Source organism: Pseudomonas sp. GD03875 (assembly GCF_029840585.1).
Lineage (GTDB): Bacteria > Pseudomonadota > Gammaproteobacteria > Pseudomonadales > Pseudomonadaceae > Aquipseudomonas > Aquipseudomonas paralcaligenes.
In genome coordinates this window covers 106,749-163,300 of the sequence record NZ_JAOCCV010000007.1, presented here as the reverse complement: position 1 = coordinate 163,300, position 56,552 = coordinate 106,749, and the positions used below count along the sequence as shown (strand labels likewise).

52 protein-coding genes and 5 tRNA genes (2 of these 57 cut by a window edge) are annotated in these 56,552 nt (G+C 65.5%); 49 read left to right on the top strand and 8 right to left on the bottom strand.

Annotation, left to right across the window (positions count from 1 at the left end; translation table 11 throughout):
- The 18 genes from N5D30_RS08645 to N5D30_RS08560 form a co-directional block, all read left to right on the top strand.
- Nucleotides 1-71, top strand: partial view of a tail protein X gene (locus N5D30_RS08645; RefSeq protein ID WP_279908628.1) — the 3' portion only. Its footprint begins 139 nt before the window's first position; only the last 71 of its 210 coding nucleotides appear in the window; its start codon lies beyond the left edge, outside the window; it ends in the stop codon at nt 69-71.
- Nucleotides 59-1,156 (top strand): late control protein D, encoded by a 1,098-nt coding sequence (locus N5D30_RS08640; protein ID WP_279908627.1) that lies wholly within the window; start codon nt 59-61, stop codon nt 1,154-1,156. The genes N5D30_RS08645 and N5D30_RS08640 overlap by 13 nt, the downstream gene beginning before the upstream one ends.
- Nucleotides 1,153-1,677: a phage baseplate assembly protein V gene (locus N5D30_RS08635; RefSeq protein WP_279908626.1), complete on the top strand. Its 525-nt coding sequence runs from the start codon at nt 1,153-1,155 to the stop codon at nt 1,675-1,677. The genes N5D30_RS08640 and N5D30_RS08635 overlap by 4 nt, the downstream gene beginning before the upstream one ends.
- Nucleotides 1,678-1,765: 88 nt before the next feature.
- Nucleotides 1,766-2,107, top strand: a complete 342-nt coding sequence (locus tag N5D30_RS08630; protein WP_279908625.1) for a GPW/gp25 family protein — start codon at nt 1,766-1,768, stop codon at nt 2,105-2,107.
- Nucleotides 2,091-3,203, top strand: coding sequence for a baseplate J/gp47 family protein (locus N5D30_RS08625; protein ID WP_279908624.1), 1,113 nt, complete (start codon nt 2,091-2,093; stop codon nt 3,201-3,203). The genes N5D30_RS08630 and N5D30_RS08625 overlap by 17 nt, the downstream gene beginning before the upstream one ends.
- Entirely contained in the window at nt 3,196-4,134 is a 939-nt protein-coding gene (locus N5D30_RS08620) for a phage tail protein (RefSeq protein ID WP_279908623.1), read from the top strand. The genes N5D30_RS08625 and N5D30_RS08620 overlap by 8 nt, the downstream gene beginning before the upstream one ends.
- 3 nt (nt 4,135-4,137) lie before the next feature.
- Nucleotides 4,138-4,626, top strand: coding sequence for a hypothetical protein (locus N5D30_RS08615; RefSeq protein ID WP_279908622.1), 489 nt, complete (start codon nt 4,138-4,140; stop codon nt 4,624-4,626).
- A gap of 10 nt (nt 4,627-4,636) precedes the next feature.
- Nucleotides 4,637-7,828: a DUF4815 domain-containing protein gene (locus N5D30_RS08610; protein ID WP_279908621.1), complete on the top strand. Its 3,192-nt coding sequence runs from the start codon at nt 4,637-4,639 to the stop codon at nt 7,826-7,828.
- 3 nt (nt 7,829-7,831) lie between these two features.
- Nucleotides 7,832-9,052 carry a pyocin knob domain-containing protein gene (locus tag N5D30_RS08605; protein ID WP_279908620.1) on the top strand — a complete coding sequence of 407 codons (1,221 nt, stop codon included), beginning with the start codon at nt 7,832-7,834 and terminating at the stop codon, nt 9,050-9,052.
- A 498-nt stretch (nt 9,053-9,550) separates the two neighbouring features.
- Nucleotides 9,551-10,195: a phage tail protein gene (locus N5D30_RS08600; RefSeq protein WP_279908619.1), complete on the top strand. Its 645-nt coding sequence runs from the start codon at nt 9,551-9,553 to the stop codon at nt 10,193-10,195.
- Complete coding sequence (locus N5D30_RS08595) at nt 10,192-10,653, top strand: YiiX/YebB-like N1pC/P60 family cysteine hydrolase (protein ID WP_279908618.1); 462 nt, start codon at nt 10,192-10,194, stop codon at nt 10,651-10,653. Before N5D30_RS08600 ends, N5D30_RS08595 begins: the two co-directional genes overlap by 4 nt.
- Before the next feature lie 129 nt (nt 10,654-10,782).
- Nucleotides 10,783-10,983, top strand: coding sequence for a Com family DNA-binding transcriptional regulator (locus tag N5D30_RS08590; RefSeq protein WP_279908616.1), 201 nt, complete (start codon nt 10,783-10,785; stop codon nt 10,981-10,983).
- Entirely contained in the window at nt 10,953-11,747 is a 795-nt protein-coding gene (locus N5D30_RS08585) for a DNA adenine methylase (RefSeq protein WP_279908614.1), read from the top strand. Before N5D30_RS08590 ends, N5D30_RS08585 begins: the two co-directional genes overlap by 31 nt.
- A gap of 232 nt (nt 11,748-11,979) precedes the next feature.
- Nucleotides 11,980-12,783: a 4-hydroxy-tetrahydrodipicolinate reductase gene (gene dapB, locus N5D30_RS08580; RefSeq protein ID WP_279908613.1), complete on the top strand. Its 804-nt coding sequence runs from the start codon at nt 11,980-11,982 to the stop codon at nt 12,781-12,783.
- A gap of 185 nt (nt 12,784-12,968) precedes the next feature.
- Nucleotides 12,969-14,105, top strand: coding sequence for a glutamine-hydrolyzing carbamoyl-phosphate synthase small subunit (gene carA / locus N5D30_RS08575; protein ID WP_279908612.1), 1,137 nt, complete (start codon nt 12,969-12,971; stop codon nt 14,103-14,105).
- A 36-nt stretch (nt 14,106-14,141) separates the two neighbouring features.
- Entirely contained in the window at nt 14,142-17,363 is a 3,222-nt protein-coding gene (carB, locus tag N5D30_RS08570; protein ID WP_279903386.1) for a carbamoyl-phosphate synthase large subunit, read from the top strand.
- Nucleotides 17,360-17,833, top strand: coding sequence for a transcription elongation factor GreA (gene greA / locus N5D30_RS08565; RefSeq protein ID WP_279908611.1), 474 nt, complete (start codon nt 17,360-17,362; stop codon nt 17,831-17,833). The genes carB and greA overlap by 4 nt, the downstream gene beginning before the upstream one ends.
- Nucleotides 17,834-17,852: 19 nt before the next feature.
- Nucleotides 17,853-18,242, top strand: a complete 390-nt coding sequence (locus N5D30_RS08560) for a DUF4149 domain-containing protein (RefSeq protein ID WP_279903388.1) — start codon at nt 17,853-17,855, stop codon at nt 18,240-18,242.
- Nucleotides 18,243-18,255: 13 nt separating this feature from the next.
- On the opposite strand, the gene yhbY is transcribed toward N5D30_RS08560, so the two are convergent.
- Nucleotides 18,256-18,567, bottom strand: coding sequence for a ribosome assembly RNA-binding protein YhbY (gene yhbY / locus N5D30_RS08555; protein WP_220811106.1), 312 nt, complete (start codon nt 18,565-18,567; stop codon nt 18,256-18,258).
- 551 nt (nt 18,568-19,118) lie between these two features.
- On the opposite strand from yhbY, the gene ftsH reads away from it, so the two are divergent.
- The 19 genes from ftsH (at nt 19,119) to rmuC (ending at nt 37,337) form a co-directional block, all read left to right on the top strand.
- The gene (gene ftsH, locus N5D30_RS08550) at nt 19,119-21,023 is read left to right on the top strand and encodes an ATP-dependent zinc metalloprotease FtsH (protein ID WP_279908610.1); all 1,905 of its coding nucleotides are present in this window, start codon (nt 19,119-19,121) and stop codon (nt 21,021-21,023) included.
- A gap of 9 nt (nt 21,024-21,032) precedes the next feature.
- Nucleotides 21,033-21,884, top strand: a complete 852-nt coding sequence (folP, locus tag N5D30_RS08545; RefSeq protein WP_279908609.1) for a dihydropteroate synthase — start codon at nt 21,033-21,035, stop codon at nt 21,882-21,884.
- A 15-nt stretch (nt 21,885-21,899) separates the two neighbouring features.
- Entirely contained in the window at nt 21,900-23,237 is a 1,338-nt protein-coding gene (glmM, locus tag N5D30_RS08540) for a phosphoglucosamine mutase (protein ID WP_279908608.1), read from the top strand.
- 65 nt (nt 23,238-23,302) lie between these two features.
- Complete coding sequence (gene tpiA / locus N5D30_RS08535) at nt 23,303-24,058, top strand: triose-phosphate isomerase (protein ID WP_279903391.1); 756 nt, start codon at nt 23,303-23,305, stop codon at nt 24,056-24,058.
- Between the two features lie 3 nt (nt 24,059-24,061).
- On the top strand, nt 24,062-24,445 hold the full coding sequence (secG, locus tag N5D30_RS08530) for a preprotein translocase subunit SecG (RefSeq protein ID WP_279908607.1): 384 nt from the start codon (nt 24,062-24,064) through the stop codon (nt 24,443-24,445).
- A gap of 10 nt (nt 24,446-24,455) precedes the next feature.
- Nucleotides 24,456-24,541 (top strand) — tRNA-Leu (locus N5D30_RS08525).
- A gap of 288 nt (nt 24,542-24,829) precedes the next feature.
- Nucleotides 24,830-25,288 carry a ribosome maturation factor RimP gene (rimP, locus tag N5D30_RS08520; protein ID WP_279908697.1) on the top strand — a complete coding sequence of 153 codons (459 nt, stop codon included), beginning with the start codon at nt 24,830-24,832 and terminating at the stop codon, nt 25,286-25,288.
- 47 nt (nt 25,289-25,335) lie between these two features.
- Entirely contained in the window at nt 25,336-26,817 is a 1,482-nt protein-coding gene (nusA, locus tag N5D30_RS08515; protein WP_220811100.1) for a transcription termination factor NusA, read from the top strand.
- A 28-nt stretch (nt 26,818-26,845) separates the two neighbouring features.
- Nucleotides 26,846-29,338 (top strand): translation initiation factor IF-2, encoded by a 2,493-nt coding sequence (gene infB, locus N5D30_RS08510; RefSeq protein WP_279908606.1) that lies wholly within the window; start codon nt 26,846-26,848, stop codon nt 29,336-29,338.
- A 100-nt stretch (nt 29,339-29,438) separates the two neighbouring features.
- Nucleotides 29,439-29,816 carry a 30S ribosome-binding factor RbfA gene (rbfA, locus tag N5D30_RS08505; RefSeq protein WP_220811098.1) on the top strand — a complete coding sequence of 126 codons (378 nt, stop codon included), beginning with the start codon at nt 29,439-29,441 and terminating at the stop codon, nt 29,814-29,816.
- Between the two features lie 2 nt (nt 29,817-29,818).
- The gene (truB, locus tag N5D30_RS08500) at nt 29,819-30,739 is read left to right on the top strand and encodes a tRNA pseudouridine(55) synthase TruB (protein ID WP_220811097.1); all 921 of its coding nucleotides are present in this window, start codon (nt 29,819-29,821) and stop codon (nt 30,737-30,739) included.
- A gap of 175 nt (nt 30,740-30,914) precedes the next feature.
- On the top strand, nt 30,915-31,184 hold the full coding sequence (rpsO, locus tag N5D30_RS08495) for a 30S ribosomal protein S15 (protein ID WP_021700421.1): 270 nt from the start codon (nt 30,915-30,917) through the stop codon (nt 31,182-31,184).
- Between the two features lie 216 nt (nt 31,185-31,400).
- Nucleotides 31,401-33,506 (top strand): polyribonucleotide nucleotidyltransferase, encoded by a 2,106-nt coding sequence (gene pnp, locus N5D30_RS08490; RefSeq protein ID WP_220811096.1) that lies wholly within the window; start codon nt 31,401-31,403, stop codon nt 33,504-33,506.
- Between the two features lie 294 nt (nt 33,507-33,800).
- Nucleotides 33,801-34,169 (top strand): BON domain-containing protein, encoded by a 369-nt coding sequence (locus N5D30_RS08485; RefSeq protein ID WP_279908605.1) that lies wholly within the window; start codon nt 33,801-33,803, stop codon nt 34,167-34,169.
- A 42-nt stretch (nt 34,170-34,211) separates the two neighbouring features.
- On the top strand, nt 34,212-34,409 hold the full coding sequence (locus tag N5D30_RS08480) for a CsbD family protein (RefSeq protein ID WP_043308795.1): 198 nt from the start codon (nt 34,212-34,214) through the stop codon (nt 34,407-34,409).
- Between the two features lie 221 nt (nt 34,410-34,630).
- Nucleotides 34,631-34,707, top strand: a tRNA-Met gene (locus N5D30_RS08475).
- A 110-nt stretch (nt 34,708-34,817) separates the two neighbouring features.
- Nucleotides 34,818-34,894 (top strand) — tRNA-Met (locus tag N5D30_RS08470).
- A gap of 484 nt (nt 34,895-35,378) precedes the next feature.
- The gene (locus N5D30_RS08465) at nt 35,379-35,777 is read left to right on the top strand and encodes a sel1 repeat family protein (RefSeq protein ID WP_279908604.1); all 399 of its coding nucleotides are present in this window, start codon (nt 35,379-35,381) and stop codon (nt 35,775-35,777) included.
- Between the two features lie 177 nt (nt 35,778-35,954).
- Complete coding sequence (gene rmuC / locus N5D30_RS08460) at nt 35,955-37,337, top strand: DNA recombination protein RmuC (RefSeq protein ID WP_279908695.1); 1,383 nt, start codon at nt 35,955-35,957, stop codon at nt 37,335-37,337.
- Here the strand turns inward: rmuC and N5D30_RS08455 are convergent.
- The 3 genes from N5D30_RS08455 to N5D30_RS08445 form a co-directional block, all read right to left on the bottom strand.
- The gene (locus tag N5D30_RS08455) at nt 37,326-38,579 is read right to left on the bottom strand and encodes an MgtC/SapB family protein (RefSeq protein WP_279908603.1); all 1,254 of its coding nucleotides are present in this window, start codon (nt 38,577-38,579) and stop codon (nt 37,326-37,328) included. The two genes, rmuC and N5D30_RS08455, sit on opposite strands and share 12 nt — an antisense overlap.
- A gap of 66 nt (nt 38,580-38,645) precedes the next feature.
- On the bottom strand, nt 38,646-39,344 hold the full coding sequence (locus tag N5D30_RS08450; protein WP_279908602.1) for a pirin-like bicupin family protein: 699 nt from the start codon (nt 39,342-39,344) through the stop codon (nt 38,646-38,648).
- 195 nt (nt 39,345-39,539) lie between these two features.
- Nucleotides 39,540-43,010, bottom strand: a complete 3,471-nt coding sequence (locus N5D30_RS08445) for a PAS domain-containing hybrid sensor histidine kinase/response regulator (RefSeq protein ID WP_279908601.1) — start codon at nt 43,008-43,010, stop codon at nt 39,540-39,542.
- Nucleotides 43,011-43,175: 165 nt separating this feature from the next.
- On the opposite strand from N5D30_RS08445, the gene N5D30_RS08440 reads away from it, so the two are divergent.
- The 5 genes from N5D30_RS08440 (at nt 43,176) to N5D30_RS08420 (ending at nt 47,754) form a co-directional block, all read left to right on the top strand.
- Nucleotides 43,176-43,745 (top strand): GNAT family protein, encoded by a 570-nt coding sequence (locus tag N5D30_RS08440; protein ID WP_220811090.1) that lies wholly within the window; start codon nt 43,176-43,178, stop codon nt 43,743-43,745.
- Nucleotides 43,746-43,748: 3 nt separating this feature from the next.
- Entirely contained in the window at nt 43,749-44,576 is an 828-nt protein-coding gene (locus N5D30_RS08435; RefSeq protein WP_279908600.1) for an AraC family transcriptional regulator, read from the top strand.
- 72 nt (nt 44,577-44,648) lie between these two features.
- Entirely contained in the window at nt 44,649-45,359 is a 711-nt protein-coding gene (locus N5D30_RS08430; protein ID WP_279908599.1) for an AzlC family ABC transporter permease, read from the top strand.
- Entirely contained in the window at nt 45,359-45,688 is a 330-nt protein-coding gene (locus N5D30_RS08425) for an AzlD domain-containing protein (RefSeq protein WP_279903412.1), read from the top strand. The genes N5D30_RS08430 and N5D30_RS08425 overlap by 1 nt, the downstream gene beginning before the upstream one ends.
- Nucleotides 45,689-45,882: 194 nt before the next feature.
- Complete coding sequence (locus N5D30_RS08420; RefSeq protein WP_279908598.1) at nt 45,883-47,754, top strand: MFS transporter; 1,872 nt, start codon at nt 45,883-45,885, stop codon at nt 47,752-47,754.
- Nucleotides 47,755-47,864: 110 nt separating this feature from the next.
- On the opposite strand, the gene sugE is transcribed toward N5D30_RS08420, so the two are convergent.
- A complete protein-coding gene (sugE, locus tag N5D30_RS08415; RefSeq protein WP_220811085.1) occupies nt 47,865-48,179 on the bottom strand; it encodes a quaternary ammonium compound efflux SMR transporter SugE in 315 nt (104 codons plus the stop codon).
- 163 nt (nt 48,180-48,342) lie between these two features.
- On the bottom strand, nt 48,343-49,263 hold the full coding sequence (gene rdgC, locus N5D30_RS08410) for a recombination-associated protein RdgC (RefSeq protein ID WP_279903415.1): 921 nt from the start codon (nt 49,261-49,263) through the stop codon (nt 48,343-48,345).
- Nucleotides 49,264-49,422: 159 nt separating this feature from the next.
- Here rdgC and N5D30_RS08405 point away from each other — a divergent pair.
- The 7 genes from N5D30_RS08405 to N5D30_RS08375 all read left to right on the top strand — a co-directional run bounded on the left by N5D30_RS08405 (nt 49,423) and on the right by N5D30_RS08375 (nt 52,795).
- A tRNA-Val gene (locus N5D30_RS08405) sits at nt 49,423-49,498 on the top strand.
- Nucleotides 49,499-49,518: 20 nt separating this feature from the next.
- Nucleotides 49,519-49,595, top strand: a tRNA-Asp gene (locus tag N5D30_RS08400).
- A 232-nt stretch (nt 49,596-49,827) separates the two neighbouring features.
- Nucleotides 49,828-50,547: an FKBP-type peptidyl-prolyl cis-trans isomerase gene (locus N5D30_RS08395; protein WP_220811083.1), complete on the top strand. Its 720-nt coding sequence runs from the start codon at nt 49,828-49,830 to the stop codon at nt 50,545-50,547.
- 353 nt (nt 50,548-50,900) lie between these two features.
- Entirely contained in the window at nt 50,901-51,335 is a 435-nt protein-coding gene (locus N5D30_RS08390) for a DUF1232 domain-containing protein (RefSeq protein ID WP_279908597.1), read from the top strand.
- Between the two features lie 298 nt (nt 51,336-51,633).
- Entirely contained in the window at nt 51,634-51,954 is a 321-nt protein-coding gene (locus N5D30_RS08385; RefSeq protein ID WP_279903417.1) for a helix-turn-helix transcriptional regulator, read from the top strand.
- The gene (locus N5D30_RS08380; protein WP_220811080.1) at nt 51,951-52,316 is read left to right on the top strand and encodes a hypothetical protein; all 366 of its coding nucleotides are present in this window, start codon (nt 51,951-51,953) and stop codon (nt 52,314-52,316) included. The genes N5D30_RS08385 and N5D30_RS08380 overlap by 4 nt, the downstream gene beginning before the upstream one ends.
- Nucleotides 52,316-52,795: a sel1 repeat family protein gene (locus N5D30_RS08375; RefSeq protein ID WP_279908596.1), complete on the top strand. Its 480-nt coding sequence runs from the start codon at nt 52,316-52,318 to the stop codon at nt 52,793-52,795. The genes N5D30_RS08380 and N5D30_RS08375 overlap by 1 nt, the downstream gene beginning before the upstream one ends.
- Here the strand turns inward: N5D30_RS08375 and N5D30_RS08370 are convergent.
- Together N5D30_RS08370 and N5D30_RS08365 are read right to left on the bottom strand one after the other, a co-directional pair.
- Nucleotides 52,779-54,539 carry an EAL and GGDEF domain-containing protein gene (locus tag N5D30_RS08370; RefSeq protein ID WP_279908595.1) on the bottom strand — a complete coding sequence of 587 codons (1,761 nt, stop codon included), beginning with the start codon at nt 54,537-54,539 and terminating at the stop codon, nt 52,779-52,781. The genes N5D30_RS08375 and N5D30_RS08370 overlap by 17 nt on opposite strands.
- 148 nt (nt 54,540-54,687) lie before the next feature.
- Nucleotides 54,688-56,552: the 3' portion of a carboxy terminal-processing peptidase gene (locus N5D30_RS08365; protein ID WP_279908594.1), read on the bottom strand. It continues 247 nt past the right edge of the window; the window shows 1,865 of its 2,112 coding nt (coding positions 248-2,112); the start codon falls outside the window, past its right edge — the gene reads right to left on this strand; the stop codon is at nt 54,688-54,690.

Sequence of the window (56,552 nt, the reverse complement as noted above, 5' to 3'; positions counted from 1 at the left end):
TCCGCATCATCGTACCGCTGCTGGAGAGCAGCACGCCCAGCACCGAGGGACTGCCGCCATGGATGCGCTGAGCCAGATTCAGTCCGAGGTGCTGCTGGAGTACGAGCAGGCCAACATCACCCGCGACGTTGCACCCTTCCTCCTGGAGCTGACCTACAGCGATAGCCTGACGGGGCAGTCGGACGACCTGGAAGTGGTGCTCGCTGACCCCGATGGCAAGTGGGGCGAATCCTGGTATCCAGGCCACGGCGACACCCTGACGGTAAGTTTCGGATGGCAGGGTGGCCACCGCCGCGTCGGCCGTTTCGAGATCGACGAAATCGAGCTGATCGACGCGCCGAAGACCGTTCGCATCCGTGCGCTGGCAACAGGCATCAGCCGCGCTGTGCGCACGGTCGAGCACCGCGCGTATGAAGCGACCACCCTGGACGCCGTTGCGCGCCAGATCGCACAGCGCCAGGGGCTGGAACTGGTCGGGCGCATCGAGCCCGTCAAGCTCGATAGGTTGACGCAGCAGGAGTCGGACCTGTCGTTCCTGGCCCAGCTGGCCAGCGAGTACGACTATGCCTTCAAGGTTGTCGGCGCCCGCCTTGTGTTTCACGCCATCGCCGACCTGGCCGCCGCTGCGCCCTCGGCAACGGCGGCCCGCACGGAGCTAAGCAACGTCCGGCTGCGTGACCAGATACGCACTGTGCCCAAGGCCGTGGGCAACAAGCACCAGGACCCCGCCAGTGGGCAGCTGATCAGCTACCGCATAGTCAACGGCGAGACCGTGGCCGTGCCGTCGAGTAAGACAAAGACAACCACCGCCAGCGACAGCCGCAAGGGGCGGCGGCGCAGCGCCGGGGCGGATGCCGACAAGGCGCGGGCTTCTGCTGATCTGGCACGCAAGCTCCGCGAGCGCACCACCGGCAGCTGGTCGCGTAATGGCAGCCCCGACCTCTACTCGGGTCAGGTCGTTGTGCTGACCGCCGCCGGACAGATGGGCGGCAAGTACCTGGTCACCTCGGCACGGCATTCATTCCGGCGCGGGAGCGGCTTTCGGTCCGACTTCGAGGCCTGCAGGATCGCGGCCGACAGCATCGGCCTGGCGCTGGACAAACAAACGCCGGGCATTGCTCTGGCGACCTACGGCATAGATGGGGGCATGGCATGAGCGTTGAACTGGAATACGGGTTTGTGAGCGCCGTCGACTTGAAGCTGTGCCGGATCAAGGTCCGCCTGCCTGATCGCGACGACCTCCAATCGCATTGGCTGACTGTGCCCCAGCGGGCCACCAAAGGCACCAAGCGCCGGCCCCTGATGCCCGAGCTGGGCGAACAGGTCGCGGTGCTGCTCGATGAAGATGGAGTGCGAGGCACCTACCTGGGCGGGGTCTACTTCAAGGCCGAGCCGCCACCCGTGACAGACCCGGACACCGACTATGTGCGGTTCAGCGACGGTACGGCGATCACGTACAACAGGGCGAGCGGCCAGCTGCTGGTAGACAGCGTCGGCACGGTCGTGGTGAATGCCGCGACCAGCGCCCAGGTGACCGCGCCGCAGGTCACCGTCCAGGGCGTCACAGATGTTGTGGGGGATACCACCATCACCGGCAATTTGCAGGTGGCGGGAAACATCCACGCCACGGGCTCGATCATCGACACGGGCGGCAACACGCCCAACCACTCGCACTGACGTTCTTTAAACCCGATTAAAAGCCGCCGCGCGGCGGCTTTCGCATCATGGGGGCATGAACCCACGCCCTCTCTCCAGCATTACCTCTTTGCATTGGCAGCCCGCCCTCCGCGCCGAGGGCCAGGTTGTCGAAGGCGTCCGCGACATTGACCAGGCCATTCGCCTGATCCTCTCGACCCCGCGCGGAAGCGACCCGCACCGCCCGCTGTTCGGCAGCAATCTGCACCTCTACATCGACTGGCCCGTCAACCGCGTGACGCCGTACCTGGTGCGCGAGAGCGTCGACGCGATCCGCCAGTGGGAGCCGCGTGTCGATGTCGTCCAAGTGCGCGTGCAGATCGCCGGCAGCCACATCACCCTGCGGGTGCAGTGGCAGGTTGCGCGCGGGGTCATCCAGTCCACCGAGGTGACCTATGCCCGCGCTGCCTGAGCCCGTGTTCATCGAGGCCGACGCGGCCGCGATTACCGCAGAGATGATTGCCGCCTACGAGCGCATGACGGGCCGCACGCTGTTTCCCGCCCAAGTCGAGCGCCTTCTGGTCGACCTCGCGGCCTACCGCGAGACCCTCGTCCGCATCGGCATCAACGACGCCGCCCGGCAGAACCTGGTCGCGTTCGCCCGAGCGCCGATGCTCGACTACCTGGGCGAGCTTGTGGACACCCACCGGCTGCCGGCTCAGCCCTCCAGGACCACCATCCGACTGACCTTCGAGGCGCCGCTGGCCCAGGCGATGACTGTTCCTGCAGGCTGGCGCGTAGCTACCGGCGCCGGCATCCAGTTCGCCACCACCGCGGAACTTGTGGTCGCAGCCGGGCAGAGCCATGCCGAGTGCGCCGTTGTTGCCGTCGACGCCGGCCCGGCCGGCAACGGCTACCTGCCGGGCCAGATCACCCAGGCCGTGGACAGCTTGCCCGTCGCCGCGACGCTCCAGAACCTGACGACGACGGCCGGCGGCCTCGATGTTGAGAGCGACGAGCGCTACCGCGCCCGTATCAAACTGGCGCCGGAGCGCTTCAGCTGGGGCAGCGCGAACCGTTACCGCTGGCTGGCAATGACGACCGCGCCATCCCTGGTCGACGTGCAGGTGTTCAGTCCCAGCCCGGATGGACGGGTCAATGTCGTGCTCCTGGACGTGGCCGGTGCCCCGGCCGCCGAGGTGGTCGAGCTGGTGCGGGCCGCGCTGACGGACCGGAAGAACCGCATGCTCGGCGACCGTGTGACCGTCCTCGGCGCTGCACCGGTCGACTACAACCTGCGCCTCGTCGTCGACGTGCTCGCCACCCGCGTGCCCAGCCTGGTGCTCGACCAGGTCAAGACGCGCCTGCAGGCGTGGGCCGACAGCAAGGGCCGCGAGATCGGCGCGGACCTGGTGCCGGCACAGATCAAGACGGCGCTCGGCGGCATCGATGGCCTCTACGACGTGCGCCTGGTCGAGCCGGCCGCGCTGCGCCAGCTGGCCCTGCACGAGTACTCCCGTCTGCAGACGCTCAGCGTCGAACTGGGCCGGGTCGTCACCGATGCCTAGCCTTCTGCCCCCGTCGCTCGTAGGCGACCAGCGCAGCGAAGTTTTCGACCAGCTGTCGCACGGCATCGAGCAGCTCGATGTCGGCGCGGTGCTGGTCTACCTGGTCGACCTGGTGCCGGGCACCGCGCTGCCGCATCTGGCCGAGCAGTTCAACGTGGTCGGGCCGATCTGGCAGCACCTGCAGAGCGACGACGCCCGCCGCCGCGCAATCAAGGACGCGGTGAAGTGGCACAGGGTCAAGGGCACCCCGCATGCGGTCGAGCTTGCAATGTCGTGGATCGGCCTAGGCGCCCAGGTCGAGGACACCACCAGCTCGGCCGCGCGTTGGGCTGAGTATCAGCTACAGCTCGACAAGCCGGTCACGCCTGCAGAGCTGCCCGCCATTCTGGAACTTGCCCGTTTCGCCGCCCCGGCCCGCGCGCACCTGGTGCGACTGTACGGCAGCCTCGACATTCGTCCGGCCGTAACGGACGTGAGCCGGTGGGATAGCGCGCTCCTGGACAACGACTCCGGCGTGCTGGTCGACGGTGTCGTTGTGTCGTTTGGCGCTCGGCATGCCGCAACGCTGCCAGCGCCGCCGCGAGCCGTCATCGGTGGGGCAGCGCAGCACCGCGCCATGACGTTGCGCCGTGACGCGATGTATTGGGATTCCTGGGCGCTGGATTCCGTCTGGATGGTCGACGTGAGCGGCGGTATCGGACACGTCCGCAGCGCTGAGTGCCCATCCCGCGATCTACCCGCACCGAGCGGAACCACTGGCGAACTGCGCCAGGCGGTGCTCGACCGCAACCTGCCGCCGCCTATTGCCGCCGCCCAGCAGGGCCTCGCGGCGACAGCTCCCGAGCGATACCCCCTCCGGCGCTGGACCGGCCCTTGGACCGGCCCCTGGCGCCTGCCCGTTATCCACTTCCGCCACTACACCGAGGACTGATTCATGCCAGCGCTTTCAACAGACGGACGCATCGGCGAATGCGAGATTTTCATTGGGCTGCCCATCATGTTCGCCTGGGGCCGGGGCGATCCGGCGTGGGATGTCTCGCCCGAGCCTGAACCGACAGATGCAACCGCTCTCGTCGACGAGATCGGTCGCCGCTGGGCGACTCAGGCGCAGTTCGTATACCCCGATCCCGACGGCCCTATCGACATGCCGGGCGGGCAGCGCTACAGCCCGTCGCCAGTCCCCACGGCCTTCGCCTATGTGCGTTGCGTCTTCAACTACCTCGAAGGCAATGGCGAAACGATCCGCGAGATTGGGGTGTTCTTCAATAGCCAGCCTGCCGCCGGCCTGCCACCTGGACAGCTCTATTTCACTCCTGACCAGATCGAGGCGTCCGGCCGCCTGAAGCTGTTGGATCGCCCGCAAACCAAGATCGTCCGCGACCAGAACGTCAAGCAGACGTTCGAGTATGTGCTCCCCTTCTGAGGCCAGAACCATGCCCCATTACGACCGCTTCAATCCCTCGAAGGGCTACGACAAGCACCTGTTCAACCCCGACCGCGTACTCCAGTCGTCGGAGTTCAACGAGTTGCAGACCGGCCTCCATCATCGTTTGAAAGGTGTCGCCGACGCGGTGCTCCGGGATGGCGACGTGATTCGCGACTGTGACCTGGTCATCGACCAGCAGACCGGCGTCGCGACCCTCAGCAGCGGCGCGCTGTACCTGGCTGGGGCAGTTCGGGGCATCGCTCCGGCTCAACTGCAGATCGAGCTGGTGGGAACAGTGACCGTGGGCGCCTATCTGACGAGCACCATCATCACCTCCCTGGAGGACCCCGAGCTGCTCAACCCGGCCACCGGCACTCGCGGCTATAACGAGCCTGGAGCGGATCGTCTGCAGATCATCCCCGAGTGGGGCATCGCTGGCGCGCGGCCGGAAGGTGAGTTCTACCCTGTGTATACGGTAGTGGACGGGTACGTGCGCTCCCGTACTACGCCGGTCGGGCTCGACAGCGTTTCCCAGGCCCTGGAGGGCTACGACCGGGAATCCACTGGCGGCGGCACCTACGTGGTCAGCGGCCTGGACGTGAAGTTCGGCGCGACCACGGCCGACGACGTGCAAACCTGGCTGCTGGACAGCGGCCAGGCCCGCGTCTCCGGCCGCGCCCTGGAACTCGCAACCTCGCGGCGCATCACCTACGCCGCCGATCCGACCACCCGCCTGATCAGCTCCGAGGCGCACCTCATGAGCGGGCCGGCCCGTCAGCGTATCAACGTCAACCGGCCGGCCATCGCAAGCATCGAGTCAGTTCAGGTCACAAAGGAGCGCACCGTCCAGCTCGTCCACGGTGCTTACATCGGGGTGTCCGATCCGCTGCCCGATGCCGGCGTGCTTGAAATCCTGCTAATCAAGCAGGGCGGCACGACGTACCACCCACCGGCCGACTACCTTCTGACCGCCGGCAGCGTCGACTGGTCGCCAGCAGGTGCGGAGCCGGCTACTGGCAGCACCTACGATGTGAAGTACCGCTATATAGACACAGTCGATCCTATTGAACCGGATGGGCGTGGCTTCAGTGTCGAGGGCGCAGTTGCCGGCACTCTGGCGTTGGTCACTTACCGCGCCAAGCTGCCGCGTATTGATCGCCTTTGCCTTGACGCAATCGGCAATGTCGTCTGGCAGCGTGGCGTCCCGTCCACCGACAATCCGCTCCCGCCGCCGACATCCCCGACCCTGCTGTCGCTCGCCTTGGTCTACCAGACCTGGCTCGACGATACCCGCCGGGTCGTGGCTGACAGCTACCGGGTCATCAGCATGTTCGACCTGGTGCGCTACGGCGCACGGCTCGACAACCTGACCCGCATGGTCGCCGAGCAGGCGTTGCGCACCGACGCCAGCATGCGCAACGCCTCACTGAAAAATGGCATGTTCGTTGACCCACTGCTCGACGACAGCCTGCGCGACGCCGGCATCGAGCAGACCGCATCGATTGTCGCCGGCGCGCTGATGCTCTCCATCGACGCACAAGCCCACCCGCTGCCCGGCGACGTGGCCAAACCGACCCTCTGCCAGTTCACCCTGGCGGACGAGGTCAAGCAGCTCTCGCGCACCGGCTGGATGCCCATCAACGCCTACGGCTCACAGCTACCTGTGCCGGCCTCGATCACCCTCAACCCGGCGGTTGATCGCTGGACGGAAACCGCAACCGTATGGGGCTCGCCGCGCACCGAACACTTCGTTTACGACTACTTCGACAACGTGCAGAACGGCGTCAGGAGCAGCAAGACCACCACCACACAGAGCTACATCACCCGCGAAGCCGTGGCGACGCTGCGCCAGATCCCTGTGGCGTTCACCATCACCGGCTTCGGCGCACGCGAGCAACTGACCGGGCTCACGTTCGACGGCATCAACGTGCTGCCGGCCGGCGTCATCAAGGCCAATGACGCGGGTGTAGTCGCCGGCAGCTTCACGGTGCCGGCCGGCATTCCGTCCGGCAGCAAAGCAGTGAAGGCAACCGGCGCGGGCGGCAGCACCGGCACCGCAGTTTTCACCGGCGAGGGCATCCGCGAGGTCACCAACAAGGTCTACGTCACCACCATCATCGACGTCCTGGACTACTGGACCGGCAAGCCCATCGGCACCTGTTTCATTGACCCGCTTGCTCAGACGTTCCGCGTCACCCGCACATGCCAGCTCGCCCAGATCATCCTGCGCGGCAAGCGCGGCGGCGACGAGCCGTTGCTGATCCACATCCGCGAAACCGTCAACGGCCTGCCCACCGGCAAGGTGCTGGCCGAGCAGCGCATCCCCGCCAGCACGTTCGGCCTCAACGAATCGTTCGCGGGCATCAACCTCGACCTGCCTCCGACCCTGTTCGAGGGCGTGGAATACGCCCTGGTCATCATGACCAACGGCCTCGGCCACGAGCTTGTCATCGCAGAACTGGGCAAATACGACGTGCAGTACAACCGCTGGGTCAGCAACCAGCCGTATGAAGTGGGCGTCCTGCTCAGCAGCGCCAACGCCCAGACCTGGACGCCCCACCAGGACCGCGACCTTTATTTCAGCCTGCAACGGGCCAGCATCGCGCCGGCCAACCGCACGCGCGTCGTGCCGCTCGGCGCCGTGGCCGTCGAAGACGCCACCGATCTGATGATGCTCGGCAACCACCTCAACCCCGCCGCTGGCGCTGGCGTGGAATACCGACTGACCCTGCCTGGCGGCGATGTGTTGGACGTGGCGAGCGATCAGCCTGTGCGCCTGGCGGCACCGATCACCGGCAACGTCGCCGTCTCGGCAGTGATCACAGCCACCGAAGACCTGTCCGGCGTCCTGCTGCCGGGCTCCAACCTTGTCGTAGGCAAGGTCGCATCCGAGGGCACCTACGTTTCCCGCGCGTTCAACCTTGTGACTGCCGCCCTGGGCACCAACCAGCGGCTCACCGTCGTCTACGACGCCGTCCTGCCACCCGGCAGCACTGCGGTCGCGCACTACCGGATCGACGACGGCCCATGGCACGCCTGCGACGCGCCGACCGCCGCGCCGGCAGACAACGGCGCTGTGGAACTCACCTCCGTCACCCCCGGCCTGAGCGGCAGCGTGGTGCGAGTGCGCCTCACGCTGGCGGGCACACCGGCAGCCCGGCCAACCGCGCACAACATCCGCGTCATCGTCTCGGAGTAAGCCATGGACGTCGACCAGAAAACGCCCAACGCCGAGCTGCCCCTGCCGCACCCGGACAACGACCTCTCCGACGACGTGCTGCGCATCCGCGCGTCGCTGCAGATGGTCGACGGCCTGCTGGCCGCCCTGGCCTCCGGGCTCGACGGCCTCACCGCCGAGGGTGGAGGTCTCGACCTGAACCTGCTGCCGGCCAACCTGCGGGCGCTCGCCGCCCTGGCCGGCGCTGCTGACCGGCTGCCGTATTTCACCGGCGCCGGGGCGCTGTCTCTGTCCACGCTGACAGCCTTCGGTCGCACCCTGCTGGCGGCCGGAGACTCGGCGTCTGGGCGCGTCGCGCTCGCGCTGGGGTCTGCCGCAACGGCAAACGTGACCACCTCCGCGACCGACGTCACCGCCGGCCGACTGCTCCGGGTCGGCGACCTCGGCGGGCCGGTGAACGCTAACTACCGATACCTGCCGACAGCAACGGGCACGGACAACGTCGCCGACTTCAATAATCTGATCGTCCCAGGGTGGTTCAAAAGCCTGCTGGGCGGCGCACCAGCCGACCGCAACCCCAACCACCCGGATGGCCTGACACCTATCGCGGCCGGGAACGGCGTCGCGAATTACTACTGGCCCCTGGTAGGCCGGCACGACGGCGGCGGCATGTTCCAGCTCGCTTTCCCCTACATCAGCGCGGCGAACATCAGCAAGGCGAGCATCAAATTCCGTATGTTCGGCGCCGGGCAGTGGTCCGACTGGGACTCGCTGATGCTGGCCAGCGCCAACTTCCAGCTCGGCCCGACCCAAGCCTCGGCACTGACCGCGCTCGGTCTGACCGGCCTGCCCGCGCGCGTCGCGGCGCTTGAGGGCGGCCAGACAGTGACCGCCCTCGGCGACGTCGCCACTACGGGTGCGCAGACGGTCGACCTCAACGTGACCGCCGGCAAGTTCTTCACGGCCAGCATGGCGACCGCCAGCGCCACGGGCACGCTGACCCTGAACTTCACCAACGTGCCCGTCAGTGAAACGTCGATCATCACCTGGCACGTCGAGCTGATCAGGGGCGCACGGAAAACCCTGGTGCTCCAGCTCGACGGCGTCCCGCTCACGCCAACATGGTCTGGCGGCGCCGCGCCGTTGCTCAGCGCTGCCGCCACCGGCCGCGACCTGCTCATGTTCTACCGCATGCCCGGCCGTGCCACGGTTTACGCGATGCTCGTCGACTCGGGAACAGTGTGATGCTCAGCCGAGTATTTTTCCGGCCGCGCCCGCTGGGTATCAGCAAGACTTTCGCCGCGTCGACCACGGCGTATCCCGACTTCCCAGGCATCTGGCAAGTGCTGGCCATCGGTGGCGGTGGCGGCGGCTCAGGCTCCGACACGTTCTACGGCCGGTATGGGGTTGCTGGTTACCCCGGCAGCATCGCGACCGGCCCCGTGTCATTCAACTCGTCCAGGGCTGTGACAGTCGGCATTGGTGGCGGCGGGGGCATTGGCGACAGCGCAGGTGGCCAGCCTGGGGGCGGCGGCTACCCGTCGTCCTTCTGGTCAGTCACAGCGGCTGGAGGGCCGGGTGGCAGCGGCACGGGCACTACGTTCACCGGGGCTCGCCCATCTTCCTGGCCGGACAACTCGGCTGTGGGCATGAGCGGGGCCGGGGGCGGTATATCAGGCAGCGTCCACGGCGGTAACGCCCGCGCCGGCGCGGTCAAACTCACACTCAAGGGCTGACACATACATGGAAATCATCAATCTCGAAACACGCACGGCATGGCAGGAACACGAATTCCGCGCTGCGCATCCCAACATGATTTTCCCGCCCGAGCTGCCGCCTGAGCTGCTGGCCGACCTCGGCTTCGCCTTGGTCGAGTACGACCCCGAACCCCATCTTGCCCCCGGCGAGCAGCTGGAGCCTGGCGAGCTGCGCATCGAGCAAGGCCGCGCAATCCGGGGCTGGTCGGTGATCCCGGCCCCGCTGCCAACCGTCGAGCAGCTGTGCAGGGCGGTCGACGATGCCGCCGACGCGGCACGCAAGGCCGTTGCCGGCGACCCGCTGCGCGCCGTCGAGTATGACCGCGCCGCAGCCGAGGCCCGAGAGTTCGCGGCTGCTGGCTATCCTGTCGATGCCGTACCGCGCACCGTGTCGGCCTGGGCGATCAGCGGCAGGACGCCTCAGCAGGCTGCAGACGAGATCATCGCCGAGGCTGACGCTTACACCGACGCCTTCTACCGTCTGCGCGAAGCAAGGCTCGCGGCCAAGGAGCACATCCGCGCCTTGGCTGCGGTCGGCAATCTCCAGCAGGCCTCGGCAGTGGCCGAGCAGACCATCGCAGCAATCGCCGCTGCCGTCGCAGGGATCGGTAACGCAGGGGGCGCGCAGTGAGTAGTTCGGTTCGTTTGCTGTTCAGCACTACCCAGCTCCCGTTCAGCCTGTTGATTCGTGCCGTGACCTGGTCGCAGTGGAGCCACGTTGCGCTGGTCGACATCGATGCCGGGACAGTGATTGAAGCGGCCGCCGGTCACGGCGTCCGGGAAGTGAGACTTGAAGATGCGATCGCGCGGGCCAGCAGCTACCAGCTGGTGGACCTGCCGTCCCGCAACCCGGTCGCGATCATTACGGCCGCCCGCTCTCAGATCGGCAAGCCCTACGACTGGAGCGCTATCGCTGGCATCGGCATGCACCGCGATTGGCAAGAGGAGGACGCCTGGTTCTGCTCTGAGCTGGTCGCTTGGGCTGCGGCCGCCGCCGGCGAGGAGTGGTTCAGGTGCTCGGCATTGCGCCGAGTACTCCCGCAGCATTTGTGGATGCTCCCGCCCCAACAGGGGCTGTGCTCCATATAGATAGAAGGGGCGCCCAGCCCAGGTGGTGGAACACCTGGGCCAAGCGTCAGCCCGCAGACTAGCCCTGCAAGCCAACCAAGGCCCCCCGCTCGCGCGAGCGGCGGCGAGCCTACCAGATACCCAAAGGCTTTGCAGATGTTGCAAGAAATTCGCTGCGGCAATTGCCGACGCAAGCTGGCAGCTGCCAGCGCTTTTACCGAGCTACAGATCAAGTGCCCGCGCTGCCGGACACTGAACCACCTGAAGGCCGAGAGCCTCCCTCAAGCGCCGCTGAGCGCCCGAAGCCTTCAGGAGGCCCAATGTCCGCACAACCGATCATCCCCTGGCTAGGAGGCAAGAGGCGGCTCGCTGACCGCATCTTCCCCTTGTTCCCCCGACACTCATGCTACGTCGAACCCTTCGCGGGTGGAGCTGCGCTGTTCTTCCTCCGGCCGGTGCCGGCAGATGTGGAGGTGCTCAACGACGTCAACGGCGACCTGGTCAATCTATACCGGGTCGTGCAGCACCACTTGGAGGAGTTCGTCAGGCAGTTCAAGTGGGCGTTGTCGTCCCGACAGGTGTTCAAGTGGTTGCAGATCACCCAGCCCGAGACGTTAACCGACATCCAGCGCGCAGCTCGCTTCTACTATCTGCAGCAATCAGCCTTCGGCGCCAGGGTCGAGGGACAGAGCTACGGCACAGCAACGACCACACCGCCTGGCCTGAACCTGCTACGTCTCGAAGAGAACCTGTCGGCCGCGCATCTACGGCTGAGCAGTACCTACATCGAGCACCTCCCGTGGCAGCAGTGTGTGGCCAAGTACGACCGCGAGCACACCCTGTTCTATATGGACCCGCCTTACTGGCAGACGGAAGGGTACGGAGTGCCATTCGAGTTCGGGCAGTACGAAGAGATGGCGCAGGTATTGGGCCGGCTCAAGGGCAAGGCGATCATCAGCCTCAACGACCACCCGGACATCAGGAGGTGCTTCGCCGGGTTTCACATCGAAGCGACCGACATCAAGTACACGGTGGGAGGTGGCAAGGGGAGTGACGCGAGGGAGGTGCTGATCTTCAGCTGGGACGTCCAGGCCGAACCGGCCGGGCTTTTCTAAGATTCCTTTGGAAACTGTACAATCGAGCGGTGAGGGATTTATCTCACCTCACCGCCCGTATTTTTCGCGCGCCGCATCAGAAAACAGGCCGGGACGCGGCGTCTCGGAATGCTCATTTACTACTTGTAAACTCCGCTTCCTCGCCGCTTTGACCAGCCATAGGCTGTTACTAACGTAGCGCCTAGCCTGGCTCTAGCTCGCGAGATCGTAAGCAGGCTCTAAGGAACAGGTTATGCAACGTATCGCAGTGATGGGCGCCGCCGGGCGCATGGGCAAGATCCTCATCGAGGCGGTCGGCCAGGCGGAAGGCGCGCAGCTGACCGCCGCCATCGATCGCCCGGACAGCAGCCTGATCGGCGCCGACGCCGGTGAGCTGGCGGCGCTGGGCAAGATCGGCGTGACGCTGGTCGGTGACCTGAGTGCCGTGCTGGATCGGTTCGACGTGCTGATCGACTTCACCCACCCCTCGGCGACCCTGAAGAACCTTGAGGTCTGCCGTCAGGCGGGCAAGGCCATGGTCATCGGTACCACCGGCTTCTCGCCGGAAGAGAAGCAGCTGCTGAGCGAGGCGGCCAAGCAGATTCCGGTCGTCTTCGCCGCCAACTACAGCGTCGGCGTCAACCTGTGCCTGAAGCTGCTGGACACCGCCGCCCGCGTGCTGGGTGACGATGTGGACATCGAGATCATCGAGGCGCACCACCGGCACAAGGTGGATGCGCCGTCCGGCACCGCCCTGCGCATGGGCGAGGTGGTGGCCAATGCGCTGGGGCGTGATCTGCAGAAGGTCGCGGTCTACGGTCGCGAGGGCCAGACCGGCGCCCGCGAGCGCGAGACCATCGGTTTCGCCACCGTGCGTGCCGGCGATGTGGTCGGCGATCACACCGTGCTGTTCGCCGCCGATGGCGAGCGCGTCGAGATCACCCACAAGGCTTCCAGCCGCATGACCTTCGCCAAGGGCGCGGTGCGCGCGGCGCAATGGCTGCAGAGCCAGCCGGCCGGCCTTTATGACATGCAGGACGTATTGGGACTGAACTGAAATGCCTGAACGGTCCATGCAAGCTGTGGACCGAAAAGGGCTTTTCCTGTAAGCTTCCCGCTTTAGTGTGTCCACTAAAAGTTACGCAGAATGAATCAGATTAAGAAGCGGGGTGACGGTCAATACGTCATCCCGCTTTTTTACAACCTGCGTTTGTGCAAGTTTCAGATCTAAGGGAGGTCTTCTTGACTAAGCCAGCCATACTCGCCCTTGCCGACGGCAGCATTTTCCGCGGTGAAGCCATCGGGGCCGACGGCCATACCATTGGTGAAGTGGTGTTCAACACCGCGATGACCGGCTATCAGGAAATCCTCACCGATCCCTCCTATGCCCAGCAGATCGTCACCCTGACCTATCCGCACATCGGCAACACCGGCACCACGCCGGAAGATGCCGAATCCAGCCGCGTGTGGGCCGCCGGCCTGATCATTCGCGACCTGCCGCTGACTTCCAGCAACTGGCGCAACAAGCAGCCGCTGGACGAGTATCTGAAAGAGAACGGTACCGTTGCCATCGCCGGCATCGACACCCGCCGCCTGACCCGCATCCTGCGCGAGAAGGGTTCGCAGAACGGCTGCATCCTCGCCGGCGACGATGCCACCGAGGAGAAGGCCCTGGAGCTGGCGCGCAGCTTCCCCGGCCTGAAGGGCATGGACCTGGCCAAGGTGGTCAGCTGCACCGAGCGCTACGAGTGGCGCTCCAGCGTGTGGAGCCTGAAGAGCGACAGCCATCCGGAAATCGCTGCCAGCGAGCTGCCCTACCATGTGGTCGCCTATGACTACGGGGTCAAGGTCAACATCCTGCGCATGCTGGTCGAGCGCGGCTGCCGCCTGACCGTGGTGCCGGCGCAGACCCCGGCCAGCGAAGTGCTGGCGCTGAACCCGGACGGCGTGTTCCTCTCCAACGGCCCTGGCGATCCCGAGCCATGCGACTACGCCATCGCTGCGATCAGGGAAGTGCTGCAGACCGAGCTTCCGCTGTTCGGCATCTGCCTAGGCCACCAGCTGCTGGCCCTGGCCTCCGGCGCCAGGACGGTGAAAATGGAGACCGGCCACCACGGCGCCAACCACCCGGTGCAGGACCTCGACAGCGGCGTGGTGATGATCACCAGCCAGAACCACGGTTTCGCCGTGGACGAGGCCAGCCTGCCAGCCAATCTGCGCGCCACCCACAAGTCGCTGTTCGACGGCACCCTGCAGGGCATCGAACGCACCGACAAGGTGGCCTTCAGCTTCCAGGGCCACCCGGAAGCGAGCCCGGGCCCGCACGACGTGGCCCCATTGTTCGACCGCTTCATCGAAGCCATGGCCAAGCGCCGCTAAGCCCCGCCGACTGACCCAAGGATTCGAGTAAAGAACATGCCAAAACGTACAGACATCAAAAGCATCCTGATCCTCGGTGCCGGCCCCATCGTCATCGGCCAGGCCTGCGAGTTCGACTACTCCGGCGCCCAGGCCTGCAAGGCCCTGAAGGAAGAAGGTTTCCGCGTCATCCTGGTGAACTCCAACCCGGCCACCATCATGACCGACCCGGCCATGGCCGACGCCACCTACATCGAGCCGATCAAGTGGGCCACCGTGGCCAAGATCATCGAGAAGGAGCGCCCGGACGCCCTGCTGCCGACCATGGGTGGGCAGACCGCGCTGAACTGCGCGCTGGATCTGGAGCGCCATGGCGTGCTGGAGAAGTTCGGTGTCGAAATGATCGGTGCCAACGCCGACACCATCGACAAGGCAGAGGACCGTTCGCGCTTCGACAAGGCGATGAAGGATATCGGCCTGGCCTGCCCGGTCTCCGGCATCGCCCACAACATGGAAGAAGCCTACGGCGTGCTGGAGAAGGTCGGTTTCCCCTGCATCATCCGTCCGTCCTTCACCATGGGCGGCACCGGTGGCGGTATCGCCTACAACCGTGAGGAATTCGAGGAAATCTGCGCACGCGGCCTGGATCTGTCGCCGACCAGCGAACTGCTGATCGACGAATCGCTGATCGGCTGGAAGGAATACGAGATGGAGGTGGTCCGTGACAAGAAGGACAACTGCATCATCGTCTGCGCCATCGAGAACTTCGACCCGATGGGTGTGCACACCGGCGACTCGATCACCGTGGCCCCTGCACAGACCCTGACCGATAAGGAATACCAGATCCTGCGCAACGCCTCCCTGGCGGTGCTGCGCGAGATCGGCGTGGAAACCGGCGGCTCCAACGTGCAGTTCGGCATCTGCCCGAACACCGGCCGCATGGTGGTGATCGAGATGAATCCGCGGGTGTCGCGTTCCTCCGCGCTGGCCTCCAAGGCCACCGGTTTCCCGATCGCCAAGATCGCCGCCAAGCTGGCCGTGGGCTATACCCTCGACGAGCTGCAGAACGACATCACCGGCGGTCGTACCCCGGCCTCGTTCGAGCCGGCCATCGACTACGTCGTCACCAAGATTCCGCGTTTCGCCTTCGAGAAGTTCCCCAAGGCCGACGCCCGCCTGACCACCCAGATGAAATCCGTGGGTGAGGTCATGGCTATCGGCCGTACCTTCCAGGAGTCCCTGCAGAAAGCCCTGCGCGGCCTGGAAGTGGGCGTGGCCGGCTTCGATCCGAAGCTCGACCTGGCCGACCCGGAAGCCGAGAGCACCCTGCGCCGCGAACTGACCGTGCCGGGCGCCGAGCGCATCTGGTATGTGGCCGATGCCTTCCGCGCCGGCAAGACCGTCGCCGAAGTGTTCGACCTGACCCGCATCGACGAGTGGTTCCTGGTGCAGATCGAGGACCTGGTCAAGGACGAGGAGCGGGTCAAGACCCTCGGCCTGTCGTCCATCGACCGCGACCTGATGTACAAGCTCAAGCGCAAGGGCTTCTCCGACGCGCGCCTGGCCAGGCTGCTCGGCGTCACCGAGAAGAACCTGCGCAGCCACCGTCACAAGCTGAAAGTGCTGCCGGTGTACAAGCGCGTCGACACCTGCGCCGCCGAGTTCGCCACCGACACCGCCTACATGTACTCGACCTACGAGGAAGAGTGCGAGGCCAACCCGTCCGGCCGCGATAAGATCATGATTCTCGGCGGCGGTCCGAACCGCATCGGCCAGGGCATCGAGTTCGACTACTGCTGCGTGCACGCGGCACTGGCGATGCGCGAAGATGGCTACGAGACCATCATGGTCAACTGCAACCCGGAAACCGTCTCCACCGACTACGACACCTCCGACCGCCTGTACTTCGAGCCGGTCACCCTGGAGGACGTGCTGGAGATCGTCCGTGTCGAGCAGCCGAAAGGCGTGATCGTGCAGTACGGCGGTCAGACTCCGTTGAAGCTCTGCCGCGCCCTGGAAGAGGCCGGCGTGCCGATCATCGGCACCAGCCCGGACGCCATCGACCGTGCCGAAGACCGCGAGCGCTTCCAGCAGATGGTGCAGCGCCTCAACCTGCGCCAGCCGGCCAACGGCACCGCGCGCAGCGAGGACGAGGCCCTGGCCCACTCCAAGGCCATCGGCTACCCGCTGGTGGTGCGCCCGTCCTACGTGCTGGGCGGCCGCGCGATGGAGATCGTCTACCAGGAAGAAGAACTCAAGCGCTACATGCGCGAGGCCGTGAAGGTCTCCAACGACAGCCCGGTGCTGCTCGACCACTTCCTCAACTGCGCCATCGAAGTGGACGTGGACGCGGTGTGCGACGGCGAGACCGTGGTGATCGGCGCGATCATGCAGCACATCGAACAGGCCGGCGTGCACTCCGGTGACTCCGCCTGCTCGCTGCCGCCGTACTCGCTGCCGGGGCACATCCAGGACGAGATCCGCGAGCAGGTCAAGAAGATGGCCCTGGAACTCGGCGTGGTCGGCCTGATGAACGTGCAGATGGCCGTGCAGGGCGAGGACATCTTCGTCATCGAAGTGAACCCGCGCGCCTCGCGGACGGTGCCGTTCGTCTCCAAGTGCATCGGCGAGTCGCTGGCCAAGGTGGCCGCCCGCGTCATGGCCGGCAAGAGCCTGGCCGAGCTGGGCTTCACCCGGGAGATCATCCCGCCGTTCTTCAGCGTCAAGGAGGCGGTGTTCCCGTTCGCCAAGTTCCCGGGTGTCGACCCGATCCTCGGCCCGGAGATGAAGTCCACCGGCGAAGTGATGGGTGTCGGCGACAGCTTCGGCGAGGCCTTCGCCAAGGCCCAGCTGGGCGCCAGCGAGATCCTGCCGAACGCGGGTGTCGCCTTCATCAGCGTCCGCGAGGATGACAAGGCGCAGGCCGTCGAGGTGGCCCGTGACCTGGTCGCTCTGGGCTTCGAAGTGGTCGCCACCGCCGGCACCGCCAAGGTGATCGAGGCTGTCGGCCTGCCGGTGCGCCGCGTCAACAAGGTGACGGAAGGCCGTCCGCACGTGGTCGACATGATCAAGAATGACGAGGTCACCCTGATCATCAACACCACCGAGGGTCGCCAGTCCATCGCCGACTCCTACTCCATCCGTCGTAACGCCCTGCAGCACAAGATCTACTGCACCACCACCATTGCGGCGGGGCAGGCGATCTGTGAGGCGCTCAAGTTCGGTCCCGAGAAGACCGTGCGCCGGCTGCAGGATCTGCATGCAGGAATCAAGGCATGAGCAAGTTCCCCATGACCGTCCAGGGCGCCCGCGCCCTGGAAGAAGAACTGAAGAACCTCAAGATCGAACGCCCGAGGATCAGCCAGGCCATCGCCGAGGCGAGAGAGCTGGGCGACCTCAAGGAAAACGCCGAATACCATGCCGCGCGTGAGCAGCAGGGCTTGGCCGAGGCGCGTATCCGCGACATCGAGGCCAAGCTGTCGAACGCTCACATCATCGACGTCACCACCGTGCCGCGTACCGGCAAGGTGATCTTCGGTACCACCGTCGATATCGCCAACTGCGATACCGACGAGACCGTGACCTACCAGATCGTTGGCGAGGACGAGGCCGACATCAAGATCGGCAAACTGTCGGTCAGCTCGCCCATCGCCCGCGCCCTGGTGGGCAAGGAAGAGGGGGACGTGGTGGCGGTGAAGACCCCCAGTGGCCTGGTCGAGTACGAGATTGTCGAAGTCCGCCATATCTAAGCGTCTGCCGCGCGCGGGCATGGCCATCTGGCAGCTGGCCCAGACCTTCTGGGTCGGCGGCCTCTGGCTGTTTCACTTCGTCGTGTTGCCCGCGCTGGAGAAGATGGGCTTTGCACCGCTGTTGATCCAGGAGGTCAATGCGGCGCTGAGCCCGCTGCTGATCGGCTTCGCCGGTTTCTGCGTGCTGCTGCAGGGCGCGGTGGTGGTGCAGGCGGAGGGGCTGAACAGCCTGTGGCGGGACCTGCGCGGCCAGGTGCTGCTGCTCTCGCTGGCCATGGCCGTGGCGTTCTTCGCCGTGCGCCACTGGGAGCTGGGCGCCGAGCGCTGGATGCTGTTCAGCTATCTGGTGATGGCCGTCTGCGGCCTGGTCCTGGTGCTGCAGCCGCTGCCGGGGCGGCGTAGCGATTGAGCCGATACCGCTATCAGGCCTGATAGCGGTGGATGTTGGACAGGTTCTTGTTCGGCTTGGGATTCCGGCGGTAGACCAGGGCCATCTTGCCGATCACCTGGACCAGTTCGCAGCGGCCGGCGGCGGCCAGTTCGTCGATCAGGGCGCGGCGGTCGTCGCGCTCGGTCAGGCGGAATTGCACCTTGATCAGCTCGTGGTCGTTGAGCGCGCGCTCCAGCTCGGCCAGTACGCCCTCGGTCAGGCCATTCTCGGCCACGGTCAATACCGGTTTCAGGTGGTGGCCGATAGATTTGAAGTGTTTCTTCTGTTCGTTGGTAAGCGCCATAATCTGACCCTGTTGCTAGGAAAGCCGGTTCCGCTCGATGGGGCGGCTGGAGCCGCTGCCCACTCCGATGCCGGTGCGCCGGTCGAAAAGCGGCGTAGTCTACCCGAGCCGACTCGGGCGCGCCCGTTTCTATTCGAGCGAGGAGCCGCGGTGACCCGTTCCAAGACTAGCCCGTGCCGGCTGAAAGAGAACATCCTTGAGGCGCGCAGACTCCCGGGCCTCGGCTTCACCAAGGCGACTTCGCTGGTGCCGCTTGTAAGGCGATCGGCGGCAATCCGGTGGGCCTTGTGTTTTCCCGCGTGGCCCCCATATGAGTGGTGTGAGTACGGCCGGCGCGAGCAGTGCCTGCTGGCCCGTGGCTATCGCGGTGCCTAGACTTGAACTGGCTGGGATGGGGCCCGGTCCGATGATCGAGGTCTCATAAAGGGTTACAGACGGTTCCTGCCCCGGAGCAGGGGTTGTGTAGTAAGTTAGGTTGGTAAATCCACCAGCCGTCATGCGGAGCGCGTTTCAGGACGGGGCTCGCTTCAGAGGGTAGCGAATTGAACGACATGGCAAAGAACCTGATCCTGTGGCTGATCATCGCAGCCGTCCTGGTCACGGTGATGAACAACTTCTCCAGCCCCAGTGAAGCCGGCAAGCTGAACTACTCCGAATTCATCCAGCAGGTCCAGGAAGGCAAGGTCAGGCAGGTCACCGTCGATGGCTACATCATCAGCGGCAAGAATCTCGACGGCACCACCTTCGAGACCGTCCGCCCGGCCATCGAAGACCGCGGTCTGATCAAGGACCTGATCGACAATAACGTCGAGATCGTCGGCAAGCAGCCGGAGCGCCAGAGCATCTGGACCCAGCTGCTGGTGGCCAGCTTCCCGATCCTGGTGATCATCGCCGTATTCATGTTCTTCATGCGCCAGATGCAGGGCGGTGGCGGTGGCCGCGGCGGCCCGATGAGCTTCGGCAAATCCAAGGCGCGCCTGCTCTCCGAAGACCAGGTCAAGACCACGCTGGCCGACGTCGCTGGCTGCGACGAGGCCAAGGAAGAAGTCGGCGAGCTGGTCGAGTTCCTGCGTGACCCGGGCAAGTTCCAGCGCCTGGGTGGTCGCATCCCGCGCGGCGTGCTGATGGTCGGCCCGCCCGGTACCGGCAAGACGCTGCTGGCCAAGGCCATCGCTGGCGAGGCCAAGGTGCCGTTCTTCACCATTTCCGGTTCCGACTTCGTCGAGATGTTCGTCGGTGTCGGCGCCAGCCGTGTGCGCGACATGTTCGAGCAGGCCAAGAAGCACGCGCCCTGCATCATCTTCATCGACGAGATCGACGCCGTCGGCCGCCATCGTGGCGCCGGCCTGGGTGGCGGTCACGACGAGCGCGAGCAGACCCTCAACCAGTTGCTGGTGGAGATGGACGGTTTCGAGATGAATGACGGCATCATCGTCATCGCCGCCACCAACCGTCCGGACGTGCTGGACCCGGCCTTGCTGCGTCCCGGCCGCTTCGACCGCCAGGTAGTGGTCGGTCTGCCGGATATCCGTGGTCGCGAGCAAATCCTGAAAGTACATATGCGCAAGGTGCCGGTGGGCGACAACGTCGAGCCCGCGGTCATTGCGCGCGGCACTCCGGGCTTCTCCGGTGCCGATCTGGCCAACCTGGTCAACGAGGCGTCGTTGTTCGCCGCCCGCGCCAGCAAGCGCCTGGTGGAAATGAAGGAGTTCGAACTGGCCAAGGACAAGATCATGATGGGCGCCGAGCGCAAGTCCATGGTCATGTCCGAGAAGGAGAAGCTCAATACCGCCTACCACGAGGCCGGCCACGCTATCGTTGGTCGCCTGGTGCCGGAGCATGACCCGGTCTACAAGGTGTCGATCATCCCGCGTGGCCGCGCCCTGGGTGTGACCATGTTCCTGCCGGAGGAAGATCGTTACAGCCTGTCCAAGCGTGCTCTGGAAAGCCAGATCTGTTCGCTGTTCGGCGGTCGTATCGCCGAGGAGATGACCCTGGGCTTCGATGGTGTCACCACCGGTGCGTCCAACGACATCATGCGCGCTACCCAGATCGCCCGGAACATGGTGACCAAGTGGGGCCTGTCCGAGAAACTCGGTCCGCTGATGTACGCGGAGGAGGAGGGCGAGGTGTTCCTCGGTCGCAGCGCCGGCAGTCAGCACACCAACGTGTCCGGCGAGACCGCCAAGCAGATCGACCAGGAAGTGCGCCGGATCATCGACGAGAGCTACTCCACGGCGAAGCGCCTGCTGGAAGAGAACCGCGACAAGCTGGACATGATGGCCGACGCGCTGATGAAGTACGAGACCATCGACTCCGAGCAGATCGACGACATCATGTCTGGGCGTGCGCCTCGCGAGCCGCGCGACTGGCAGGGTGGCTCCGGCACCCCGACGCCGAAGGAGCAGGTGGATCGTCCCGAAACTCCGATCGGCGGTCCGGCGGGCGAACACTAAGGTTCACCGATGACCGTTGCGCAGTACCCGACCCGACTGTCCTGTGGCAGTCGGGTTCTCGACCTTTCCGTGTCCCATGTCATGGGCATTCTCAACGTCACTCCCGATTCCTTCTCCGACGGCGGCCGTTTCGCTGCGCGTGACGCAGCCTTGCGCCATGCCGAGCGGATGGTCGCAGCCGGTGCGACGCTGATCGATGTCGGGGGGGAGTCCACCCGCCCCGGTGCTCGGCCTGTTTCTCCGGTCGAAGAATTGGAGCGTGTCGCGCCGGTGGTCGAGGCGCTCGCCGCGGAGCTGGACGTGGTCATTTCCCTGGATACCTCGACGCCCGCCGTCATGCGCGAGGGTGCTTGGCTGGGAGCGGGGCTGATCAACGACGTACGCGCCCTGCGTCGCGACGGTGCTCTCGAGGCGGCGGCCGACACCGGCCTGCCGGTTTGCCTGATGCATATGCTCGGCGAGCCCGGGACCATGCAGCAGGACCCTCGCTATGAGGATGTGGTGGGCGAGGTGTGCGCCTTTCTCGAGCAGCGCATGGCGGCCTGTGCCGAGGCTGGCGTCGTGCGCGAGCGGATCGTTCTTGATCCCGGATTCGGTTTCGCCAAGACTCTCGATCACAACCTGAGCCTGTTCAAGCATCTGGACGTGGTGCGCGCGCTTGGCCGGCCGTTGCTGGTCGGCGTGTCGCGCAAGAGCATGATCGGTCAGGCCTTGGGGCGCGAGGTGCATGAGCGCCTGTATGGTGGCATCGCTCTGGCGGCCCTGGCGGTGGCAAATGGCGCCTGTATCCTGCGCGTCCACGACGTCGCGGAAACCGTTGATGCGGTGCGTATGATTGCCGCGGTGCAGGCAGCAGAATAAGTAGTTGGAGTGATCATGAGCAGAAAGTATTTCGGTACCGATGGTATCCGCGGCCATGTCGGCCAGTTCCCCATCACTCCGGAGTTCATCCTCAAGCTGGGCTGGGCTGCCGGGATGGCGTTCAGGAAGCAGGGAAAGTGCCGCATCCTGATCGGCAAGGACACCCGGATTTCCGGCTACCTGTTCGAGTCCGCGCTCGAATCCGGCCTGCTGGCCGCGGGCGCCGACGTGATGCTGCTTGGCCCCATGCCGACGCCGGCCATCGCCTACCTCACCCGAACCTTCCAAGCGGAGGCGGGCATCGTCATCAGCGCTTCGCACAATCCGCACCATGACAACGGCTTCAAGTTCTTCTCGGGTCTTGGCACCAAGCTGCCGGACGAGATCGAGCTGATGATCGAGGAGCTGCTCGATCAGCCGATGACCGTCGTCGAGTCGGAGCAGCTCGGCAAGGTCACCCGCATCAACGACGCGGCTGGCCGCTACATCGAGTTCTGCAAGTCCAGCGTGCCCAACCACACCAGTTTCGCCGGCATCAAGGTGGTGCTCGATTGCGCCCATGGCGCGACCTACAAGGTGGCGCCCAGCGTGTTCCGCGAGCTGGGCGCGCAGGTTTCGGTGATCTCCGCCCAACCCAATGGCCTGAACATCAACGACGCCTGCGGCTCGACCCATGTCGAGGCGTTGCAGGCCGAGGTGCTGGCCCAGCAGGCCGACCTGGGCATCGCCTTCGACGGCGATGGCGATCGGGTGCTGATGGTCGACCACACCGGCGCCGTGGTCGATGGTGACGAACTGCTGTACATCATCGCCCGTGATCTGCACGAGCGCGGCAAGCTCCAGGGCGGGGTGGTCGGCACGCTGATGAGCAATCTGGGGCTGGAACTGGCGCTCGGCGAGCTGGGTATTCCCTTCGTGCGTACCAAGGTCGGCGACCGCTATGTGATGGCCGAGCTACAGGGGCGTGGCTGGCAGCTTGGTGGCGAGAATTCCGGGCATCTGGTCTGCTGCCAGCACACCACCACCGGCGATGCGATCATCGCCGCGCTGCAGGTGTTGATGGCGCTTAAGCGCTCGGACAAGACCCTGGCCGAGGCGCGTCTGGCGCTGCGCAAGTGCCCGCAGGTGCTGATCAATGTGCGCTTCAGCGGCGACGTCGATCCGGTGAGTCACGCAGCCGTGCAGGATGCCTGCTCGCATGTCACCGAGCGCATGGCGGGGCGCGGTCGCGTGCTGCTGCGCAAGTCCGGCACCGAGCCTCTGGTGCGGGTGATGGTGGAGGGCGACGACGAGGCGCAGGTCCGTGGCTACGCCGAGGAACTGGCCAAGGTCGTCGCCGAAGTCTGTGCCTGATTCGGCTTGCTAGTGCATAAGCTCTTGGGTAACATCTGCGCCCACTTTGAACGACGAGGTCTGGCATGCGTCGCCCCCTGGTAGCTGGTAACTGGAAAATGCACGGTACCCGCGCCAGCGTCGCAGAGCTGATCAAGGGCCTTCGTCAACTGGCGTTGCCGAGTGGTGTTGAGGTGGCGGTGATGCCGCCCTGTCTGTACATCACTCAGGTCCTGACCGGGTTGGAAGGCAAGGCCATCACGGTGGGCGCGCAGAATAGCGCGGTCGAGCCCATGCAGGGTGCGCTGACCGGCGAGATCGCGCCGAGCCAGTTGGCCGATGCGGGCTGCAGCATGGTGCTGGTCGGGCATTCGGAGCGTCGCCTGATCCTTGGCGAGCGTGACGAGCAGATCAGCCGCAAGTTCGCTGCGGCTCAGTCCTGTGGCCTGGTTCCGGTGCTGTGCATCGGTGAGTCGCTGGAGCAGCGTCAGGCCGGCAAGACGCTTGAAGTGGTCGCCGCCCAGTTGGGGAGTGTGATCGAAGAGCTGGGCGTAGGTGCCTTCGCCCGGGCTGTGGTGGCTTACGAGCCGGTCTGGGCCATCGGTACCGGTCTGACCGCTTCGTCGCAGCAGGCCCAGGAAGTACATGCAGCCATCCGCGCTCAACTGGCGGCGGAGAATGCCGAAGTGGCGCGTGGCGTAAGAATTCTGTATGGCGGCAGTGTCAAGGCCGCCAATGCTGCCGAGTTGTTCGGCATGCCGGATATCGACGGGGGGCTCATTGGTGGGGCCTCCTTGAACGCAGATGAGTTTGGCGCGATCTGTCGTGCCGCAGGAAACTGATAAATGCTGGAAACAGTCGTAATCGTCGTACATCTGTTGGGCGCCATCGGTGTCGTCGGCCTGGTGCTGTTGCAACAGGGCAAGGGCGCGGATGCTGGAGCCTCCTTCGGCGCTGGCGCCTCGGGCACGGTATTCGGTAGCCAAGGTTCCGCTACCTTTATGAGTCGCTTTACTGCTATACTCGCTGCGGTTTTTTTCATTACCAGCTTGGGTTTAGCCTACTTTGCTAAAGAAAAAGCTGATAATCTGACGCAGGCTGGTCTGCCGGATCCGGCGGTTCTGGAAGTGCAGCAGGAGAAGCCGGCGGTAGAAGATGTTCCAGTGCTCGAAGAACGAAAACCGGCAGCCGACAAGGCTGACGTACCTCAGGTTCCAGAGCAGCAGTAATACCCTCTTTGCCGAGGTGGTGGAATTGGTAGACACGCTACCTTGAGGTGGTAGTGGCCATAGGCTGTAGGGGTTCGAGTCCCCTCCTCGGTACCATATTTCGGTGAGGCCCGCAGGTTCTGCGGGCCTCGTCGTTTCCAGGGGTTCGGTTGACCCTAGTGGTCAAGGCCCGTATACTCTTGGCCCAGCTTTGGCGCGGGGTGACGGTCCGACAGCTTTTCGGGCTCTCTGATCGATGCTGGTTCACCGGCACCGTGCCAGTAGTAAAAAAGCCCCTTATCAGGGGCTTTTTGCTAGCTGACAGTCCGCCATCCGGTTCGGGTGGCTCGATGGATGGGCGTTTCGCCCATTTTTTATTTCTACGGCATGCGCGGAGGGCTTCGGGTGTCGAGCAAGCTGGAACCGTTGCAGGCCATGTTGGCCCCGGTGGTCGAGTCTCTCGGCTACCAATGCTGGGGAATCGAATTCATCTCCCAGGGGAGGCATTCCCTCCTGCGCGTCTATATCGATCATGCCAACGGCATCCTGATCGACGACTGCGAGGCGGTCAGCCGCCAGGTCAGTGCCGTGCTGGATGTCGAGGATCCGATCAGCAGCGAGTACACCCTCGAGGTGTCGTCGCCCGGCATGGACCGGCCGCTGTTCACCCTCGAGCAGTTCGCCGGGCATGCCGGCGAGCAGGTGAAGATCAAGCTGCGCTCGCCCTTCGAGGGGCGACGCAATTTCCAGGGTCTCCTCCGTGGTGTGGAGGAGCAGGACGTGGTGGTGCTGGTGGATGACCACGAATTCCTGTTGCCGATCGATCTGATCGACAAGGCCAACATTATTCCCCGTTTTGACTGAGACGCGGATCCCGCGGATCCAATGGATTGCGAAAGGCGAGGCGTACGATGAGTAAAGAAGTACTGCTGGTTGTAGAGTCGGTCTCCAATGAAAAGGGTGTGCCGGCCGCTGTAATTTTCGAGGCGCTGGAGCTGGCTCTGGCGACTGCGACGAAGAAACGCTTCGACGATGAAGTCGAGCTGCGTGTGGCGATCAATCGTCAGACCGGCAACTACGAGACTTTCCGTCGTTGGGAGGTGGTTGCCGAGGATGATCTGGAAAATCCGGCAGCCCAGCTGACTGTTGAAGAGGCCCAGGCACGCGAGCCCGGTGCCAAGCTCGGCGATTTCGTCGAGGAGCCGGTCGAGTCCATCGAGTTCGGCCGTATCGCCGCGCAGACCGCCAAACAGGTCATCGTGCAGAAGGTGCGCGAGGCCGAGCGGGCCCAGGTGGTCGACGCCTATCGCGAACGCGTGGGCGAAATCATCTCCGGCACCGTGAAGAAGGTCACCCGCGACAGCGTGATCGTCGATCTCGGCAACAACGCCGAGGCGCTGCTGGCCCGCGAAGACATCATCCCGCGCGAGACCTTCCGCGTCGGTGCCCGCATGCGTGCCCTGCTCAAGGAAATCCGCACCGAGAACCGTGGTCCGCAGCTGATCCTGTCGCGTACCGCGCCGCAGATGCTGATCGAGCTGTTCACCATCGAAGTGCCGGAAATCGCCGAGGGCCTGATCGAAGTGATGGCCGCCTCCCGTGATCCGGGATCGCGCGCCAAGATCGCCGTGCGTTCCAAGGACAAGCGCATCGACCCGCAGGGCGCCTGCATCGGCATGCGCGGTTCGCGTGTCCAGGCCGTCTCCGGCGAGATCGGTGGCGAGCGCGTGGACATCGTGCTGTGGGACGAGAACGTCGCCCAGTTCGTGATCAACGCGATGGCGCCGGCCGAAGTGGCCGCGATCATCGTCGATGAAGATACGCATGCCATGGACATTGCCGTGGCCGAGGACAATCTTGCCCAGGCCATCGGTCGCGGCGGCCAGAACGTGCGCCTGGCCAGCCAGCTGACCGGCTGGACGCTAAACGTGATGACCGAGGCCGACATCCAGGCCAAGCAGCAGGCCGAGACCGGCGACATCCTGCAGAACTTCATCGACGAGCTGGATGTGGATGAAGAACTGGCCCAGGTGCTGGTCGAGGAAGGTTTCACCAGCCTGGAAGAAATCGCCTACGTGCCGATGGAAGAGATGCTCAGCATCGACGGTTTCGACGAGGACATCGTCAACGAGCTGCGTGCCCGTGCCAAGGACCGTCTGCTGACCAAGGCCATCGCCACCGAAGAGAAGCTGGCTGATGCCCAGCCCGCCGAAGACCTGCTGTCCCTGGATGGCATGGACAAGACCCTGGCCCAGGAGCTGGCGGTTCGTGGCGTGGTGAATCGCGAAGACCTGGCCGAGCAGTCCATCGACGACCTGCTCGACATCGACGGCATGGATGAAGAGCGTGCCGGCAAGCTGATCATGGCCGCTCGAGCCCACTGGTTCGAGTAAAGCGGTAGCGGCCTGAGGAGAGAAATGCATGACGCAAGTCACGGTGAAAGAACTGGCCCAAGTGGTCGATACGCCAGTGGAGCGCCTGCTGCAGCAGATGCGCGAGGCAGGTTTGCCCCACACCAGCGCCGAACAGGTGGTAACCGACAACGAGAAGCAGGCCCTGCTGGCTCATCTCAAGGGTAGCCACGGCGAAAAGCTGGAAGAGCCTCGCAAGATCACTCTGCAGCGCAAGACCACCACTACCCTGAAGGTTGCCGGTAGCAAGACCATCAGTGTGGAAGTGCGCAAGAAGAAGACCTACGTCAAGCGCAGCCCGGCCGAGATCGAGGCCGAGAAGCAGCGCGAGCTGGAAGAGCAGCGCGCGGTCGAAGAGGCCGCCCGTCTGAAGGCCGAGGAAGAGGCCCGCAAGCAGGCCGAGGTCGAGGCCCGCAAGCAGCAGGACGCCGCTGCCCTGGCATCCGTCGCTCCCGCGGCGGAAGCGTCCCCGGGTGTAGCCGTGGCTGCCGAAGCCGCTCCTGCCGCTGCCAAGAAGGAAGAGCCCCGCCGCGTCGAGAAAGAGAAAGAGAAGCCGGCACGCAGTGACGACGACGAACGTCGCGATCGCAAGCATGCCCAGCATCGCCCGACTCTCAAGGACAAGGCCCCGACTCCTCGCGTCGCTCCGCGCAGCACCGACGAAGAAGTCGACGACTACCGTCGTCGCGGCGGTCGCATGAAGCCGAAGAAGCGTAATCAGCACGGGTTCCAGAGCCCGACAGGACCTATTGTGCGTGAAGTAGCGATCGGCGAGACCATTACCGTTGGCGACCTGGCTGCCCAGATGTCGGTCAAGGGCGCCGAAGTGGTCAAGTTCATGTTCAAGATGGGCTCTCCGGTGACCATCAACCAAGTCCTGGACCGCGAGACCGCGCAGCTGGTCGCCGAGGAAATGGGCCACAAGGTCAAGCTGGTCAGCGAGAATGCGCTCGAAGAGCAGTTGGCCGAATCGCTGAAGTTCGAAGGCGAGGCCTTCTCCCGTGCGCCGGTCGTGACCGTGATGGGCCACGTCGACCACGGCAAGACCTCCCTGCTCGACTACATCCGTCGTGCCAAGGTGGCGGCGGGCGAAGCCGGCGGCATCACCCAGCACATCGGTGCCTACCACGTGGAAACCGACCGCGGCATGGTCACCTTCCTCGATACCCCCGGTCACGCCGCATTTACCCAGATGCGTGCTCGTGGAGCCCAGGCGACCGACATCGTGATTCTGGTGGTGGCGGCCGACGACGGCGTCATGCCGCAGACCCAGGAAGCCGTGCAGCACGCGAAAGCGGCTGGCGTGCCGATCGTGGTCGCGGTGAACAAGATGGACAAGCCGGAAGCCAATCCGGACAACATCAAGAACGGCCTGGCCGCTCTGGATGTGATTCCGGAAGATTGGGGCGGCGACGCGCCGTTCGTGGGTGTCTCGGCGAAGGCCGGTACCGGTATCGATGAGTTGCTGGAGGCCGTGCTGCTGCAGGCCGAAGTGCTCGAGCTCACGGCGACTCCGTCGGCCCCGGGGCGTGGTGTCGTGGTCGAGTCGCGCCTGGACAAGGGCCGTGGCCCGGTGGCCACCGTGCTGGTTCAGGACGGTACCCTGCGCCAGGGCGACATGGTCCTGGTCGGCGTCAACTATGGCCGCGTGCGCGCCATGCTCGACGAGAACGGCAAGGCCATCAAGGAAGCCGGTCCGTCCATCCCGGTCGAGATCCTCGGCCTGGACGGCACGCCGGATGCCGGTGACGAGGTGACCGTGGTCGCCGACGAGAAGAAGGCCCGCGAAGTGGCCCTGTTCCGTCAGGGCAAGTTCCGCGAGGTGAAGCTGGCCCGCGCTCACGCCGGCAAGCTGGAAAACATCTTCGAGAACATGGGCCAGGAAGAGAAGAAGACGCTCAACATCGTCCTCAAATCCGACGTCCGGGGCTCCCTGGAGGCACTGCAGGGCTCGCTCAGCGGCCTGGGCAACGACGAAGTGCAGGTGCGCGTGGTCGGTGGCGGCGTCGGTGGTATCACCGAATCCGATGCCAACCTGGCGCTGGCCTCCAACGCGGTGCTGTTCGGCTTCAACGTGCGTGCCGATGCCGGCGCGCGCAAGATCGTCGAGGCCGAAGGCCTGGACATGCGTTACTACAACGTGATCTACGACATCATCGAAGACGTCAAGAAAGCCCTGACCGGCATGCTCGGCAGCGATGTTCGCGAGAACATCCTGGGCACCGCCGAAGTGCGTGACGTGTTCCGTTCGCCGAAGTTCGGCGCCGTCGCCGGCTGCATGGTCATCGAGGGTACCGTTCACCGCAACCGTCCGATCCGCGTACTGCGCGACGACGTGGTGATCTTCGAGGGCGAGCTGGAGTCGCTGCGTCGCTTCAAGGACGACGTCGCCGAAGTGCGTAACGGCATGGAGTGCGGTATCGGCGTGAAGAGCTACAACGACGTCAAGGTCGGGGACAAGATCGAAGTGTTCGAGAAGGTCCAGGTGGCTCGTACCCTGTAAGGGACGGCCCGCAACACCGGACGCCCGGCCCCGCATCAGCGCGGCCGGGCGTTTGCCGCTTTTGAGCCCGCTGGCCGTGTCGGTGGGAGAGGTAGGAAAAATGGCCAAAGAATATAGCCGCACCCAGCGCATCGGCGATCAGATGCAACGCGAGCTGGCGCAGTTGATCCCGCGCGAGGTCAAGGACCCGCGCCTGGGTTTCGTCACCATCACCGCCGTCGATGTCAGCCGTGACGTCGGCCACGCCAAGGTGTTCGTCACCCTGATGGGCGAGAACGACACCGACAAGATCAAGCTCAACCTGGAAGTGCTCAACGATGCCGCCGGCTACCTGCGCATGCTGCTGGGCAAGGCGATGAAGCTGCGCAGCGTGCCGCAGCTGCATTTCCACTACGACGAGAGCATCTCGCGCGGCGCCCATCTGTCGGCGCTGATCGAGCGTGCGGTTTCCGAAGACAGCAAGCACCAGGACGATTGAGCGTGGCCCAGGTAAAACGTATCCGCCGCAATGTCAGCGGCATCCTGGTCCTCGACAAGCCGCGCGGCATGAGTTCCAACCAGGCCCTGCAGAAGGTGCGCTGGTTGCTCAATGCCGAGAAGGCCGGGCACACCGGCAGCCTCGATCCGCTGGCCACCGGCGTGCTGCCGCTGTGCTTCGGCGAGGCCACCAAGTTCTCCCAGTACCTGCTGGATGCCGACAAGGGCTACGAGACCGTGGCCCAGCTGGGCGTCACCACCACCACCGGCGATGCCGAGGGGGAAGTGCTCGAACGCCGCGAGGTGACCGTCGGTCGGGACGCCGTGGAGGCGCAGCTGCCGCGTTTCCGTGGTGAAATCAAGCAGATACCGCCGATGTATTCGGCCCTGAAGAAGGATGGCCAGCCGCTGTACAAGCTGGCACGGGCCGGCGAAGTAGTGGAGCGCGAGGCGCGATCTGTTACTATCGCGCGCCTGGATTTGCTCGGACTGGAGAATGCGCAGCTGCGTCTCTCCGTCGCCTGCAGCAAGGGCACCTATATCCGTACCCTGGTGGAGGATCTGGGTCGCGAGCTGGGCTGTGGCGCCCACGTCGCCGAGCTGCGTCGCACCCAGGCCGGGCCGTTCGGCCTGGCACAGACGGTGACGCTGGAGGAACTGGAACGCGTGCACGCCGAAGGCGGCAACGAGGCGCTGGATCGCTTCCTGCTGCCGTCGGACAGTGGCCTGGAGCACTGGCCGCTGCTGCAGTTCAGCGAGCACAGTTCGTACTACTGGCTGCATGGCCAGCCGGTACGCGCCCCGGAAGCGCCGAAGTTCGGCATGGTCCGGGTGCAGGATCACAACGGTCGCTTCATCGGCATCGGTGAAGTGAGCGAAGACGGGCGCATCGCGCCGAAGCGATTGATCTACACCGGCACCTGATGCCGTTGGAAAGTCCCGGGCTCTGGTCCCGGGCAACTGATTCGGTCGAATGGCCGGAACCGCGGGCGAATTCGTTCGGGCGCGGCCAAGAGGGTGGCTGTCAACAGGCGCGGTCATACCTCCATTTAAAACACGGGAGTCGCTCCCGGCCTGTTCACTCTAGGAGCCCATTACCATGGCACTGAGCGTTGAAGAAAAAGCCCAGATCGTTAACGACTACAAGCAAGCTGAAGGCGATACCGGTTCTCCGGAAGTGCAGGTTGCCCTGCTGACCGCCAACATCAACAAGCTGCAGGACCACTTCAAGGCCAACGGCAAAGACCACCACTCGCGTCGTGGCCTGATCCGCATGGTCAACCAGCGCCGCAAGCTGCTGGACTACCTGAAGGGTAAGGACACCAGTCGTTACAGCGCCCTCATCGGTCGCCTGGGTCTGCGTCGCTAAGACGTACACCTGAAGTGAGAAGCTGGAAGCTCGGAGTCGCAGGTCGGTTGATACCGGCCCGAGGCTTCGGCCTTCCAGCTTCTGGCTTTCTACAGAGCGGAATTTGAAGCCCGTTCAAAAACCGGTTCCGACGAGCCGAGTTCTGAACAGGTTTCAGGGGCAGTAGACCCCTGTTGCAGCAGTTTCCCCCAAGGCAACAAAGAGAAGGAAAATACCGTGACTCCGGTTATTAAAAAGTTCCAGTTTGGTCAGTCGACCGTCACCCTCGAAACCGGGCGCATTGCCCGTCAGGCCTCCGGTGCCGTTCTGGTTACCGTGGATAACGATGTCAGCGTGCTGTGCACCGTGGTTGGCGCCAAGCAGGCCGATCCGGGCAAGGGCTTCTTCCCGCTGTCCGTGCATTACCAGGAAAAAACCTACGCTGCCGGCAAGATCCCTGGCGGCTTCTTCAAGCGTGAAGCGCGTCCTTCCGAGAAAGAGACCCTGACCTCGCGCCTGATCGACCGTCCGATCCGCCCGCTGTTCCCGGAAGGCTTCCTCAACGAAGTGCAGGTCATCTGCACCGTGGTCTCCACCAGCAAGAAGACCGACCCGGACATCGCCGCGATGATCGGCACCTCGGCCGCCCTGGCCATCTCCGGCATTCCGTTCGACGGCCCGATCGGCGCCGCGCGCGTGGCCTTCCACCCGGAAACCGGCTACCTGTTGAACCCGACCTACGAGCAGCTCAAGGCCTCCAGCCTGGACATGGTCGTGGCCGGTACCAAGGACGCCGTGCTGATGGTCGAATCCGAAGCCAAGGAGCTGACCGAAGACCAGATGCTGGGCGCCGTGCTGTTCGCCCATGACGAGTTCCAGGCCGTGATCAAGGCCGTTGGCGAACTGGCTGCCGAAACCGGCAAGCCGCGCTGGAACTGGACCGCCCCGGCCGAGAACACCGCTCTGCTCAGCGCTATCAAGGCCGAGTTCGGCGAGGCCATCTCCCAGGCCTACACCATCACCATCAAGCAGGACCGCTACAACCGTCTCGACGAGCTGCGCGACCAGGTCGTCGCCAAGTTCTCCGGCGAAGAAGGCCAGCCGTCCTCCGGCGAAGTCAAAGACGCCTTCGGCCTGATCGAATACCGCACCGTGCGCGAGAACATCGTCAACGGCAAGCCGCGTATCGACGGTCGCGACACCCGCACCGTACGTGGCCTGAACATCGAAGTTGGCGTGCTCGACAAGACCCACGGTTCGGCCCTGTTCACCCGTGGCGAAACCCAGGCCCTGGTGGTTGCCACCCTCGGCACCGCCCGCGACGCGCAGCTGCTCGATACCCTGGAAGGCGAGAAGAAAGACCCCTTCATGCTGCACTACAACTTCCCGCCGTACTCGGTCGGCGAGTGTGGTCGCATGGGTGCCACCGGTCGCCGCGAGATCGGCCACGGTCGTCTGGCCCGTCGTGGCGTAGCCGCCATGCTGCCGGCTGCCGACGAGTTCCCGTACACCATCCGTATCGTCTCGGAAATCACTGAGTCCAACGGCTCGTCCTCCATGGCCTCGGTCTGCGGCGCTTCCCTGGCCCTGATGGACGCCGGTGTGCCGATGAAGGCGCCGGTTGCCGGTATCGCCATGGGCCTGGTCAAGGAAGGCGACAAGTTCGCCGTACTGACCGACATCCTCGGTGACGAAGACCACCTGGGCGACATGGACTTCAAGGTTGCCGGTACCGCCAATGGCGTGACCGCGCTGCAGATGGACATCAAGATCCAGGGCATCACCGAAGAGATCATGGAGATCGCCCTGAACCAGGCCCTGGAAGCGCGCCTGAACATCCTCGGTCAGATGAACAAGGTCATCGCCCAGTCGCGTACCGAGCTGTCGGCCAACGCCCCGACCATGCTGGCGATGAAGATCGACCAGGACAAGATCCGCGACGTCATCGGCAAGGGTGGCGCCACCATCCGTGGTATCTGCGAAGAGACCAAGGCCTCCATCGACATCGAGGACGACGGCTCGATCAAGATCTTCGGCGAGACCAAGGAAGCGGCCGAGGCTGCCAAGCAGCGTGTGCTGGCGATCACCGCCGAGGCCGAGATCGGCAAGATCTACGTCGGCCGCGTCGAGCGCATCGTCGACTTCGGCGCCTTCGTCAACATCCTGCCGGGCAAGGACGGCCTGGTGCACATCTCGATGCTGAGCGATCAGCGCGTCGAGAAAGTCACCGACGTTCTGCAGGAAGGCCAGGAAGTGAAGGTCCTGGTGCTGGACGTGGACAACCGCGGCCGCATCAAGCTGTCGATCAAGGACGTTGCCGCCGCCGAGGCTTCCGGCGTTTAAGCCTTAAGCTCGCAGCGAGAAAAGGGCCCTACGGGGCCCTTTTTTCGTTTCTGGGAGTCCGCTTGGCATCACGAGCCGTAATGGCACCTCTCCGATCCTTGCAATCTGCACGGCCGATTTGGCCGCTTGCGGCATTTTGCATGCCAGATTGAGCGTATGGATTTTTTAACTAACTGATAAATAAGAGAAAAATTTTAAGATCAGGCTGGCACAGCGCTTGCGATATCCCTTGTGCAAGCGCAGCCAGGAGTTGGCTGCGAATACTTCAGAAGAAGCAATCAGGAGTGGATCGCCATGAAAAAGTCGTTCAACAAGTGGACTCTTGCCGCTGTTACTGCCGCCGCCATGGGCCTGCCGCTGGGCAACGCCGCCTTTGCAGAAGAACTCGCTGCGCAGCAGCCGCTGCAGCTGGCGGCCAACGAGACCGTCAATGACGCGGAAGAGGCGGTCACCGACACCTGGATCACCAGCAAGGTGAAAGCCAGCTTCCTGGCCGATGACAGCATCAGCGGCCTCGACATCAAGGTAGAGACCAACCAGGGCGTGGTCTCGCTCTCCGGTGTGGTGCCGACCGATGCCGAGCGTGACCTGGCCGTGGAAAAAGCCAAGACCATCAAAGGCGTGAAAGCCGTTTCCGCCGATGGCCTGAAATCCACCGAATAACCTACTGAGCTGCCGGTCCGGCAGTGATCTGGAGGCAATTTCATGAATTCCGATGTCATCAAAGGCAAATGGAAGCAGCTCTCGGGTCGTATCCAGGAGCGCTGGGGCAACCTGACCAACGACGACCTGGATATCGTCGAGGGCCATAGCGAATACCTGGAAGGGAAGCTGCAGGAGCGCTACGGCTGGACCAAGGAACGTGCCCAGCAGGAAGTGCGCGACTTCAGCAGCAAGCTGTAGCGAGCGCGCTGGCAAAAAGACCCCGACATTCGGGGTCTTTTTGCTGTGTGCGATCTGGGTGAGGCTGGAGTTCGGGTTTCCAGAATCCATGTCCGATGTTCGCCGGGGTTTCGGCCTGTAGGGTGGTTCCGGAATGAGCCCACGGCTGTAAACATCTGACGGAGAAACATTTTTTCAGAGGAAAAGGTTGACAGCCCTTCCTCTTTGAGTAGAATGGCGGCCGCGGGATGGAGCAGTCTGGTAGCTCGTCGGGCTCATAACCCGAAGGTCGTCGGTTCAAATCCGGCTCCCGCAACCAATTTGAAAGGCCACTCGAATGAGTGGCCTTTTTGTTTTCTGTCGATTTGATTTCCTGATCAAATAAACAAAATCGATTGACAGAACTCTATCAGTGAGTAGAATGGCGGCCGCGGGATGGAGCAGTCTGGTAGCTCGTCGGGCTCATAACCCGAAGGTCGTCGGTTCAAATCCGGCTCCCGCAACCAATTCCCCTCAGCTGTATTTCTCCAGTCGCCTCCAGCCTTGTACCAGAACGAGGTTTTCAGGACGGCGACCACGCCAGACTTCTTCCCGCCAGACCGGCTTCAGGTAACGATGTCCCGTTCCCCCGGCGCTTCGACTCGTCCCGCCCCCTAAGCCAACGGTCATGCTGGCGGTTGTGCACAGCGATGATGCACCTTGTCAGACTGCTGTCACAATGTCTCGTAACTGCTTGATTCTTCGTGATCATTTTTCAACTATATGAAAAATAAGGTATTTTTCATTGGTGAAAAAAGCATCAGTTTGAGGAAGAGCCACGGACAGTGGGGGATGAGAAAGGTTTCCACCAACTTGTCCACGTAGTTATCCACAGCTTCTGTGGATTTCTAGAGTCATTGTTCTAGAGCGTTTTTCCGCGTGTTTGGCAAGTCTTTACCCGGCGAAAAAAGAGAGTAGAGTGGCGCGCCTCGAAGCCAGCCCCCTGCCTCCATGAAGTCTCGCGTTTCAATTGTCGCTCAGCATCAGCCCGGTTCTGGCAACCGCCTGCCGGTTCGCCTGGCATTCTGGCTCCTGGATCGTCCCCGACTGGGGCATCACTCCAGCATCAAGCACTTCGCCGGCCGCCTGCTCAAGCAACCGGCCCGCCAGGGTGTGGTGGCTGCCCAGAGCCGGCTCGGCCAGTTGCTGTGCCGCGACTGCGGCAATGCCCGTGATCGTCGCATCGGCCTCGAACTGCTGCGCCAGGCCGCGCGCGCCGGCGATGCGCGTGCCCAGCTGGAACTGGGGCGTCTGCATTGCCAGCCGCAGCAGGCGCGTCACTGGCTGGGACTGGCCGCCGCCCAGGGTTCGCAAGAGGCCGCGCGCCTGCTGCAGCGCCTCAACCCCTGACGACCGCGCGGGTATACTGCCGGGCATTCCGAACCGACAGCGAGCCCACCCGTGCCTCTTCCCTTCGTCCTCGACCCGACCAACCTGCTGCTCGGCCTTTTGCTAGGCGCCGTGCCGCTGGCGCTGCTGCTCTGGCGCCAGCAGCGCGGGCTGGCTGCGCAGGCCGCCGAGCGGCTGCTGCTGGAGGAGAGGCTGAGCCAGGCGCGCCTGGCCCAGGAGGGGCTGAGCGCCCAGCTCGACGGCGCCCTCGACGATCTGCGTGGCCAGCAGCAGGAGAGCACCCGCCAGCAGGCCGAGTTGGCTGCCCTGCGCCGGGAAAGCGAGCTGCTAGGCCGCGAGCGCGAGTCCGCCCAGGCGGCAGCGCAGGCGTGGGGCGTCGAGCGCGAGCGCAAGGAGAGTCAGCTACGCGAACTGGAGAGCCAGCGCGCCGCCCTGTCCGCCGAGCTGCGTGAGCAGCAGGAAAACCACCAGCAGCGCCTGAGCGACCTGCAGGCCGCCCGCGACGAGCTGCGCGCGCAGTTCGCCGAGCTGGCCGGGAAGATCTTCGACGAGCGCGAGCAGCGCTTCGCCGAAACCAGCCAGCAGCGCCTGGGGCAACTGCTCGACCCGCTCAAGGAGCGCATCCAGGCCTTCGAGAAGCGGGTGGAGGAGAGCTACCAGAACGAGGCGCGCGAGCGCTTCTCGCTGGGCAAGGAGCTGGAGCGCCTGCAACAGCTCAATCAGCGTCTGGGCGAGGAGGCCACCAACCTGACCCAGGCGCTGCGTGGCCAGAAGACCCAGGGCAACTGGGGCGAGCTGGTGCTGGAGCGGGTGCTGGAGCACGCCGGTTTGGAGAAGGGGCGCGAGTACCAGACCCAGGTCAGCCTGAAGGGCGCCGATGGCGTGCGCTTCCAGCCGGACGTGCTGATCCAGCTACCTGGCGACAAGCAGGTGATCGTCGATGCCAAGGTCAGCCTGACCGCCTACCAGGCGATGATCGCCGCCGAGGACGAGGCGGTCCGCGCCCATGCCCTGAAGCAGCACGTGGTGAGCCTGCGCAGCCACCTGCGCGGTCTCTCGGTGAAGGACTACCAGCGCCTGGAGGGCCTGCACAGCCTGGACTTCGTGCTGCTCTTCGTGCCCATCGAGGCCGCCTTCGCCGCCGCCCTGCAGGCCGACCCCGGCCTGTTCCAGGAGGCCTACGAGCAGCACATCGTGATCGTCAGCCCGACCACCCTGCTGGCGACCCTGCGGGTGATCGACAGCCTCTGGCGCCAGGAGCGGCAGAGCCAGAACGCCCGCGACATCGCCGAGCGCGCCGGGCAGCTGTACGACAAGTTCGTCGCCTTCATCGCCGACCTGGACGAGGTCGGCAACCGCCTCAAGCAGCTGGACAAGGCCTACGACGCCGCGCGCAACAAGCTCTGCGAGGGCCGCGGCAACCTGATCAACCGGGTCGAGACCCTCAAGCTGCTCGGCGCCCGCGCCAGCAAGAGCCTGCCGCCCGAGCTGATCGAGCGCGCCTCCGGCCTGTCGCTGCTCGACGAGGCTGACGCCGACGAGCAGCCGCTACAGCAGTAGCGCGCCGAGGCCGACCAGCAAGCCCAGCAGCATCACCGGCACGGTGTGCAGGGCCAGTGCGCGTCCGCCGATCAGCACGATCAGCAGCGCCTTGACCAGGCTGTTGCTCAGCGCCGCCAGGTAGATGCCGCGCACCGCCAGTTCCGGCGCCAGGTCGCTGTGGGCGCTGCGCGCCAGTGACAGGGTGATGGCGTCCACGTCGGTCATGCCGGAAAGGATCGATACGCCATAGATGCCGGCGTCGCCGAAGGTTTCCCGCGCACCCTCGATGAGGAACAGGATCAGCACCAGCAGGGCGCCGAAGCGCAGCGCCGGGCCCAGTTCGAAGGGGTTCTTCAGCGGCGGCGCCAGGCCTTCGGCGGCCTCGCGCCCGGCGCGCAGGTAGCAGGCCAGCGCGCCGCCCGCGTACACCAGCGCTGCCAGCGACAGCGGCAGGACCAGCTCCGGCAGTAGCGCGCGATTGACCAGGCCGACCTCCAGCAGTACCCGCGGGAACATCAGCGCCGAGGTGGCCAGCAGGGCGCAGGCGAGCAGGGCGTGCAATGCGCGGTTGTCGTGCAGGCGCGACAGGGTCATGGTCATGGCGGTGGAGGAGACGATGCCGCCGAGCAGAGCGGTGACCAGCAGGCCGTGGCGGGTGCCGACCAGGCGCACGGCGACGTAGGCGGCGAAGCCGATGGCGGCGATCAGCACGACCATCCACCAGGTGGTGTAGGGGTTGAAGGCCTGCCAGGGGCCGTAGCCCCGGTCCGGCAGGACCGGCAGCAGGACCAGAGAGATGAACAGCAGTTTCAGCGCGCCGGACAGTTCCGCTGCCGAGAGCCGGCGCAGGCCCTGGTGCAGTGGTTCCTTGAGGCTCAGCAGCAGGGCCACCGCCACCGCGCCGCCGGCGGCCACCGCCCGGCCGTGGCTGAACACCAGGCTGCCGAAGACGAAGGTGAGGATCAGCGCGACCTCGCTGGTCAGGCCGAGGTCGCCGCTGCGCAGCGCCTCGCTCAGGTAGCCGGCCAGGACCAGTGCACCGACCAGCATCAGCAGGCCGACCCAGGCGGCGACGCCGAAGCGCTCGCCGAGCAGGGCGGCCAGCCCGCCGAGAAGGCCGACCAGGCCGAAGGTGCGGACCCCGGCGATCAGTTGGTCATCGTCACCGTCGCGGGCACGCCAGCCGCGCTCGGCGCCGATCAGCAGGCCGACGGCGAGCGCGGTGGCGAGGTCCAGGGCGAGTTCGGCGGCTGGTGGCATGGCGGCGTCCGCGTGGGCTGGGTGCCGCCATTCTAGACCGGCCGGAGCGCCTCCGGCTGCGCTGGATCAAGCCACGTCGACCAGGATCACCTCGCTGTCCTCGAGGGCGGTGACGCGCACCAGGTCCTCGTCGGCCACGGCCACGCCGTCGCGTGCCTCGGCTGTCACGCCGTTGATCTCGATGCGACCCCTGGCGGCTACGAGATAGCCCTTGCGCAGGTGGCCCAGCGGATACTCGGCGCTCTGCCCGGCGGCCAGGGTGGCGGCGGCGAGACGGGCGTCGGCGCGGATGCGCAGGGCGTCCTCGTCGCCGGCGCGGCCACTGGCCAGGACCACGAAGCGGCCGGCGCGCTCGCCCTTGGGAAAGGGCCTGGCGCCCCAGGATGGCGCCTCGCCCTGCTGGTCGGGGAGGATCCAGATCTGGAAGATGCGCGCGGTCACGTCCTCCCGATTGTATTCCGAGTGGGCGATGCCGGTGCCGGCGCTCATCACCTGCACGTCGCCCGCCTCGGTGCGGCCCTGGTTGCCGAGGTTGTCGCGGTGGCTGATGGCGCCTTCGCGGACGTAGGTGATGATCTCCATGTCATTGTGCGGATGCGCCGGGAAGCCGCTGCCGGCGGCGATCTCGTCGTCGTTCCACACCCGCAGGCGGCCCCAGTTGACGCGCTCGGGGTCGTGGTAGCCGGCGAAGGAGAAGTGGTGGCGGGCGTTCAGCCAGCCGTGGTCGGCATGGCCCAGGGTGGCGAAGGGGCGTACTTCGATCATGGTGAAAACTCCGTTGCCGGTGGCGCTGGAGTACGCCGCCGGGGATGGATGCATGATCTATCGACTATGTTGCGATAAAAAGCGCAAAAATCCGCTTCTACCTATCCTTTTATTGGATTGGTTGGGCGGGTGAAGCCTGCACTCCATATAGGAAGGGGAGCAGCACAAGGCTCGCGGGTTTCACCCGCCCTACGGTCAGTTCAGGGGCAGGTGGCGGCTGATCAGGGCGCGCAGGGCGGCCGGCTTGACCGGCTTGGCCAGGTAGTCGAGGCCGGCCGCATGGACCGCGGCGACCAGTTCCGGCCGGGCGTCGGCGCTGATCACCACGCCCGGCAGCGGCTGGCCCATGCGCGCGCGTAGCCAGGCCATCAGCTCGGTGCCGGTGTCGCCCTCGTCCAGGTGGTAGTCGACCAGCGCCAGTTGCGGGCGTACCGACTCGTCCAGCAGGTGTTCGCATTCCAGGCGGTTGCGCGCCGTCCACACCTGGCAGCCCCAGCGCGACAGCAGGCTGTGCATGCCGGCGAGGATGCTGTCCTCGTTGTCGATGCACAGCACCTGGGCGCCGCCCAGGGCCTGGGCCGGGGTCTCGGCACCCGGTTGCGCCACCGCCGAGGCGGGGCCGCGCACCAGCGGCACGCGCACGCTGAACACGCTGCCCTTGCCGGGCCAGGAGCGCACCTCCAGATGGTGCTCCAGCACCCGGCACAGGCCGTCGGCGATGGCCAGGCCCAGGCCCAGGCCCTTCTCGGCGCGGGTCTGGTGGCTGTCGAGGCGCTTGAATTCCTCGAAGATCACCTTGCGCTTGTCCTCGGGAATACCTGGGCCGCGATCCCACACTTCCAGGCGCAGGCACTCGCCGTCGCGGCGGGCGCCGAGCAGCACGTGGCCGCGGGCGTAGCGGAAGGCGTTGGTGAGGAAGTTCTGCAGCACCCGGCGCAGCAGCCGGGGGTCGCTGTCGATGCGCAGGCGGCACGGCACCAGGCGGAAGTCCACGCCCTGTTCGTGGGCCAGCACCTTGAATTCCGCACCCAGGGCGTCGAACAACTGGCCGAGGGGGAAGTGGCTGCGCTCGGGGGTGATGCGCCCGCTTTCCAGGCGTGAGATGTCCAGCAGGTCGGTGATCAGGTCCTCGGCCGAGCGCAGCGAGCTGTCCAGGTGGCGCACCAGTTCCTGTGCCTCCCGCGGCAGGGCTTCCTGCTGGTGGGCGAGGGAGGCGGAGAACAGCCGGGCGGCGTTCAGCGGTTGCATCAGGTCGTGGCTGACGGCGGCGAGGAAGCGGGTCTTCGACTGGTTGGCGGATTCGGCGTTGGCCTTGGCCTCGCCCAGCTCCTCGTTGAGCTGGGACAGCTCGCGGGTGCGTTCGAGCACGCGCTGTTCGAGGCTCTCGTTGACTTCCTTGAGGTCGGACTCGGCTTGGCGGAAGGCGGTGATGTCGGTGAAGCTCATGACGAAGCCGCCACCGGGCATGGGGTTGCCGATCAGCTCGATGACCCGGCCGTTGGGGAACAGCCGCTCGGAGGTGTGGGCCTTGCCCTGGCGCATCCAGAACAGGCGCTTGGCGACGTGCTCGTCGACATCGCCGGGGCCGCACAGGCCGCGCTCGGCGTTGTAGCGGATGATGTCGGCGATCGGCCGGCCGACGCCGATCAGCCCTTCCGGGTACTCGAACAGTTCCAGGTAGCGGTGGTTCCAGGCCACCAGGCGCAGGTTCTGGTCGACCACGCTGATGCCCTGGGTGATGTTCTCGATGGCCCCCTGCAGCAGCGCCCGGTTGAACTGCAGCACCTCGCTGGCCTCGTCGACGATGCGCACCACGTCCTCGACCTGCATCTCCCGGCCTTCGATGGCGGCCCGTACCACGGCGCGGGTGCTGGAGGCGCCGAGCACGCCGGCCAGCAGGCGCTCGGTGTGGGCGATCCACTCGGCGTCGGCGTTCTGCGTAGGGGTGAACGGGCGGTCCTGCTGGTAGGAGAAGCGCACGAAGCTCTGCCGCGCGCGTTCCTCTCCGACGAAGCGCGCGGCCAGTGCCATCAGGTCGGCCACCTGCACCGCCAGCAGGTTGCGCCCGCTGGCCTTGGCGCCGGTGTCCAGACCGATGAAACGGCCGGCCTGCCAGTGCTCGGACACCCGCGAGCGGGAGAACCAGGACACCGAGGCGAACAGCAGCCAGTTGCCGGTCAGCGACAGCACCACGCCGCGGGTCAGCGGGTCCACCTCGATGCCGATGGGGTAGTAGAGCAGTTCCGGCAGCAGCGGGAAGCTGTCCAGCGACCAGCGCAGGCCGCCGGCCACCAGCGGCAGGACCAGGGTGTAGAACCACAGGGTGCAGCCGGCGGCCAGGCCGGCGAACACGCCGCGGCGGTTGGCCTGCTTCCAGATCAGCGCGCCGATCATCGCCGGCGCCAGCTGGCTGATGGCGGCGAACGACAGCTGGCCGATGGTGGCCAGGCTGGCGTTGGTGCCGAGCAGGCGGTAGCAGACGTAGGCCAGCAGCAGGATGACCACGATGCTCACGCGCCGGGCGCTGAGCATCCAGTGGCGGAACGCCTCGAACGGCCGCTCGGCGTTCTGCCGGCGCAGCAGGGCCGGCAGCAGCATGTCGTTGCAGACCATGGTCGACAGCGCCACGGCCTCGACGATGACCATGCCGGTGGCCGCCGAGGCGCCGCCGATGAAGGCCAGCAGGGCCAGCGCGGGGTGCGCCTCGGCCAGTGGCAGGCTGATCACGAAGGAGTCCGGCTGCACGCCGGGCGACAGCAGCAGTTGCCCGGCCAGGGCGATGGGCACCACGAACAGGGCGGCGAGGATCAGGTAGATGGGGAATACCCAGCGTGCCTGGCGCAGGTCGCTGGCCTCGATGTTCTCCACCACGGCAACGTGGAACTGGCGCGGCAGGCAGATGATGGCGGTCATCGCCAGGCCGGTCTGCACCAGCATCGCCGGCCAGCTGAAGGTCTGCGACCAGAAGCCTTCGAGGGCGGGCGCCTGGCTGGCGCGGGTGAACAGGTCGCCGAAGCCGCCGAACAGGCCCCAGGTGACGAACACGCCGACGGCGAGGAAGGCGAGCAGCTTGACCAGCGACTCGAAGGCGATGGCCAGCACCATGCCGCGGTGGTGTTCGGTGACGTCCAGGCTGCGGGTGCCGAACAGGATGGTGAACAGGGCGAGGATCACCGACACGATCAGCGCCGTGTCCTGGCCGCGGGTCGGGCTGGGCGTGGTGCCGACCAGCAGGTTGACGCCGAGCACGATGCCCTTGAGCTGCAGGGCGATGTAGGGCAGCACGCCGACCAGGCAGATCAGCGCCACCACCACGGCCAGGCTCTGCGACTTGCCGTAGCGCGCGGCGATGAAGTCGGCGATGGAAGTGATGTTTTCCTGCTTGCTGATCGCCACCATCTTCTCCACCACCCAGGGCGCGAAGAGCAGGACGATGATCGGCCCGAGGTAGATCGGCAGGAACGACCACAGCTCTCCGGCGGCCTGGCCGACCGCGCCGAAGAAGGTCCAGCTGGTGCAGTACACGGCCAGCGACAGGCTGTAGACCCAGGCGCGCAGGCGCGGTTTGAGCGGGGTGCGGCGGCGGTCGCCGTAGAAGGCGATGGCGAACAGGATGGCCATGTAGGCCAGGGCGACGAAGGCGATCAATCCGCCGGACAGCGACATGCGAACTCCGCGTGTGGGGCATGGTCAGCAAGACCATGGATTAGTGAGATTAGTCTCGCATGCGGCGTTCGACTCGTCAGGCCGACCATGGTCGCAGCCCGCTTGAGTCGCTCATGAACGCCTGATAGCGTGGCCGGCCGTGGTCGCTTTACCGGAGTTCGCGTCATGTTCAAGCCCCAACCCGTCACCCTGCAGCAGGGCGCCCTGCGCCTCGATCCCCTGGTCGAGAGCGACCTGCCGGGCCTGCTGGAACTGGCCGAGGCCAACCGCGAATCCCAGCAGTACATGAGCGGCACCGTGCGCCCGGACTGGTACCGCAGCGCGCTGTCCGACCAGCGCGAGCAGCTGGCGGTGGTGTTCGCCATCCGCCTGGCCGGCGAGCTGGTCGGCACCACTCGCTTCTTCGATTTCAACCCGGCGCTGCCGGCCGCCGAGATCGGCTCCACCTGGCTGGACACCCGCCAGCAGGGCACCGGCCTCAACGGCATGATCAAGTACCTGATGCTGCGCCACGCCTTCGAGGAGTGGCAGCTGGTGCGCGTGCAGCTCAAGACCGCCGCCAGCAACCTGCGCTCGCAGAGCGCCATCGCCAAGCTCGGCGCCCAGCGCGAGGGCGTGCTGCGCAACCACCGGCGCCTGGCCGACGGCCGCCTCGACGATACCGTGATGTACAGCATCACCGACCGCGAGTGGCCGCAGGTGAAGGCCGGCCTGGAGGCGCGCTTCGGCGCCTGAGGCATGGCCGGCGGCGAACGCACCCGCTTCTGGGAAAGCCGGGCGCTGACCGGCGTCGAGCTGCTGCATGCGCGCTACATCGAGCAGCGCTTCTCACCGCATGTGCACGAGGGCTTCGTGTTCACTGTGATCGAGGGCGGCGCCCAGCGCTTCCGCCATCGCGGCAGCGACCATCTGGCGCCGGTCGGCAGCATGGTGCTGATCAACCCGGACGAGGTGCACACCGGCTCCAAGGCCCACGAACAGGGCTGGTGGTATCGCGGCTTCTACCCGGCGCCGGCGCAGGTGCAGGGTGTGCTGGAGGAACTCGGGCTGGCTGCCGGCGGCATGCCGTCGTTCGGCGTCAGCGTGTTGCAGGACGTGGAGTTGCACCAGGCGTTCGGCCAGCTGCACCGCCTGCTCGACAGCGATGCCAATGCCCTGCAGCAGCAGACCGCCTGGCGCGAGGCGATTCTCCTGCTGTTCCAGCGCCACGCGCGGCTACCCCAACCGGCCGAGCCCGGCCGCGAGCCGCGAGCCGTGGCCCTGGCCAAGGACCTTCTTGCTGCGCGCCTGGGTGAGCCGCCGTCGCTGGAAGAGCTGGCCGCGCAGGTCAACCTCTCGCCCTTCCACTTCGCCCGGGTGTTCCGCCGTGCCACCGGCCTGCCGCCGCATGCCTGGCTCAAACAGCGCCGCCTGGAGCAGGCCCGGGCCCTGCTGCGTTCCGGCTGTGCGCCGCTGCAGGTGGCGATGCAGCTGGGGTTCGCCGACCAGAGCCACCTGAGCCGGCAGTTCAAGCAGAGCTACGGGGTCAGCCCCGGCGAGTACCGCCGAGCCTGTGCCGGTTTCTGAAGGCGACGGCGCAATATCGTTCAAGACGGCGGAACCGGTCGTCGACTAGCCTCCTGCGCTCAAGGAGGCTCCATGACCCGTCGACACGAATTCCTGCAGGGCCTGCGCGACATGCTGCCGATGCTGCTCGGCGCCATGCCGTTCGGCATCATCTACGGCAGCCTGGCCGGCGCCGCCGGTCTCACCCCCTGGCAGACCATCGGCATGTCGGTGCTGGTGTTCGCCGGCTCGGCCCAGTTCATCGCCATCAGCCTGTTGGGCGGCGGTGCGACCCTGGCCGTGCTGTGGCTGACCACCCTGGTGGTCAACCTCCGCCATGCCCTGTACAGCGCCACCCTGCAACCCTTCGTCCGCCACCTGCCCAAGCGCTGGCGGGTGCCGCTGGCCTTCTGGCTGACCGACGAGGCCTTCGCCGTGGTCCAGCACCGCTACGCCGAAACCGATGCCTCGCCGAACAAGCACTGGTACTTCCTCGGCGCCGGCCTGGCGATGTACGGCAACTGGCTGGCCTGCACCCTGATCGGCCTGGTGTTCGGCCGGGCGGTGCCGAACATCGGCGCCTGGGGACTGGACTTCGCCATGCTTGCCACCTTCATCGGCATCGTCGTGCCCATGCTGCGCAACCGCCCGCAGGTGGCCGCGGCGCTGGTGGCCGCAGGCACGGCCCTGGCCTGCCACGGGCTGCCCTACAAGCTCGGCCTGATGGCCGCGGCCGGCGCCGGCATCGTCGTCGGCGTGGTGCTCGAGCGTCGCTACCGCCTGCTGCAGGACGAGGTGTTCTGATGGAGAACTGGATACTGATCCTCGGCATGCTGGCGATCACCTTCGCCACCCGCTACAGCCTGTTCGCCTTCCCCGACCTACGTTTCCCGCCGCTGGTGCGCCAGGGCCTGCACTACGTGCCCACGGCGGTACTCACCGCCATTGTGGTACCCGGGATGCTGCTGCCCGACGGCAAGACCTGGGCGCTGGCCTGGGACAACGCCTACCTGCTGGCCGGGCTGATCACTATCGCCATCGCAGCGCTGACCCGCCACCTGCTGGCGACCATCGGCGGCGGTCTGCTGGTGTTCTTCCTGCTGCGCTGGTGGCTGGGGCAGATGCCGATCTGATTCCCCTCTCCCTCTGGGAGAGGGGCCAGGGGTGAGGGAGTTTCAGGCTACTCCGAGTCGTTTATGCCACCCTCACCCCAGCCCTCTCCCGGAGGGAGAGGGAGAACGGAGTGCGACTTGGGGTGTGGCTTTGTCGGGGTAGGATGCTGTCAAATGCAGGACGGCCCGCTCGGCCTCCACCAGGTACAAGGACGATGACCCAACACTCGCAATTCGCCCTGCTCGGCACCCGGCGTTTCCTGCCGTTCTTCGTCACCCAGCTGCTCGGCGCGTTCAATGACAACGTGTTCAAGCAGTCGCTGATCCTCGCCATCCTGTTCAAGCTCAGCGTCAGCGCCGACCGCGATCTGCTGGTCAACCTCTGCGCGCTGCTGTTCATCCTGCCGTTCTTCCTGTTTTCCGCCCTCGGCGGCCAGTTCGGCGAGAAGTTCGACAAGGACCGGCTGATCCGCGCGATCAAGCTGGCCGAGATCGTGATCATGGTGGTCGGCGCCACGGGCTTCCTGTTCGACGACCTGTTCCTGATGCTGGCGGCGCTGTTCGCGATGGGCACTCACTCGGCGCTGTTCGGCCCGGTGAAGTATTCGATCCTGCCGGCGGCCCTGCGCGAGGAGGAGCTGGTGGGCGGCAACGCGCTGGTGGAGATGGGCACCTTCCTGGCCATACTCGCCGGCACCATCGGCGCGGGGCTGCTGATGTCCGGCGAGGGCTACCGCATGGCGGTGGGCGTCGCCATCGTCGTCACCGCGGTGGCCGGCTACCTGGCCAGCCGCAGCATCCCGCGCTTCGCCGCGGCGCTGCCGCAACTGCAGGTGGACTGGAACATCTTCCGCCAGTCCTGGCAGATCATGCGCCTGGGGCTCGGCCAGCGCCCGGCGGTGTCGCGCTCGCTGATCGGCAGCTCCTGGTTCTGGTTCCTCGGCGCGATCTACCTGACGCAGATCCCGACCTTCGCCAAGGAACTGCTGCACGGCGACGAGAGCGTGGTGACGCTGATCCTCACCGTGTTCTCGGTGGGCATCGCGCTCGGCTCGATGCTCTGCGAGCGGATGAGCGGGCACAAGGTGGAAATCGGCCTGGTGCCGTTCGGCTCGTTCGGCCTGTCGCTGTTCGGCATCCTGCTGTGGGCCACGGCCAGCGGCTTCCCGCAGGCGGCTGCGACGCACGACTGGCTGGGGCTGCTGAGGATGGGCGAGGCCTGGTGGGTGCTCGGCTCCATCCTCGGCCTGGGGGTGTTCGGCGGCTTCTACATCGTGCCGCTGTACGCGCTGATCCAGTCGCGCACCGAGGAGCACGAGCGGGCGCGGGTGATTGCCGCCAACAACATCCTCAACGCGCTGTTCATGGTGGCGGCGGCGCTGGTGTCGATCCTCTTCCTCAGCGTCGCCAAGCTGAGCATCCCCCAGCTGTTCCTGGCCATCTCGCTGATGAACATCGCGGTGAACCTGTACATCTTCAAGATCGTCCCCGAGTTCACCATGCGCTTCCTCATCTGGATGCTCAGCCATTCGATGTACCGGGTGCGCCACCACAATCTAGAGGCGATCCCGGACGAGGGCGCCGCCGTGCTGGTGTGCAACCACGTATCCTTCGTCGACGCCCTGCTGATCGGCGGCGCGGTGCGCCGGCCGGTGCGCTTCGTCATGTACTACAAGATCTACAACCTGCCGGTGCTGAACTTCATCTTCCGCACCGCCGGCACCGTGCCTATCGCCGGGCGCAACGAGGACCCGGAAGTGTTCGAGCGGGCCTTCCAGCGCATCGCCCAGTACCTGAAGGAGGGCGAGGTGGTGTGCATCTTCCCCGAAGGCAAGCTGACCACCAGCGGCGAGATCGACGAATTCAAGGCGGGCATCGAGCGCATCCTCGCTGCCAACCCGGTGCCGGTGATCCCCATGGCGTTGCAGGGGTTGTGGGGCAGCTTCTTCAGCCGTGCGCCGCACAAGGGGCTGTTCAGGCGCTTCTGGTCGCGCATCGACCTGGTGGCCGGCCAGCCATTGCCGGCGGACACCGGGCGACTGGTGCTGCAGGAGCAGGTGACGCGGCTGCGGGGTGACCTGCGCTGAGTCCAGGTCGAACGAAAAAGCCCGCCAATCGGCGGGCTTTTTCATGGCTGTCGTAGGGTGCGCCATGCGCACCGGGGTCTGCTGGTGCGCACGGCGGCACCCTACGGGCATTAGTGGCTCAGCTTGAGCCCGACCAACCCGGCGACGATCAGCGCCACACTGGCCAGGCGCATCAGGGCCATGGACTCGCCGAACAGCAGGATGCCGGCGATCACCGTGCCGACCGCGCCGACGCCGGTCCAGATCGCATAGGCGGTGCCCAGTGGCAGCTCCTTCATGGCGAGGCCGAGCAGGCCGATGCTGACGATCATGGCGCCGACGGTGAGCAGGGTGGGTATGGGGCGGGTGAAGCCGTCGGTGTACTTGAGGCCGATGGCCCAGCAGACCTCGAACAGGCCGGCGAAAAACAGAATGATCCAGGACATGGGAAGGCTCCTTTCGCTGATGGGCGGGCCGTCCCGGATGGTCACTCGGATGGAGCGGCGAGGTCGTCCTCGCGTCGTTCGCTATTCTGCACACTGGACTGCACAGGGCAAGACCCGAGGGACGGGCATGCCCTGGCAATGGTTACCGGAGTTGTCCGGTCGGTCAGATACCCTGGGGAATTTCCTCGCCGCCCAGGGCCTCGAACAGTGCCGGCAGGAAGTCGCTCAGGGTCAGCATCATGAGGACGAAGCTGGCGTCGAGCTGGCCCAAGGCATCGTCGCCGCCGTCCTGGGCGGCCTGGTCCTGCAGCAGGTCCTCGAAGCGCAGGCGCTTGATGGTCAGCTTGTCGTCCAGCACGAAGGACAGCTTGTCCTGCCAGGCCAGGGAGAGCTGGGTGACCAGCTTGCCGGCGGACAGGTGCAGCTGGATTTCCTCGCTGGTCAGATCCTGGCGCTTGCAGCGCACCACACCGCCGTCCTCGCTGGTGTCGCGCAGCTCGCATTCGTCGAGCACGAAGAAGTCCGGCGCGGCGGCTTGGGTCTTGACCCAGTCGGTGAGGGTGGCGGTCGGCGCCATTTTCACCGACAGCGGGCGCACCGGCAGCGAGCCGATGGCCTCGCGCAGGGTGGACAGCAGGTCCTCGGCCTTCTTGGCGCTGGCGCTGTCGACCACGATCAGGCCGAGCTTGGGCGCGATGGCGGCGAAGGTGCTGGAGCGGCGGATGAAGGCGCGCGGCAGGAAGGCCTGCACGATCTCGTCCTTCAGCTGGTCGCGCTCCTTCTTGTAGACCTTGCGCATCTGCTGCGCTTCGATCTCGTCGACCTTGTCCTTGAGCGCGTCGCGCACCACGCTGCCCGGCAGAATGCGTTCCTCCTTGCGCGCGGCGATCAGCAGGAAGTCGCCGCTGACATGCACCAGCGGGGCGTCGGCGCCCTTGCCGAACGGCGCCATGAAACCGTAGGTGGTCAGCTCCTGGCTGGCGCAGGGGCGCGCGGCCTTGGCGGCCAGCGCCGCTTCAAGGGCCTCGGCGTCGAAGGGCACGTCCTGGGTCAGGCGGTAAACGAGCAGGTTGCGGAACCACATGGGGGAAACACTCCTTGAACACGAAGCGCGCATTATTCTCCGCCGGGGCCGATTGGCCAACCCGAAGCTAAGCCTTTGGAAGTGCTCGAAAATTTTTTTCAAAAAAGGCTTGCCAAGGGGAAAGGGTCTCCCTAGAATGCGCCCCACTTCGAGAGTGAAGGGTGATTAGCTCAGCCGGGAGAGCATCTGCCTTACAAGCAGAGGGTCGGCGGTTCGATCCCGTCATCACCCACCATCTCGCTCACGAGGTTACGCGCAGCGGTAGTTCAGTCGGTTAGAATACCGGCCTGTCACGCCGGGGGTCGCGGGTTCGAGTCCCGTCCGCTGCGCCATACATAAAGCCTTGGTTAGACTGAAGACCGAGGCTTGAAAGAAACGACCGAAAGGTCGTTTTTTTTTGCCCGCGATTTGCTTCGCCCGGCACCTGGCCTTGCCCGTTGCGATCGGGGGCGGCTGAACTTCTCGGTCTTTTGCCGTTCCTACTGTGCCGTAGCCAGTGCTCGGTGCAGGCTGCTAAGCTCGCGCTCTCTTTCTGCCCATACGTGGCTTTTACAAGGAACAAGCATGAAACAACATCGTCTTGCTGCGGCGGTTGCCCTGGTCGGCCTGGTTCTGGCCGGTTGCGACGCGCAGACCAGCGAAGTGGAACTCAAGACCCCGGCGCAGAAGGCTTCCTACGGTATCGGCCTGAACATGGGCAAGAGCCTGTCCCAGGAAGGCCTGTCCGATCTGGACTCCAAGGCCGTCGCCATGGGCATCGACGATGCCATCGGCAAAAAGGAGCAGAAGCTGAAGGACGAGGAGCTGGCCGAGGCCTTCACCTTCCTGCAGAAGCGCGCCGAGGAGCGCATGGTCAAGCTGAACGAGGAGTCGGCCCAGGCCGGCAAGAAATTCCTCGAGGAAAACGGCAAGAAGGATGGCGTGGTCACCACCGCTTCCGGCCTGCAGTATGAAGTGCTCAAGAAGGCCGACGGCGCCCAGCCCAAGCCCACCGACGTGGTCACCGTGCACTACGAGGGCAAGCTGACCGACGGCACCGTGTTCGACAGCTCCGTGGAGCGTGGCAGCCCCATCGATCTGCCGGTCAGCGGCGTGATCCCGGGTTGGGTCGAAGGCCTGCAACTGATGCACGTCGGCGAGAAGTACAAGCTCTACATCCCCAGCGAACTGGCCTACGGTGCCCAGAGCCCGAGCCCGGCGATCCCGGCCAACTCGGTGCTGGTGTTCGAGCTGGAACTGCTTGGCATCAAGGACCCGGCCGCCGCCGCTGGCGCCGCCCAGTAACGGTTCCGCTCCGAGAAAACGCCCCGCTAGCCGGGGCGTTTTCATTTGTAGAACCGGCATGCGACCCGTCGGTCTGAATGGAGAGCGGCGGGGCCCATGGTGTTACGGTTATGCACATCGCTCCGGTTACCGGCTCCGCCCGCCGGGTTACCACGAACGCGAACTGTGTGGCGATCATAACTGCATGATTTATATTGGTTTTTTGTGGTGAGCAAAATTTGCCCGATCTGTGGGGAAACCGCATGGGACGGGTGTTTGATCGAGTCATCAAACAACTGTTCACAAGGTTATCCACAGATCCGGTGGATAACCGCGTGGGGCCCAGCAGGCACGCGCCATCGCGGAGATCGACCATGAAACCACCCTTCAATTCTGCGCGTTACTTCCGGCTCGCCCAGCGTGTGCTGGCGCGTGGACGACTCCCCGCGCTGCTCCTGGCGGTGACCCGAAAGGGTGAGCGCGGCGCGCGGTTCGCACGCTTGCGCGGCGACCTCAAGTTGCTGCAGGGGCTATGCGCCGCCTGGTGGCGGGGCGAGTACCGCGCCATCGGTGGCCAGGCGCTGCTGGCCGTGGTGGCTGCGCTGGTGTACTTCGTCATGCCGCTGGACCTGGTGCCCGACTGGCTGCTGGGCGTCGGCCTGCTGGACGATCTCGCGGTGCTGGCCTGGGTGCTGCGTACCTGGGAGGGAGAGCTGGATGCCTATCGCACCTGGCGCGATGCCCAGGCGCCGGAGGTGCTGCAGCGGGTCGAGGCGCTGCCGGACGCGCGGGAGCGCCAGCCCGGTTGACCGCCGCCTGCGGCCTTTCCATCGGCTATGCCCCGTTAGTTGTTGCACTCCTTGTGGGAGCGGATTCATCCGCGAGTTTCGCGGCTAATCGGAATGCCGCCCAGCCGCGTCCACAAACGCAGGATTGCGCCACCAGCACGTAACGGTAAATAGCCTTTCCATCGGCCACGATGGCCGTTCCCGACTCTTGTCTGACAGGTCAGCATGGGTCACGCTCTTGGCCTGTCCGGGCTGATAAGATGGGCGCCTGCAAGGGAGGTGCCGAGCGTTTCGGCACTGCTTTCCACGGAGAGCTGTAATGAGTGTGCAAGTGATCATGCGCGACGGCGAGGCCGAGTATGCGGTGCTGCCGTGGGCCGAATACCAGGCGCTGCTGAAGGCCGCGAACCAGGCTTCGGCAGCCGATGTCGCGGAGGCGCCGGCGGCCGTTTCCCGGCTCGATCGGTTGGCCAGCCTGCGCGAGGCCAAGGGCCTGTCCCAGGCCGACCTGGCCCGCGCCGTGGGCATCAGCCCGCACTATCTGAATCTGATCGAAACCGGTGAGCGTGAGCCCGATGGGGCGATCCTGCGCTCGCTGGCGCGCGTGCTGGAAGTGGGCGACTGGGAGCAGTCGTCTTGAGTGTGCGTATCCACAGGCAGCACTGGCAGGCATTGCTCGGCGAACTGGAAGACGCGCGTCGGCAGCGACACCTGCTGACCTACCGCGCCCTGGTCGAGCGCCTGCAACTGCCGACCCCGGCCATGCAGACCCTGACCGCCGCGCTGGAGCATCTGGCTGCGCTCGACGCGCGTGCCGAGCGTCCGCTGCGCAGCGCCCTGGTGATCAGCCAGGGCGCCAGTCGCCTGCCACGTACCGGCTTCTTCGAATGCGTGGCCAGGCTGGGGCGTTTTGCCGGCCCCTCTGACGGCATCGCCGCAGCCTCCTGGCACGCGGCCGAGGTGGCTCGCGTTTTCGAGTTCAGCTACCCCGAGGAACCCTGATGCTCTGGCGCCTGCGTGCGTGGATCGGCTACTGGGTGGCGCGGCGTCTGTTCCGCTGGAGCTGGATGGTGCGCCAGCCCCGTGCGTGGGCCTGGATGCAGGGCCAGTTCGCCCGCATGGCCGCCCAGGGGCATGTGCCCGCCCAGAGTTTCTATGGTCATCTCCTGCTGTTCCGTGGGCAGGGCTTCGGTGCCCGTGAGGAAGGCCTGCGTCTGCTGCGCCTGGCTGCCGAGGGCGGCGATGGCAAGGCGGCCTACCAGATCGGCGTGCAGCATCTGGCCGGCGACAGCCGCCAGGCGCCGGACGCCGCCGAAGCCGCGCGCTGGTGGGAGAGGGCGGCGGAACTGGGCCATCCCCTCGCCGCGCAGCGCCTGGCGCAGCTCTACCGGGACGGCGGTGCCGGTCTCGCGCCCGATGCGGCGTTGGCCGAGCGTTTCGCCCGGCGGGCGGAGTCGCTGGGCTTCAGGCCGAAAGGCTGAGCGTGTCGAGGATGTGCAGGCTGTAGCCGGGGATGGCCTTGGCGTGATGCTTGGCCTGGGACGCCAGGCTGGCGAGCTGGCTGGCATCCAGTTGGGCGCAGCTCTGCGGGTGCAGGTGCACCACGCCGATCGACAGTGACAGCAGCGGGAATTCCTCGCGATTGCCCTGGCGGTTGTGGCTGACGAAGCAGCCCGCGCGCAGGTGCTCTTCCCGATAGAAGCGCCGGCACTGGGCCTGGAAATCCTCCAGCAGCTGATTGAGACGTTCGCGCCAGTTGTCCGGGCCGAGCACTAGCAGGAAGTCGTCGCCGCCGATGTGGCCGACGAAGTCGCGGTTGGGGTCGACCCGCTCGTTCAGGCACTGGGCCAGGCACAGCAGGACCTCGTCGCCCCGGGCGTAGCCGTAGAGGTCGTTGAACGGCTTGAAGCTGTCGATATCCACGTAGCACACCAGCGCCTCGCGGCCCTGTTGCAGCAGGCGGCCCAGGCACTGCTGGATTGGCACGTTGCCTGGCAGCAGGGTCAGCGGGTTGGCGTGGCGGGCCTGCTGGATCTTCAGCTCGGTGATCAGCTTGAGCACGTCGATCACCCGGCCGAGGCCGCGGTAGCGACCCTGCTGGATGATGATGAAGTCTTCCTCCATGCGCTGGCGCGCGCGACTGGTCAGCAGGCGGCTGACCTGCTGCAGGGACTGGCCGATGTCCACCGCGAGGAAGTCGCCGTTCATCAGCCGGCTGATCGGCTTGCGCGCGAACAGGTCGGTGGCGAAGGGTTTCAGCAGGGCGTCGGACAGCGAGTGGCGGTGGACGATGCCGACCGGCTGGCGCTGTTCGTCCAGCACCGCCAGGGAATTCAGGTTGGCCTGGGCGCGGAAGGCTTCGAGCACTTCGGCGATGGGCGTGTCCTGGCCGACCGCGGGTTGCTCGTTGAGCAGTGCGGAGAGGTCGCCGCTGTCCTCGCCGAGTGCGGGCGGCGAGCTGTCGAGCCGTGGCAGGAGTTTCTGGGCGTCCCGTGGCGGCTGCTCCTGGGGACGGCACAGCAGGTAGCCCTGGACCAGGTCGACGCCCATCTCGGTGAGGGTCGCCAGTTCCTCGACCAGTTCGATGCCCTCGGCGATCACCTGGGCGCGGGAGGCCTTGGCCATCTTCAGGATGGAGTCGACGAACTCGCGCTTGACCGCGTCCTGGTGGATGCCGTCGATGAAGTGGCGGTCGATCTTCACGTAGTCCGGGCGCAGCTCGGACCAGAGGCGCAGGCTGGAGTAGCCGGCGCCGAGGTCGTCCAGGGCGATGGAGAAGCCCATGGCGCGGTAGTGGTGCAGGGCTGTGTCGAGCAACTGCAGGTCCTCGATGGGGGCCTGCTCGGTGAGTTCGATCACCACCTGGCCGGGCGGGATGCCGAATTCCTGCAGCAACCTCAGGGTGCGCCCCGGCTGGTGGCTGGCTTCCAGCAGGGATTCCGGCGAGACGTTGAGGAACAGCTTGCCGTCCAGCTGGAGGTCGCTGTAGCGGCGGCAGGCGCTCTTGCGTGCCAGCAGTTCCAGCTCGCTCAGGCGCCCCGCGTTGCGGGCCACGGTGAACAGGGCGATGGGGGCGTGCAGCGAACTGTTGGAGGGGCCGCGGGTCAGCGCCTCGTAGCCCAGGATGCGTCGCTCGGACAGGCTGACGATGGGCTGGAACAGGCTGTGAAGGTCGCCGTGAGCGAGGATGGATTCCAGCGCGCTCAACTGCTCGGTGACGGTCATGGACATCTCTCGGCGTCAAAACAAGGGGGCCGGTATCGCTACCGGCCCCCCTATTTCACGACAGAGCGATGACCGTTTGATTACGCCTCGTCTTATTGCTCGGCATGTCTCAATTGGCCGCGGCGAGCCACGTCATCGGTGACATTCGCTATTGCTTGGCCACGGTGGCTTCCATGCCGAGGTAGTCGAGCAGGATGCGGCCGCTCTCGGTCAGGTAGGCATCGTCTTCCGGCTTGGTCTTCTCGGGCTCGACCGGAGTCACCTCCTCGTCGTCTTCCTTGATTTCCTTGAGCAGCTCTTCGCCCTTGGCCTTGCGCCTGGCGTTTTCCAGCGCCAGTTGCTTGGCCTCGATCTCGGCATGCCGGGCGCGGCGGGCCTGCTCGTTGAGGCTGACGGTGGTCTCGGCCATCAGCTTCTGGGTCAGGTCGAGGCGCTCGCGGGCGAAGACGAAGTCCGGGTTCTCCGCGGTGCGCGACTCGTGGCGCGATTTCAGCTGGGCCAGGAACGGCTTGTAGGGATCGATCTCCGGGTTGACCGCCGGCTTGATGCTGTCCCACGGCATGGCTTCCGGCAGGGCACTCTCGCCGATCTGCTTGGTGTCCACGATATCGGGGTAGGCGATGTCCGGCAGGACGCCCTGGTGCTGGGTGCTCTGGCCAGAGACGCGGTAGAACTTGGCCATGGTCAGCTTCAGCTCGCCGTGGTTGAGTTCCTGGATGGACTGCACGGTGCCCTTGCCGAAGGTCTGGCCGCCGAGGATCAGCGCCCGGTGGTAGTCCTGCATGGCGCCGGCGAAGATCTCCGAGGCGGAGGCCGAGAGGCGGTCCACCAGCACGGCCAGCGGGCCGTCGTAGAACACGCCGGGGTCCTCGTCGGCCAGCACCTGGACGCGGCCGTCGCTGTTGCGTACCAGCACGGTGGGACCCTGGTTGATGAACAGGCCCGTCAGCTCGGTGGCCTCCTGCAGGGAGCCACCGCCGTTGTCGCGCAGGTCGATGACCACGCCGTCGACCTTCTCCTCCTTCAGCTCGCCCAGCAGGCGCTTCACGTCGCGGGTGGTGCTCTTGTAGTTGGGGTCGTGGGCGCGGTAGGCCTTGAAGTCCAGGTAGAAGGCCGGGATCTTGATCACCCCGAGTTTGTAGTCGCGGCCGTCGTGCTGCAGCTTGAGCACGGATTTCTGCGCGGCCTGTTCCTCCAGCTTCACCGCCTCGCGGACGATGGTGACCACCTTGCTGGTCTGGTCGCTCGGCGCGTTGCTGGCCGGGATCACTTCAAGGCGCACCTTGGAGCCCTTCGGACCGCGGATCAGCTTGACCACTTCGTCCAGGCGCCAGCCGATCACGTCGACCATTTCCTTGTCGCCCTGGGCGACGCCGATGATCTTGTCGGCGGGGGCGACCTGCTTGCTCTTCTCGGCCGGGCCGGCCGGCACCAGGCGCACCACCTTGACGTATTCGCTGTCGGTCTGCAGTACGGCGCCGATGCCTTCCAGCGACAGGCTCATGTTGATGTCGAAGTTTTCGGCGTTGTCCGGCGAGAGGTAGTTGGTGTGGGGATCGTAGGTTTGGGCGAAGGCGTTGATATAGGCCTGGAACACGTCCTCGCCGCGGGTCTGCTCCAGGCGCTTGCGCTGGTTCTTGTAGCGCTTGAGCAGCAGCTCCTGGATGTCCTTGGGTTCCTTGCCGGCGATCTTCAGGCGCAGGACTTCGTCCTTGACGCGCTTGCGCCAGAGGTCGTCCAGCTCGGCCTTGTCCTTGGCCCAGGGGGCCTTCTCGCGGTCCACCAGCAGGCTCTCGTCGAGGGTGAAGTCGATCTTGTCGACGCCGCCTTCGAGCATGGCCTCGACTTGGTCGAGCCGCTCTTCGGCGCGTTGCAGGTAGACCCGGTAGATGCCGAAGCCCGGCTCCAGGTCGCCGCTCTTGAGGAAGTCGTCGAACCTGGTCTTCCAGCGGTCGAACTGGGCGATGTCGGCGGCAGTGAAGTAGCTGCGCGCCGGATCGAGCATCTTGAGAT

Bases quoted from the DNA above. Each gene is read 5' to 3' on its own strand.
- N5D30_RS08640 (WP_279908627.1), top strand. From the start codon at position 59: ATGGATGCGCTGAGCCAGATTCAGTCCGAGGTGCTGCTGGAGTACGAG.
- N5D30_RS08635 (WP_279908626.1), top strand. From the start codon at position 1,153: ATGAGCGTTGAACTGGAATACGGGTTTGTGAGCGCCGTCGACTTGAAG.
- N5D30_RS08625 (WP_279908624.1), top strand. From the start codon at position 2,091: ATGCCCGCGCTGCCTGAGCCCGTGTTCATCGAGGCCGACGCGGCCGCG.
- N5D30_RS08620 (WP_279908623.1), top strand. From the start codon at position 3,196: ATGCCTAGCCTTCTGCCCCCGTCGCTCGTAGGCGACCAGCGCAGCGAA.
- N5D30_RS08615 (WP_279908622.1), top strand. From the start codon at position 4,138: ATGCCAGCGCTTTCAACAGACGGACGCATCGGCGAATGCGAGATTTTC.
- N5D30_RS08610 (WP_279908621.1), top strand. From the start codon at position 4,637: ATGCCCCATTACGACCGCTTCAATCCCTCGAAGGGCTACGACAAGCAC.
- N5D30_RS08605 (WP_279908620.1), top strand. From the start codon at position 7,832: ATGGACGTCGACCAGAAAACGCCCAACGCCGAGCTGCCCCTGCCGCAC.
- N5D30_RS08600 (WP_279908619.1), top strand. From the start codon at position 9,551: ATGGAAATCATCAATCTCGAAACACGCACGGCATGGCAGGAACACGAA.
- N5D30_RS08585 (WP_279908614.1), top strand. From the start codon at position 10,953: ATGTCCGCACAACCGATCATCCCCTGGCTAGGAGGCAAGAGGCGGCTC.
- dapB (WP_279908613.1), top strand. From the start codon at position 11,980: ATGCAACGTATCGCAGTGATGGGCGCCGCCGGGCGCATGGGCAAGATC.
- carB (WP_279903386.1), top strand. From the start codon at position 14,142: ATGCCAAAACGTACAGACATCAAAAGCATCCTGATCCTCGGTGCCGGC.
- greA (WP_279908611.1), top strand. From the start codon at position 17,360: ATGAGCAAGTTCCCCATGACCGTCCAGGGCGCCCGCGCCCTGGAAGAA.
- N5D30_RS08560 (WP_279903388.1), top strand. From the start codon at position 17,853: ATGGCCATCTGGCAGCTGGCCCAGACCTTCTGGGTCGGCGGCCTCTGG.
- yhbY (WP_220811106.1), bottom strand. From the start codon at position 18,567: ATGGCGCTTACCAACGAACAGAAGAAACACTTCAAATCTATCGGCCAC.
- ftsH (WP_279908610.1), top strand. From the start codon at position 19,119: ATGGCAAAGAACCTGATCCTGTGGCTGATCATCGCAGCCGTCCTGGTC.
- folP (WP_279908609.1), top strand. From the start codon at position 21,033: ATGACCGTTGCGCAGTACCCGACCCGACTGTCCTGTGGCAGTCGGGTT.
- glmM (WP_279908608.1), top strand. From the start codon at position 21,900: ATGAGCAGAAAGTATTTCGGTACCGATGGTATCCGCGGCCATGTCGGC.
- tpiA (WP_279903391.1), top strand. From the start codon at position 23,303: ATGCGTCGCCCCCTGGTAGCTGGTAACTGGAAAATGCACGGTACCCGC.
- secG (WP_279908607.1), top strand. From the start codon at position 24,062: ATGCTGGAAACAGTCGTAATCGTCGTACATCTGTTGGGCGCCATCGGT.
- nusA (WP_220811100.1), top strand. From the start codon at position 25,336: ATGAGTAAAGAAGTACTGCTGGTTGTAGAGTCGGTCTCCAATGAAAAG.
- infB (WP_279908606.1), top strand. From the start codon at position 26,846: ATGACGCAAGTCACGGTGAAAGAACTGGCCCAAGTGGTCGATACGCCA.
- rbfA (WP_220811098.1), top strand. From the start codon at position 29,439: ATGGCCAAAGAATATAGCCGCACCCAGCGCATCGGCGATCAGATGCAA.
- rpsO (WP_021700421.1), top strand. From the start codon at position 30,915: ATGGCACTGAGCGTTGAAGAAAAAGCCCAGATCGTTAACGACTACAAG.
- N5D30_RS08485 (WP_279908605.1), top strand. From the start codon at position 33,801: ATGAAAAAGTCGTTCAACAAGTGGACTCTTGCCGCTGTTACTGCCGCC.
- N5D30_RS08480 (WP_043308795.1), top strand. From the start codon at position 34,212: ATGAATTCCGATGTCATCAAAGGCAAATGGAAGCAGCTCTCGGGTCGT.
- N5D30_RS08465 (WP_279908604.1), top strand. From the start codon at position 35,379: ATGAAGTCTCGCGTTTCAATTGTCGCTCAGCATCAGCCCGGTTCTGGC.
- N5D30_RS08455 (WP_279908603.1), bottom strand. From the start codon at position 38,579: ATGCCACCAGCCGCCGAACTCGCCCTGGACCTCGCCACCGCGCTCGCC.
- N5D30_RS08450 (WP_279908602.1), bottom strand. From the start codon at position 39,344: ATGATCGAAGTACGCCCCTTCGCCACCCTGGGCCATGCCGACCACGGC.
- N5D30_RS08445 (WP_279908601.1), bottom strand. From the start codon at position 43,010: ATGTCGCTGTCCGGCGGATTGATCGCCTTCGTCGCCCTGGCCTACATG.
- N5D30_RS08440 (WP_220811090.1), top strand. From the start codon at position 43,176: ATGTTCAAGCCCCAACCCGTCACCCTGCAGCAGGGCGCCCTGCGCCTC.
- N5D30_RS08435 (WP_279908600.1), top strand. From the start codon at position 43,749: ATGGCCGGCGGCGAACGCACCCGCTTCTGGGAAAGCCGGGCGCTGACC.
- N5D30_RS08430 (WP_279908599.1), top strand. From the start codon at position 44,649: ATGACCCGTCGACACGAATTCCTGCAGGGCCTGCGCGACATGCTGCCG.
- N5D30_RS08425 (WP_279903412.1), top strand. From the start codon at position 45,359: ATGGAGAACTGGATACTGATCCTCGGCATGCTGGCGATCACCTTCGCC.
- N5D30_RS08420 (WP_279908598.1), top strand. From the start codon at position 45,883: ATGACCCAACACTCGCAATTCGCCCTGCTCGGCACCCGGCGTTTCCTG.
- sugE (WP_220811085.1), bottom strand. From the start codon at position 48,179: ATGTCCTGGATCATTCTGTTTTTCGCCGGCCTGTTCGAGGTCTGCTGG.
- rdgC (WP_279903415.1), bottom strand. From the start codon at position 49,263: ATGTGGTTCCGCAACCTGCTCGTTTACCGCCTGACCCAGGACGTGCCC.
- N5D30_RS08395 (WP_220811083.1), top strand. From the start codon at position 49,828: ATGAAACAACATCGTCTTGCTGCGGCGGTTGCCCTGGTCGGCCTGGTT.
- N5D30_RS08390 (WP_279908597.1), top strand. From the start codon at position 50,901: ATGAAACCACCCTTCAATTCTGCGCGTTACTTCCGGCTCGCCCAGCGT.
- N5D30_RS08385 (WP_279903417.1), top strand. From the start codon at position 51,634: ATGAGTGTGCAAGTGATCATGCGCGACGGCGAGGCCGAGTATGCGGTG.
- N5D30_RS08375 (WP_279908596.1), top strand. From the start codon at position 52,316: ATGCTCTGGCGCCTGCGTGCGTGGATCGGCTACTGGGTGGCGCGGCGT.
- N5D30_RS08370 (WP_279908595.1), bottom strand. From the start codon at position 54,539: ATGACCGTCACCGAGCAGTTGAGCGCGCTGGAATCCATCCTCGCTCAC.